This is a genomic window from Pseudomonas californiensis (genome assembly GCF_021147775.1).
Taxonomy (GTDB): Bacteria; Pseudomonadota; Gammaproteobacteria; order Pseudomonadales; family Pseudomonadaceae; genus Aquipseudomonas; species Aquipseudomonas californiensis.
This window is the reverse complement of the sequence record NZ_JAGTPK010000029.1, coordinates 1-57,671: the sequence shown is the minus strand read 5'-3', so window position 1 is coordinate 57,671 and position 57,671 is coordinate 1. Positions and strand designations below refer to the sequence as shown.

At 57.9% G+C, this 57,671-nt stretch carries 47 protein-coding genes, 2 tRNA genes and 1 pseudogene (1 of these 50 running past the window's edge); 23 read left to right on the top strand and 27 right to left on the bottom strand.

The window, feature by feature from the left end; translation table 11 throughout:
• Positions 1 to 1,386, top strand: partial view of a bifunctional aminoglycoside phosphotransferase/ATP-binding protein gene (locus tag KDX37_RS22320; RefSeq protein ID WP_231655193.1) — the 3' portion only. Its footprint begins 153 nt before the window's first position; 1,386 of the gene's 1,539 nt are visible here — the last part of the coding sequence; its start codon lies beyond the left edge, outside the window; it ends in the stop codon at positions 1,384 to 1,386.
• Between the two features lie 96 nt (positions 1,387 to 1,482).
• Complete coding sequence (locus KDX37_RS22315; RefSeq protein ID WP_231655192.1) at positions 1,483 to 1,827, top strand: pentapeptide repeat-containing protein; 345 nt, start codon at positions 1,483 to 1,485, stop codon at positions 1,825 to 1,827.
• Positions 1,828 to 2,200: 373 nt separating this feature from the next.
• Here the strand turns inward: KDX37_RS22315 and deoC are convergent, their stop codons facing one another.
• On the bottom strand, positions 2,201 to 2,992 hold the full coding sequence (gene deoC / locus KDX37_RS22310; RefSeq protein WP_231655202.1) for a deoxyribose-phosphate aldolase: 792 nt from the start codon (positions 2,990 to 2,992) through the stop codon (positions 2,201 to 2,203).
• 268 nt (positions 2,993 to 3,260) lie between these two features.
• On the opposite strand from deoC, the gene KDX37_RS22305 reads away from it, so the two are divergent.
• Positions 3,261 to 3,599, top strand: coding sequence for a Rieske (2Fe-2S) protein (locus tag KDX37_RS22305; protein ID WP_231655191.1), 339 nt, complete (start codon positions 3,261 to 3,263; stop codon positions 3,597 to 3,599).
• 23 nt (positions 3,600 to 3,622) lie between these two features.
• Here KDX37_RS22305 and sfsA read toward each other — a convergent pair whose 3' ends face one another.
• Complete coding sequence (gene sfsA / locus KDX37_RS22300; protein WP_231655190.1) at positions 3,623 to 4,336, bottom strand: DNA/RNA nuclease SfsA; 714 nt, start codon at positions 4,334 to 4,336, stop codon at positions 3,623 to 3,625.
• A complete protein-coding gene (locus KDX37_RS22295; RefSeq protein ID WP_231655189.1) occupies positions 4,336 to 5,508 on the bottom strand; it encodes a pyridoxal phosphate-dependent aminotransferase in 1,173 nt (390 codons plus the stop codon). The genes sfsA and KDX37_RS22295 overlap by 1 nt, the downstream gene beginning before the upstream one ends.
• Positions 5,509 to 5,861: 353 nt before the next feature.
• On the opposite strand from KDX37_RS22295, the gene dksA reads away from it, so the two are divergent.
• The 17 genes and pseudogenes from dksA (at position 5,862) to KDX37_RS22210 (ending at position 27,622) form a co-directional block, all read left to right on the top strand.
• Entirely contained in the window at positions 5,862 to 6,302 is a 441-nt protein-coding gene (dksA, locus tag KDX37_RS22290; RefSeq protein WP_231655188.1) for an RNA polymerase-binding protein DksA, read from the top strand.
• Positions 6,303 to 6,440: 138 nt separating this feature from the next.
• A complete protein-coding gene (gene gluQRS, locus KDX37_RS22285) occupies positions 6,441 to 7,328 on the top strand; it encodes a tRNA glutamyl-Q(34) synthetase GluQRS (RefSeq protein ID WP_231655187.1) in 888 nt (295 codons plus the stop codon).
• A 109-nt stretch (positions 7,329 to 7,437) separates the two neighbouring features.
• Positions 7,438 to 7,614, top strand: coding sequence for a hypothetical protein (locus tag KDX37_RS22280; protein WP_002552060.1), 177 nt, complete (start codon positions 7,438 to 7,440; stop codon positions 7,612 to 7,614).
• Positions 7,598 to 10,552 carry a sensor histidine kinase gene (locus KDX37_RS22275; RefSeq protein WP_231655186.1) on the top strand — a complete coding sequence of 985 codons (2,955 nt, stop codon included), beginning with the start codon at positions 7,598 to 7,600 and terminating at the stop codon, positions 10,550 to 10,552. Before KDX37_RS22280 ends, KDX37_RS22275 begins: the two co-directional genes overlap by 17 nt.
• Positions 10,553 to 10,574: 22 nt before the next feature.
• Complete coding sequence (locus tag KDX37_RS22270) at positions 10,575 to 12,008, top strand: sigma-54-dependent transcriptional regulator (protein ID WP_231655185.1); 1,434 nt, start codon at positions 10,575 to 10,577, stop codon at positions 12,006 to 12,008.
• A 688-nt stretch (positions 12,009 to 12,696) separates the two neighbouring features.
• Positions 12,697 to 14,106 carry a polynucleotide adenylyltransferase PcnB gene (locus tag KDX37_RS22265; RefSeq protein WP_231655184.1) on the top strand — a complete coding sequence of 470 codons (1,410 nt, stop codon included), beginning with the start codon at positions 12,697 to 12,699 and terminating at the stop codon, positions 14,104 to 14,106.
• A 9-nt stretch (positions 14,107 to 14,115) separates the two neighbouring features.
• Positions 14,116 to 14,595, top strand: coding sequence for a 2-amino-4-hydroxy-6-hydroxymethyldihydropteridine diphosphokinase (gene folK / locus KDX37_RS22260; protein ID WP_406643109.1), 480 nt, complete (start codon positions 14,116 to 14,118; stop codon positions 14,593 to 14,595).
• Between the two features lie 243 nt (positions 14,596 to 14,838).
• The gene (gene panB / locus KDX37_RS22255) at positions 14,839 to 15,639 is read left to right on the top strand and encodes a 3-methyl-2-oxobutanoate hydroxymethyltransferase (protein WP_231655182.1); all 801 of its coding nucleotides are present in this window, start codon (positions 14,839 to 14,841) and stop codon (positions 15,637 to 15,639) included.
• Positions 15,636 to 16,487, top strand: coding sequence for a pantoate--beta-alanine ligase (panC, locus tag KDX37_RS22250; protein WP_231655181.1), 852 nt, complete (start codon positions 15,636 to 15,638; stop codon positions 16,485 to 16,487). The genes panB and panC overlap by 4 nt, the downstream gene beginning before the upstream one ends.
• Positions 16,488 to 16,494: 7 nt before the next feature.
• Positions 16,495 to 16,875 (top strand): annotated as a pseudogene (gene panD / locus KDX37_RS22245) (aspartate 1-decarboxylase).
• 186 nt (positions 16,876 to 17,061) lie between these two features.
• Positions 17,062 to 18,726, top strand: coding sequence for a glucose-6-phosphate isomerase (gene pgi / locus KDX37_RS22240; RefSeq protein ID WP_231655180.1), 1,665 nt, complete (start codon positions 17,062 to 17,064; stop codon positions 18,724 to 18,726).
• A 155-nt stretch (positions 18,727 to 18,881) separates the two neighbouring features.
• The gene (acs, locus tag KDX37_RS22235; RefSeq protein WP_231655179.1) at positions 18,882 to 20,819 is read left to right on the top strand and encodes an acetate--CoA ligase; all 1,938 of its coding nucleotides are present in this window, start codon (positions 18,882 to 18,884) and stop codon (positions 20,817 to 20,819) included.
• Between the two features lie 52 nt (positions 20,820 to 20,871).
• A complete protein-coding gene (locus KDX37_RS22230) occupies positions 20,872 to 21,738 on the top strand; it encodes an oxygenase MpaB family protein (protein ID WP_231655178.1) in 867 nt (288 codons plus the stop codon).
• A 131-nt stretch (positions 21,739 to 21,869) separates the two neighbouring features.
• Complete coding sequence (locus KDX37_RS22225; protein WP_231655177.1) at positions 21,870 to 23,048, top strand: acetyl-CoA C-acetyltransferase; 1,179 nt, start codon at positions 21,870 to 21,872, stop codon at positions 23,046 to 23,048.
• 142 nt (positions 23,049 to 23,190) lie between these two features.
• On the top strand, positions 23,191 to 24,207 hold the full coding sequence (locus tag KDX37_RS22220) for a class I SAM-dependent rRNA methyltransferase (RefSeq protein ID WP_231655176.1): 1,017 nt from the start codon (positions 23,191 to 23,193) through the stop codon (positions 24,205 to 24,207).
• Positions 24,208 to 24,317: 110 nt separating this feature from the next.
• The gene (locus KDX37_RS22215; protein WP_231655175.1) at positions 24,318 to 27,287 is read left to right on the top strand and encodes a DUF748 domain-containing protein; all 2,970 of its coding nucleotides are present in this window, start codon (positions 24,318 to 24,320) and stop codon (positions 27,285 to 27,287) included.
• A gap of 38 nt (positions 27,288 to 27,325) precedes the next feature.
• Positions 27,326 to 27,622, top strand: a complete 297-nt coding sequence (locus tag KDX37_RS22210; RefSeq protein WP_264759352.1) for a DUF2845 domain-containing protein — start codon at positions 27,326 to 27,328, stop codon at positions 27,620 to 27,622.
• Positions 27,623 to 27,783: 161 nt separating this feature from the next.
• On the opposite strand, the gene KDX37_RS22205 is transcribed toward KDX37_RS22210, so the two are convergent.
• The 16 genes from KDX37_RS22205 to rlmE all read right to left on the bottom strand — a co-directional run bounded on the left by KDX37_RS22205 (position 27,784) and on the right by rlmE (position 43,801).
• Positions 27,784 to 28,137: a BON domain-containing protein gene (locus KDX37_RS22205; RefSeq protein WP_231655173.1), complete on the bottom strand. Its 354-nt coding sequence runs from the start codon at positions 28,135 to 28,137 to the stop codon at positions 27,784 to 27,786.
• A 291-nt stretch (positions 28,138 to 28,428) separates the two neighbouring features.
• Positions 28,429 to 30,534, bottom strand: a complete 2,106-nt coding sequence (gene pnp, locus KDX37_RS22200; protein ID WP_231655172.1) for a polyribonucleotide nucleotidyltransferase — start codon at positions 30,532 to 30,534, stop codon at positions 28,429 to 28,431.
• A 175-nt stretch (positions 30,535 to 30,709) separates the two neighbouring features.
• The gene (gene rpsO, locus KDX37_RS22195) at positions 30,710 to 30,979 is read right to left on the bottom strand and encodes a 30S ribosomal protein S15 (RefSeq protein ID WP_002555121.1); all 270 of its coding nucleotides are present in this window, start codon (positions 30,977 to 30,979) and stop codon (positions 30,710 to 30,712) included.
• Between the two features lie 159 nt (positions 30,980 to 31,138).
• Positions 31,139 to 32,056 carry a tRNA pseudouridine(55) synthase TruB gene (gene truB / locus KDX37_RS22190; RefSeq protein ID WP_231655171.1) on the bottom strand — a complete coding sequence of 306 codons (918 nt, stop codon included), beginning with the start codon at positions 32,054 to 32,056 and terminating at the stop codon, positions 31,139 to 31,141.
• A gap of 3 nt (positions 32,057 to 32,059) precedes the next feature.
• Positions 32,060 to 32,476 carry a 30S ribosome-binding factor RbfA gene (gene rbfA / locus KDX37_RS22185; protein WP_231655170.1) on the bottom strand — a complete coding sequence of 139 codons (417 nt, stop codon included), beginning with the start codon at positions 32,474 to 32,476 and terminating at the stop codon, positions 32,060 to 32,062.
• Positions 32,477 to 32,635: 159 nt separating this feature from the next.
• Positions 32,636 to 35,167 (bottom strand): translation initiation factor IF-2, encoded by a 2,532-nt coding sequence (infB, locus tag KDX37_RS22180; protein WP_231655169.1) that lies wholly within the window; start codon positions 35,165 to 35,167, stop codon positions 32,636 to 32,638.
• A 27-nt stretch (positions 35,168 to 35,194) separates the two neighbouring features.
• Entirely contained in the window at positions 35,195 to 36,676 is a 1,482-nt protein-coding gene (nusA, locus tag KDX37_RS22175) for a transcription termination factor NusA (protein ID WP_231655168.1), read from the bottom strand.
• Positions 36,677 to 36,735: 59 nt separating this feature from the next.
• Positions 36,736 to 37,194, bottom strand: a complete 459-nt coding sequence (gene rimP / locus KDX37_RS22170) for a ribosome maturation factor RimP (RefSeq protein ID WP_231655167.1) — start codon at positions 37,192 to 37,194, stop codon at positions 36,736 to 36,738.
• A gap of 130 nt (positions 37,195 to 37,324) precedes the next feature.
• A tRNA-Met gene (locus tag KDX37_RS22165) sits at positions 37,325 to 37,401 on the bottom strand.
• Between the two features lie 95 nt (positions 37,402 to 37,496).
• Positions 37,497 to 37,582, bottom strand: a tRNA-Leu gene (locus KDX37_RS22160).
• Positions 37,583 to 37,628: 46 nt separating this feature from the next.
• Positions 37,629 to 38,009, bottom strand: a complete 381-nt coding sequence (gene secG, locus KDX37_RS22155) for a preprotein translocase subunit SecG (RefSeq protein WP_231655166.1) — start codon at positions 38,007 to 38,009, stop codon at positions 37,629 to 37,631.
• 4 nt (positions 38,010 to 38,013) lie between these two features.
• A complete protein-coding gene (gene tpiA / locus KDX37_RS22150) occupies positions 38,014 to 38,769 on the bottom strand; it encodes a triose-phosphate isomerase (protein ID WP_231655165.1) in 756 nt (251 codons plus the stop codon).
• A 66-nt stretch (positions 38,770 to 38,835) separates the two neighbouring features.
• Positions 38,836 to 40,179 carry a phosphoglucosamine mutase gene (gene glmM, locus KDX37_RS22145; protein WP_231655164.1) on the bottom strand — a complete coding sequence of 448 codons (1,344 nt, stop codon included), beginning with the start codon at positions 40,177 to 40,179 and terminating at the stop codon, positions 38,836 to 38,838.
• Between the two features lie 16 nt (positions 40,180 to 40,195).
• Entirely contained in the window at positions 40,196 to 41,047 is an 852-nt protein-coding gene (gene folP, locus KDX37_RS22140; RefSeq protein ID WP_231655163.1) for a dihydropteroate synthase, read from the bottom strand.
• Positions 41,048 to 41,055: 8 nt separating this feature from the next.
• On the bottom strand, positions 41,056 to 42,957 hold the full coding sequence (ftsH, locus tag KDX37_RS22135) for an ATP-dependent zinc metalloprotease FtsH (protein WP_231655162.1): 1,902 nt from the start codon (positions 42,955 to 42,957) through the stop codon (positions 41,056 to 41,058).
• Between the two features lie 193 nt (positions 42,958 to 43,150).
• Positions 43,151 to 43,801 carry a 23S rRNA (uridine(2552)-2'-O)-methyltransferase RlmE gene (rlmE, locus tag KDX37_RS22130; RefSeq protein ID WP_231655161.1) on the bottom strand — a complete coding sequence of 217 codons (651 nt, stop codon included), beginning with the start codon at positions 43,799 to 43,801 and terminating at the stop codon, positions 43,151 to 43,153.
• A gap of 103 nt (positions 43,802 to 43,904) precedes the next feature.
• Between rlmE and KDX37_RS22125 the strand changes: the two genes are divergently transcribed.
• Positions 43,905 to 44,213 (top strand): YhbY family RNA-binding protein, encoded by a 309-nt coding sequence (locus tag KDX37_RS22125; protein WP_231655160.1) that lies wholly within the window; start codon positions 43,905 to 43,907, stop codon positions 44,211 to 44,213.
• 163 nt (positions 44,214 to 44,376) lie between these two features.
• Here KDX37_RS22125 and greA read toward each other — a convergent pair whose 3' ends face one another.
• From greA to grpE, 7 genes are all read right to left on the bottom strand, one after another.
• On the bottom strand, positions 44,377 to 44,853 hold the full coding sequence (gene greA / locus KDX37_RS22120; protein ID WP_231655159.1) for a transcription elongation factor GreA: 477 nt from the start codon (positions 44,851 to 44,853) through the stop codon (positions 44,377 to 44,379).
• On the bottom strand, positions 44,850 to 48,071 hold the full coding sequence (gene carB / locus KDX37_RS22115) for a carbamoyl-phosphate synthase large subunit (RefSeq protein WP_231655158.1): 3,222 nt from the start codon (positions 48,069 to 48,071) through the stop codon (positions 44,850 to 44,852). The genes greA and carB overlap by 4 nt, the downstream gene beginning before the upstream one ends.
• A gap of 135 nt (positions 48,072 to 48,206) precedes the next feature.
• On the bottom strand, positions 48,207 to 49,343 hold the full coding sequence (gene carA / locus KDX37_RS22110) for a glutamine-hydrolyzing carbamoyl-phosphate synthase small subunit (protein WP_231655157.1): 1,137 nt from the start codon (positions 49,341 to 49,343) through the stop codon (positions 48,207 to 48,209).
• 283 nt (positions 49,344 to 49,626) lie between these two features.
• Positions 49,627 to 50,430 (bottom strand): 4-hydroxy-tetrahydrodipicolinate reductase, encoded by an 804-nt coding sequence (gene dapB, locus KDX37_RS22105; protein WP_231655156.1) that lies wholly within the window; start codon positions 50,428 to 50,430, stop codon positions 49,627 to 49,629.
• A 21-nt stretch (positions 50,431 to 50,451) separates the two neighbouring features.
• Positions 50,452 to 51,594, bottom strand: coding sequence for a molecular chaperone DnaJ (gene dnaJ, locus KDX37_RS22100; protein WP_231655155.1), 1,143 nt, complete (start codon positions 51,592 to 51,594; stop codon positions 50,452 to 50,454).
• Between the two features lie 327 nt (positions 51,595 to 51,921).
• Positions 51,922 to 53,838 carry a molecular chaperone DnaK gene (gene dnaK, locus KDX37_RS22095; RefSeq protein ID WP_231655154.1) on the bottom strand — a complete coding sequence of 639 codons (1,917 nt, stop codon included), beginning with the start codon at positions 53,836 to 53,838 and terminating at the stop codon, positions 51,922 to 51,924.
• 102 nt (positions 53,839 to 53,940) lie between these two features.
• Entirely contained in the window at positions 53,941 to 54,504 is a 564-nt protein-coding gene (gene grpE / locus KDX37_RS22090) for a nucleotide exchange factor GrpE (RefSeq protein ID WP_231655153.1), read from the bottom strand.
• Between the two features lie 270 nt (positions 54,505 to 54,774).
• Between grpE and recN the strand changes: the two genes are divergently transcribed.
• Positions 54,775 to 56,448 carry a DNA repair protein RecN gene (gene recN, locus KDX37_RS22085; RefSeq protein ID WP_231655152.1) on the top strand — a complete coding sequence of 558 codons (1,674 nt, stop codon included), beginning with the start codon at positions 54,775 to 54,777 and terminating at the stop codon, positions 56,446 to 56,448.
• Between the two features lie 47 nt (positions 56,449 to 56,495).
• On the opposite strand, the gene fur is transcribed toward recN, so the two are convergent.
• Entirely contained in the window at positions 56,496 to 56,903 is a 408-nt protein-coding gene (gene fur, locus KDX37_RS22080) for a ferric iron uptake transcriptional regulator (protein WP_099226787.1), read from the bottom strand.
• A gap of 98 nt (positions 56,904 to 57,001) precedes the next feature.
• On the opposite strand from fur, the gene KDX37_RS22075 reads away from it, so the two are divergent.
• Positions 57,002 to 57,523: an outer membrane protein assembly factor BamE gene (locus KDX37_RS22075; RefSeq protein ID WP_231655151.1), complete on the top strand. Its 522-nt coding sequence runs from the start codon at positions 57,002 to 57,004 to the stop codon at positions 57,521 to 57,523.
• Positions 57,524 to 57,671 lie beyond the last annotated feature (148 nt).

Here is a 57,671-nt window from a genome sequence, read left to right as displayed (position 1 = left end):
GATTTCACGACACTGGCGCTGCGCGAGCACTTTTGCCAAGAAGAGCTGCGCCTCAACCAGCGTTTGACCGATGACCTGTATCTGGAAGTCATCCCGGTGACGGGCTCAGTTGATGCGCCGCAGTTGGGCGGCAGCGGTGATGTGATCGAATACGCACTGAAGATGCGCCAGTTCCCGCAAAGCGGTTTGCTCAGTACGCTACAGGCCAATGGCGAACTTACCACCGGGCATATAGACGAGCTGTCGACGCAGATTGCCCACTTCCATCTCGGCGCTCCGCGAGTGACTGACGAGACTGAACTCGGCTCACCGGACAGCGTGATGGCGCCAGTTCTGCAGAACTTCGAGCAGATTCGCCCGCTCATCAGCGAAAAAACCGACCTGACTCAGCTGGACGCACTACAGGCCTGGGCCGAGTCTAGCTTCGAGCGCCTGAAACCGCTGCTCGCTCAGCGCAAGGCGCAAGGCTTCATCCGTGAATGCCATGGCGACATCCACCTGGGCAACGCCACCCTGATCGACGGCAAGGTCGTGTTGTTTGACTGCATCGAATTCAACGAACCGTTTCGCAAGACCGACGTCTATGCCGACATCGGTTTTCTGGCCATGGACCTGGAAGATCGCGGCCTGAAGTCGCTGTCACGCCGTCTCGTCAGCCAATACCTGGAGCTGACCGGCGACTACGAAGGTCTGGAACTGCTCAACTTTTACAAAGCCTATCGGGCGATGGTGCGTGCCAAAGTGGCACTCTTCAGCCAGCCCGCTGACGCCGACGGCGTTCAGCGCGCAGCCACGCTGCGTCAGTACCGTAATTACGCCAATCTGGCCGAAAGCTACAGCGCCATCCCGTCAAGCTTTCTGGTGATCACGCATGGCGTATCGGCAGTTGGCAAAAGTCACGTAGCCATGCGCCTTGTAGAGGCGTTGGGTGCGATTCGTCTGCGTTCGGATATCGAGCGCAAACGCCTTTTCGCCGGTGAGGGCGACGCCCTGTATGGCGAGCAGGCCAGCAGCGCAACTTACGCACGGTTGCATGAGTTGGCTGGCAAGACATTACGGGCCGGTTTCTCAGTGGTAATCGACGCCACATACCTGAAACACCAACAGCGCGAAGCCGCTGCAAAAGTCGCGGAGACCACAGGTGTGCCTTTCCTGATCCTCGATTGCGAAGCACCGGAAGCCGTCATTGCGGGCTGGCTGGAACAGCGCCAGGCGCAGAACAACGATCCGTCGGATGCGACGTTGGACGTCATCAAAGACCAGCAGGCCAACCGCGAGCCGCTCACTGGCGATGAAATCCTGCGCAGCAAGCACGTCGCAACCAACCAAAGCAGCGATCTGGACAGTCTGATCGATAACCTTCGTCAGCGCTTGCCCGGCCTCTGAACCGAACGTCGAGCCGTTGGGCAGGTAATGCTTCACGGCTCGACAATGGTGGCGATATACTGGCGCCATAATTCCAACGCACACCACGAGGCCCTTATGAGCCAGCCCAAACAGATCGACTCACCGCTTTACATGCTGCTCCGGCAGGATGATGTCGATGGCTTCAACCAGGAGAAACCGAAAACCGGCACGATCGATATGGTCGGTGGAGATTTTCGCGGTCTGGACCTGCGGGCGCTGGACACCACAGGTATTGATTTCACAGACGCCTACTTCCGGTCTGCCGATCTTCGAGGCCTGGACTTGCGCAATACGCCGATGGAAGGCGCCAGCATCGCGCACGCGCAGATTTCCGGGGCGTTTTTCCCGGTTGAGCTGTCAGCTGACGAGATCCTGATGTCGGTGAATTTCGGCACTCGCCTGCGCTATCGCACCCGTTAAATTCAGAAGGTTTCAGCCCGCATGCGCAATGCATGAAGGGCTGATGCTGTTCGATCCGGCTTCATGCCCCCCACGCTTGCCCCCCCCCCGATACAAGTCATAGGCATGCACGCGCTGGACTGTACATGCGAGTCACAGCACTGTTTCCCTGCCTGACGCGCCTCTTCAGCCAATTTTTCCTGTCCGAAAATGGCCTCCAAAAGAACTGTTGACTTACAAATGAGAATCGTTATGATTATCACATCCGGTCGCGAGACTGGACGATAACTGAAAGACCTTGGTTCGGACTTTCAGATTATCTCCTCATCAGGCTAATCACGGTTTTTGACCCGGCTTTTTGCCGGGTCTTTTTTTTGCGCGGAGAAAAGCCCGCTCAGCGGGAATAGCTGCCCGCCGCAGAACCTGAGTCCTGAATGCCCAGCCGCGTCAGCAAGTCGTCCAACAAACTGGACACACCCAGACGAACGCGCTCAGCATTGGTCCAGCGTGGCCCGAAACGCGCCTGAGCCAACCGGATAAACAGCTGCGCGTCTTCAAAAGTGCGAATACCGCCCGCCGCCTTGAAACCCACTTGCCCACCCACCTCTGCAATCGCAGCCAGCATGATTCGTGCGGCCTGTGGTGTGGCATTGATGATTGCCTTGCCGGTACTGGTCTTGATGAAGTCGGCCCCCGCATCAATCGACGAACTGCATGCCACGCGGATCAGTTGCGGATCGCATAAATCACCGGTTTCCAGCGTTACCGTCAGCTTGATCCGGCCTTTGCACAGTGCTCTGCACGCCGCGATCATCTCCATACCTGTCTTCTGATCCCCACCGAGCAATGCCCGAAATGGATAAACGAGGTCGATCTCATCGGCGCCGGATGTCAAAGCCGCTCGCGTCTCGGACACTGCGGACTCGATATTCGATCCGCCATTGGGAAAGTTGACCGCTGCTATCACCTTTACTTCCGTAGCCAGCAGTCTGTCCAGCGTAGTGCGTGCCAGACAGACAAACCGCGGGGAAACACAAACCGCCGCAACCGGCCCCAAGGGCGTCAGTGCACGCTGGCAAATACCCACGATACGCTGCTCGGTGTCATCATTATTGAGGGCGAGAAGTTCAAGCAGCGCGATGGCCTCGCGCGCCAGCTCCTCGTTATCCCCGGTGATTGCGTTCATCATGCAGCGCTCCATAAATACGTGAGCGCGACGATATAGAAGCTGGCGCTTCGCGTACGCGTAGGAAATCTGTAAGAGACGAGGACTACGTCATTACAGGAAGCACCTGACAAAAAAGCCCCCGCAAACGCGGAGTTGTGGCGGATGCAAATGACAGCTCCCTCGAAGGCAGAGCGGCATCGCCTCGAAGCTGCCAGACTGTCCACGCTACGAGACAGCACCGCCTGACAAGAACGTGCGACTACCGATCACAAACGATGGAGGCTTCTTGAAATTCCTCTGCAACTCAGCCCATCTGCCCGAGGCCAAGAGCCGGGGGTTTGTTCTGGACGACTTCAATCTGCTGGCAACACGTCGCCAGGGTCAGGTTTTCATCTACAAGAACCGATGCCCACACCGAGGCATCGCGCTGGAATGGCGACCCGATGAATTCCTGGACAGCAGCGCCAGCCTGATTCAGTGCGCAACGCATGGTGCGCTGTTCCTGATCGAGAACGGTGAATGCGTCGCCGGACCCTGCGAGGGGCAATCACTGACGGCCATCAGGTGCCATGAGGACAGTGAGGGGATCTGGGTGGCATTGCCGATGGAGGATGTCCAGGGCTGATCATCCCTCCAGATCACCGAATCTCACTCCAGACCCAGGACCTGCAAACGTCGGTCGATACGGACTTCTTGCGGAGTCAACTGCACGCCATAGGCCAGGACCTGCACGCCAGCACTGATCGCGTCGCGCAGCGCGGCGGCATACGCCGGGTCGATTTCCTCTGCGGGTCGCACCGCTTCGATGCCGTTGAGATTGACGCAATACAACAACACGGCACGCACGCCTTCACGCGCCAGCCCCGCCAGTTCGCGCAGATGGCGAGCACCCCGCTGGGTGACGGCATCCGGAAACGCTGCGACAGGTGACGCGTCGAAGCCCAAGGTCACGCTTTTGACTTCCAGATACAAATACCCCTCGGGATACTCCAGACGAAAATCGACGCGGCTTTTTTCCTGCCCATAAGCGACTTCACGCTTGAGCGCCGTGAAGCCGTTGAGTTCGCTGATCACACCGGCACGCAACGCCTCTTCGACCAGCGTATTGGCCCGACCGGTGTTGATGCAGGCGAGACGACCCTGCGGGGTTTCGCTGATTTCCCAAGTGCCTGGCAATTTACGCCTGGGGTCATCGGAGCGACTGAACCAGACACGTCCGTCGGGCATCATGCAGTTGAGCATCGAGCCCGTATTGGGACAGTGAATGGTCAAGCGCTCGCCGCTGTCGGTTTCGATATCGGCCAGGAAGCGCTTGTAGCGAATCAGCAGACGACCCTGTTCAAGTTCGGGAGAAAATCGCATCAGACGTTCCAGCTGCGCAGGCCGCGAGCGATTCGCTCAACCGCTTCCGCCAGTCGAGGCAGGCTTTGCGTATAAGCAAACCGCACATGATGCCCCGCCTGATAGCGACCGAAATCCAGGCCTGGCGTGAACGCCACATGCTCGGTTTCCAGAAAGTGCCGGCAAAAGGCGAACGCATCGCCACCGAAGGCGCTGATGTCGGCGTACAGATAAAACGCACCTTCCGGCTCCACGGCAATGCCGAACCCCAACTCACGCAAGGCTGGCAACAGAAAATCTCGACGCTGGCCGAACTCGGTGCGTCGCTGCTCCAGAATCGCCAGGGTCTGTGGCTCGAAACAGGCAAGCGCGGCATATTGCGCCATGCTCGGTGCACTGATGTAGAGGTTCTGCGCCAGCTTTTCCAGATCCGCGACCGCGTCTGCCGGGGCGACCAACCAGCCGAGGCGCCAACCGGTCATGCCAAAATATTTTGAAAAACTGTTGAGCACAAAAGCGTCGTCGTCGACTTCGAGCACACTGCTGGCCTCAACCCCATAAGTCAGACCGTGATAAATCTCGTCGACCACCAAATGACCATTGCGTGCTTTCAACGCCTGAGACAGTGCAGCCAGCTCATCGCGGTGCAGCAAAGTGCCGGTCGGGTTGGCCGGCGAGGCGACCAGCGCCCCCACACTGTCTTCGTTCCAGTGCTGCGCCACGTGCTCGGGCGTGAGTTGATAGCGCTCTAGTGGCCCTGTTGGCACCAACTGAGCGGCGCCCTCTACAAGACGCAGGAAATGCCGGTTGCACGGGTAGCCTGGATCGGCCAGCAACCAGTGCTTGCCCGGGTCAACCAGCAGGCTGCTGGCCAGCAACAGCGCGCCCGAACCACCTGGCGTGATGAGGATCCGCTCCGGATCAACATCAACGCCATATCGCTGGTTGTAGAAACCGGCTATCGCCTCCCGCAATTGCGGCAGCCCGCGGGCCGCCGTGTAACGGGTCTTGCCGTCGGCCAGTGCAGCCTGACCGGCCGCCACAATGGGCGCTGCCGTGGTGAAGTCAGGCTCGCCAATTTCAAGGTGGATGACATCGTGGCCTGCGGCCTGAAGCTCATTGGCCCGCGCCAGCAACGCCATCACATGAAAAGGTTCGATGGCGCGGCTGCGCGCACTGTAGGGCTGGGCCATTGGGTTTCCTTTATTCAAGCAGGCGTGGGAAGCAGGATTGTCGTCAAAACGGAGCATGATTCTAACCAACGCCATGCCGGACGGCGCGTTTTAATCAACCCGTCGCCCATGTCGCAAAATCCTGAATAAAAGAAAGCTACGACGACGCACAAAGACTAGAGTTCATTTAGGTGAGGACCGGTTTCGTTACGGCTCGTCTCTGCAAGCAGACGGGGTCGTCATGCTCGACAACCGGGAGTAGCGCAGTCTGATTTGATCTGGTAAGTTCGCCCGCTTGCAGCTGCAGGGCCGACGGGTGTCGGTGATGGAACAATCCTGCGCAATAGATTAGAAGAGTGAGAGGCGGTCCATACATGCCCACCCCAGAAAAGCAACAGAACCATCTAATCAGCGGCTTTGAACCCTACGTGGCAACGAAGGGCGAAGAGTACATGAGCGAGCCGATGCGCGCGCACTTCACCAAGATCCTGAACAAGTGGAAACAGGACTTGATGCAAGAGGTCGACCGTACGGTAGACCACATGAAGGACGAGGCAGCGAACTTTCCTGACCCGGCGGATCGCGCCAGCCAGGAAGAAGAGTTCAGCCTGGAACTTCGTGCCCGCGACCGCGAGCGCAAGTTGATCAAGAAGATCGACAAGACGCTGCAACTGATCCTCGACGAAGAATATGGCTGGTGTGAATCCTGCGGCGTCGAGATCGGCATCCGTCGTCTTGAAGCGCGCCCGACCGCTGACCTTTGCATCGACTGCAAAACGCTTGCTGAAATCAAGGAAAAACAGGTCGGTAAATGACCTGGGGCCCGCCTTGAATGAAAAAAGACGCTTCGGCGTCTTTTTTGTTTTTTGCGCTTCATTTATCAAGCGATCGACACAAGGGCAGAACCGGGTAGCGCTTGCCCCGCAAAGCTCACCGCCAGTAACATCCTGCCCATGAAAAAACCTGCCTACATCGGGCGCTTTGCGCCAACGCCCAGTGGTTACCTGCACTTTGGCTCACTGGTCGCCGCCCTCGCCTCCTATCTGGACGCCCGAGCGGCGGGCGGAAAATGGCTGATGCGCATGGAAGACCTTGATCCTCCCCGCGAAGTTGCTGGTGCCCAGGCGGCGATCCTGCACACGCTGGAACAGTATGGCTTCGAGTGGGATGACGATCTGGTCCGGCAAAGCGACCGCCACGCTGCCTATGCAGAGGTGCTGCAACGCTGGTTCAACCATGGACTGGCTTATGCCTGCACCTGTTCGCGCAAACAGCTTGAAGAGTTTAACGGTATCTATCCGGGCTTCTGCCGCAACCTGGGACACTCGCCCGAGAATGCAGCCATCCGGATTCGCGTCCCTGAACTCGAATACCGGTTCGAGGACCGCGTTCAGGGCACGTTCCACATGCACCTTGGGCGCGAAAGTGGAGACTTCGTGATACGGCGTCGCGACGGCCTGTATGCCTATCAACTGGCGGTGGTCATTGATGATGCCTGGCAAGGCGTTACCGACATTGTGCGCGGTGCCGACCTGCTGGACTCGACACCTCGCCAGCTTTACTTGCAGGAGCTGCTGGGCCTCCCTCAGCCGCGCTACCTGCATGTGCCGCTGATCACTCAGCCTGATGGCCATAAACTCGGCAAGTCCTATCGCTCGCCACCGTTGCCTGCCGATCAGGCTACACCGCTGCTGTTGCGAGCCTTGAGAGCGCTGGGTCAACCGACAGAGCCGCAATTGGCCGAGGCCACTCCGCAGGATGTGCTGACCTGGGGCATCCAGCACTGGAACGCCGACCTGATCCCCCGGCTACGCAACATTGAAGAAGCCCGGATAGACTGATCCAGAGCGGTTACAGCGCAGTTATGAAAAACTGCCGTTCAAGGACACTTGCAGGTTGCCCGGCATCCGTTAACATGCCGCTCCTCATCTACCAGCTCAGGGAGACCAGATGTACATATACCGGTTGGTTTTGCTCCTGGTGGTAGGTATTTACCTTTTCTCCCCTGCCATCATGGATTGGTGGATCGACGCGACCGGCGCCTGGTACAGGCCCTACATGCTGTGGCTGATCCTGATCGTGGTGACGTTCATACTGCAAAGCCAGCGAGATGCCGATGAGCTTTAGCCTGACGCAGATGCTGCTGGTCAGCGCCGCCTACCTGCTGGTGCTGTTCGGCGTGGCATGGGTCAGCGAACGCGGCCTGATCCCGCGCGCAATCATTCGCCACCCTTTGACCTACACCCTGTCGCTCGGCGTTTACGCCAGCGCATGGGCGTTCTACGGCACCGTTGGCCTGGCGTATCAGTACGGTTATGGCTTTCTCTCCAGCTACCTGGGGGTTTCTGGGGCCTTTTTGCTGGCTCCGGTACTGCTTTATCCGATTCTGAAGATCACCCGCACCTACCAGCTTTCATCGCTGGCCGATCTGTTCGCCTTCCGCTTCCGAAGCACTTGGGCAGGTGCGCTTACCACGGTGTTCATGCTCATTGGCGTGCTGCCGCTGCTGGCGCTGCAGATTCAGGCCGTGGCCGACTCCATTGGCATCCTGACGCGCGAACCGGTGCAAGATCGGGTGGCTGTGGCGTTTTGCGTACTGATCACCTTGTTCACCATTTTCTTTGGCTCCCGCCACATTGCGACGCGTGAAAAGCACGAGGGGCTGGTGTTCGCCATCGCCTTCGAATCACTCGTCAAACTGATCGCACTCGGCGGCATAGGGCTGTACGCCCTGTACGGGGTTTTCGATGGCCCGCAGCAATTGGAGCAATGGCTGCTGCAGAACCAGACCGCGCTCGCCTCGCTGCACACTCCGCTGCAGGAAGGCCCGTGGCGAACACTGCTGCTGGTGTTCTTCGCCTCAGCCATCGTCATGCCGCACATGTACCATATGACCTTTACCGAGAACCTCAACCCGCGCTCACTGGTCAGCGCCAGTTGGGGGCTGCCATTGTTCCTGCTGTTGATCAGCCTCGCCGTGCCGCTGATCCTCTGGGCCGGGCTCAAGCTAGGTGCCACGACCAGCCCTGAATACTTCACGCTGGGTATCGGCATCGCCGCCAATAGCAAATCGCTGGCACTGCTCGCCTACGTTGGCGGGCTGTCGGCAGCCAGCGGGCTGATCATTGTTACCACCCTGGCGCTATCGGGCATGGCACTCAACCACCTGGTGTTGCCGCTGTATCAACCCCCGGCCGAAGGCAATATCTATCGCTGGCTGAAGTGGACCCGGCGCGGCCTGATCGTCGCAATCATTGCCGCTGGCTACGGTTTCTATCTGTTGCTGGGCGCCCAGCAGGACCTCGCCAACCTGGGCATCGTTGCCTTTGTGGCCACACTGCAATTCCTGCCTGGCGTGTTGTCGGTACTCTATTGGCCAACTGCCAACCGGCGTGGCTTCATCGCCGGATTGCTTGCCGGGATTGCCGTGTGGGTAGTCAGCATGCTGCTGCCATTGGTCGGCAATCTGCAGGGCTTCTACATTCCGCTGCTGAACATGATTTATGTGCTGGATGACACCAGTTGGCACATGGCAGCCATCGCTTCGCTGGCGGCCAACGTGCTGCTGTTCACACTGATATCGCTGTTCACCAACGCCAGCCCCGAAGAAGTCAGCGCCGCGGAAGCCTGTGCCGTGGATAACGTCCGCCGCCCGCAGCGCCGCGAGCTGCATGCCGTGTCGCCTCAGGAGTTCGCCACGCAACTGGCCAAACCGCTGGGCGCAAAAGCTGCGCAAAAGGAAGTCGAACAGGCCTTGCGCGACCTCTACCTGCCCTTCGACGAGCGTCGTCCCTACGCTTTGCGTCGTCTGCGTGACCGGATAGAAGCGAACCTTTCAGGGCTTATGGGTCCAAGCGTTGCGCAGGACATGGTTGAAACGTTTCTGCCGTACAAGTCCGGCAGCGAAAAGTACGTCACCGAAGACATTCACTTCATCGAAAGCCGGCTTGAAGATTACCACTCGCGCCTGACCGGCCTTGCCGCTGAACTCGACGCCTTGCGCCGCTACCATCGTCAGACCCTGCAAGAGTTGCCTATGGGTGTGTGCTCGCTGGCCGAAGATCAGGAGATCCTGATGTGGAACCGTGCCATGGAAGAGCTGACCGGCATCATCGCGCAGCGAGTGGTCGGCTCACGCCTGGAAACCATCGCTGAGCCATGGAAAGGTCTGCTGACCGGTTTCATCACCGTCCCTGATGAGCATCTGCACAAACAGAGACTCGGGCTGGACGGCCAGACCCGTTGGCTCAACCTGCACAAGGCCGCCATCGACGAGCCGCTTGCCCCGGGCAACAGTGGGCTGGTGGTATTGGTCGAAGACCTGACCGACACGCAGATGCTGGAAGACAAACTGGTGCACTCCGAGCGTCTGGCAAGCATTGGTCGATTGGCAGCCGGTGTCGCACACGAGATTGGCAACCCGATCACCGGCATTGCCTGCCTGGCACAGAATCTGCGCGAAGAACGTGAGGAGGATGACGAGCTGAAAGAAATCAGCAGCCAGATCCTTGAGCAGACCAAGCGCGTGTCACGCATCGTTCAGTCGCTGATGAGTTTTGCCCATGCGGGCGCGCACCAGAACAGTGACGAAGCCGTTTGTCTGGCCGAAGTGGCTCAAGATGCCATTGGTCTGCTGGCCTTGAATCGACGCAATTTCGAAGTCCAGTTCTACAACTTGTGCAATCCGGAACACTGGGTCGATGGTGATCCGCAACGGCTTGCCCAGGTGCTGATCAACCTGTTGTCCAACGCCCGCGATGCTTCCCAACCGGGCAGCGCTGTCAGGGTCAAGAGCGAAGCCTCCGAACACACTGTGGATCTGATCGTCGAAGACGAAGGCAGTGGTATTCCCAAAGCAATCATGGACCGATTGTTCGAGCCCTTCTTCACTACAAAGGACCCTGGTGAAGGAACAGGACTGGGCCTCGCGCTGGTCTATTCCATCGTTGAAGAGCATTATGGACAAATCACTATCGACAGCCCGGCCGACCCCGAGCTACAGCGTGGTACCCGTATCAGGGTGACCTTGCCACGCCACGTCGACGCGACGTCCACCGTGAACTGAGACCGTCGAGAGAATTGAATCAATGCCGCATATTTTGATCGTCGAAGACGAAACGATTATCCGCTCAGCCCTGCGTCGCCTGCTTGAACGCAACCAGTATGAAGTCAGCGAAGCTGGCTCCGTCCAGGAAGCTCAGGAACGTTTCAGCATCGCGTCGTTTGACCTGATCGTCAGCGACCTGCGACTGCCCGGTGCGCCAGGTACTGAGCTGATCAAGCTGGGCGAAGGCAAGCCTGTGCTGATCATGACCAGTTATGCCAGCCTGCGATCTGCGGTCGATTCCATGAAGATGGGCGCCGTGGATTACATCGCCAAGCCTTTCGATCATGACGAAATGCTTCAGGCTGTTTCTCGCATTCTGCGCGACCGCCAGACCGTGAAAAGTCTGCAGGCCGAGCGCAGCGCCATGGCCAAGGCAAGCGGCGCAGAAAAAGGCGCAGGCCCAAACAACAATGGCGAAATCGGTATCATCGGCTCGTGCGCACCCATGCTGGATCTCTACAGCAAGATCCGCAAAGTGGCGCCCACCGACTCCAACGTTCTGGTCCAAGGCGAATCGGGCACAGGTAAAGAACTGGTCGCTCGCGCACTGCATAACCTGTCACGCCGCGCCAAGGCACCTATGATCTCCGTCAACTGTGCGGCGATCCCGGAATCACTGATCGAGTCCGAGCTGTTTGGCCACGAGAAAGGCGCGTTTACCGGTGCCAGCGCCGGCCGTGCCGGCCTGGTGGAAGCCGCAGACGGCGGCACATTGTTTCTCGACGAAATCGGCGAATTGCCACTTGAGGCTCAGGCGCGCCTGTTGCGCGTTCTGCAGGAAGGCGAGATTCGGCGGGTAGGTTCGGTGCAATCGCAAAAGGTTGATGTTCGCCTGATTGCCGCGACACACCGCGATCTGAAAACCCTGGCCAAGAACGGCGAGTTCCGCGAAGACCTTTTCTACCGCCTGCATGTCATCGCCCTGAAGCTTCCGGCCTTGCGCGAGCGGGGCAGCGACATACTCGAAATTGCCCGCGCCTTTCTGGTACGCCAGAGCGCCAAGGTGGGCCGCGATGACCTGAAGTTTGCGCCGGATGCCGAACAGGCCATCCGTCACTACAGCTGGCCGGGTAACGTGCGTGAGCTTGAGAACGCTGTGGAGCGTTCGGTGATCCTCTGTGAGAACCCGGAAATCACCGCGGACCTGCTGGGCATCGATATCGAACTGGACGGCCTGGCTGACGACGAATACATGGGGTTGGCGCCGCTGCCTGGCGGATCGGGTTCAAGCGGTAATGAACCGACCGAAGACCTGTCGCTGGAGGATTACTTCCAGCATTTCGTTCTGGAGCATCAGGACCACATGACCGAGACCGAGCTGGCGCGCAAACTGGGTGTCAGCCGCAAGTGTCTGTGGGAACGCCGCCAACGTCTGGGGATCCCGCGTCGCAAGGGCGTCGCCAGCGAGACATGAAACCTGCGCAAGGCTCTGGCACGCGGTGCTCCGGGCTTTGCGCAAACTGTTACCTCAGCGCTTCAACGTAACAAAAGCCGGGTCTTACGGTAACGAAGCCCCGGCTTTTTTGTGCCCACAAAAACTGCTTTTTCCGTCAACCCCCCGGAATACGGGCCTTTGCAAAAGTTGGCACAGCTTCTGCTATATGCTTAGTACAAGAAAAACAACAAGCAGTACGACACCCATAACAAGAACAATACGAATCGACTCACGCATAACAAGAACAACACGGCGGAGGCGCAGCTAACTGATTCTTTTGGAGAGGAGTTGTATTTGGGGCTTGCCCCGCAACCAGGCTGAGAACAACAAAAACTACCCTTAGGTAGCGCCTGAACTGGTTGGATCGAATGATCATTGCAACGCAGCGACCAAAGCAATCCGTTTGCTCTTGACTCCCGATTGGGAGGCTTCACAGACGAAGGTCTCGTGAATGGGCACTCAACAAAAACAAGAAGCCCGAAGACAAAACAATAATAAAGAGCACACACTTTGGGGGAGCTTCGGCTCCCCCAGTAGCTTCCCAAGCCATTGTTTGGCCCTTCCGCGACAGCTTCCTACACCATCCCTCGACTAAATGCTAGAATCCCCGCCCATCATGCGGTCATTCCACGTTTTTGGCCGAATATTCCTTCAAACAGTGCATCCCATGCTGAAGAAGCTGTTCCAGTCATTTCGCTCTCCACTGCGCAAGCCGCAGCAACATACGCGTACCACGCCTGAAGTGCTCAATAGCAGCCAGCATTCGCTGCAGCGCAGTCAGTTCAGCCGCTATGCCGTCAATATCGTCGAGCGTCTGCAGAACGCAGGCTACCAGGCCTATCTGGTCGGTGGCTGCGTACGCGACATGATGCTCAACATCACGCCCAAGGACTTTGACGTCGCCACCAGCGCCACGCCAGAGCAGGTCCGTGCCGAATTCCGCAACGCCCGAATCATTGGCCGCCGGTTCAAGCTGGTCCATATTCACTTCGGCCGTGAAATCATCGAAGTGGCAACGTTCCGCGCCAATCATCCGCAAGACGATGAAGAAGAGGACAGCAACCAGTCCTCGCGTAACGAAAGCGGCCGCATCCTGCGTGACAACGTCTACGGCACGCTTGAAGAGGACGCCCAGCGTCGCGACTTCACGATCAACGCGCTGTACTACGATCCGGTCAGCGAGCGTGTGCTTGATTACGCCAACGGCGTGCACGACATTCGCAATCGTCTGATCCGCCTTATCGGCGACCCTGAGCAGCGCTACAAGGAAGACCCGGTGCGCATGCTGCGTGCCGTGCGTTTCGCCGCCAAGCTGGATTTCGGCATCGAGAAGCACAGCGCGCTGCCGATTCGCCCACTGGCAGCGATGTTGCGCGATATCCCTTCAGCCCGCCTTTTTGAAGAAGTGCTGAAGCTGTTTCTTTCCGGCCATGCCGCCTCCACGTTCGAGATGCTGGTCGACCTGGAGCTGTTCGAGCCGTTGTTCCCTGCCAGTTCCAAGGCGCTGGAATACAACCCGACCTACACCCACACACTGATCAGCAACGCCTTGATCAACACCGACCTGCGAATCAAGCAGAACAAGCCGGTGACGCCTGCGTTCCTGTTCGCCGCCCTGCTCTGGCCTGCCCTGCCGGCCAAGGTGCTGCGCGCGCAAGAGCGTGGCATGCCACCGATTGCCGCCATGCAGGACGCAGCTCACGAGTTGATTATCGAGCAGTGCCAACGCATCGCGATTCCCAAACGCTTTACCCTGCCGATCCGCGAGATCTGGGACATGCAGGAGCGTCTGCCACGTCGCTCCGGCAAACGTGCCGATCTGCTGCTCGACAACTCGCGCTTCCGTGCCGGTTACGACTTTCTGTTGTTGCGTGAGTCCGCTGGCGAGCAGACCGATGGCCTGGGCCAATGGTGGACCGACTATCAGGATTGCAACGACAGCGAGCGCCGCGACATGATTCGCGACCTTGGCAGCAAGCCTGAAGCAGCCGGTGCAGCTCCTCGCAAGCGTCGCCGTAACAGCGGAGCCAAGCGCAAGCGCAGCGGCTCTGATGCTTCAGGCGCGTCGAGTGAGTAAACCGTTTTGATCACCGAACGCGTTTACATCGGTCTGGGCAGCAACCTTGCTGACCCGGCCGAGCAACTTCGCAACGCGCTCAAGGCGCTGGACAATGTGCAAGGTTGCAAGCTGGCTGGCGTTTCGTCTTTCTATGCAAGCGACTCCCTGCTGCCCGGCCAGCCCAGATTCACCAATGCCGTGGCGGTCGTCGACACATCGCTGGCGCCGCTGGCGTTGCTCGATGCATTACAAGCCATCGAGCTGGATCAGGGGCGTGAACGCCACGAACGCTGGGGGCCCCGTACGCTGGACCTCGATATCCTGTTGTTCGGTGATCGCCTGCTGGACGAGCCGCGCCTCAAAGTCCCTCATTACCACATGCACGCGCGCCCCTTCGTTCTTTATCCGCTGGCCGAGCTGGCACCGGAGCTGACACTGGCCGACGGTCGCCCGCTGAACCGCCTGCTGAGCGAATGCCCTTTTGTCGGGCTGGAACGTTTACCGTAAAGGCGTAACGCTCTGTCACCTGTTACGGCCAGTCTGTAACCGACCCGGCAAACGGGTAACACCCGCAATTGACTTCATGCCCCCTCCTCACGAAGATAGGCCTCCCGCCGCCACCCCGTTGGTGAATGGGCGCGAAACAGGCCTTTGCAAAACACCGCGACACGACGGTGTGCCTGCTTTTCCAGAGATGACTCTCACGCGTTGAGCATCGCCGCTCGCACAGCGCCTGATGGAGGACTTTACATGCCGAACATAACCGTTACGTCGTTGCTGGGTATGAAACAGAAAGGTGAGAAGATCACCATGCTGACCTGCTATGACGCAACCTTCGCCCACGCGGCCAGTCAGGCAGGTGTCGAAGTGCTGCTGATAGGCGACTCGCTGGGCATGGTCCTGCAGGGGCATGACAGCACCCTTCCTGTTACGACAGCTGATATGGCGTATCACGTTGCATGCGTCAAACGCGGCAATCAGGGCGCCCTGATCCTCGCAGACCTGCCGTTCATGGCCAACGCCACGCTGGAACAGACCTTCATCAACAGCACCACGCTCATGCAAGCCGGCGCACATATGGTCAAGGTCGAAGGCGCTGCCTGGCTGGCCGAGTCGATACGTCTGCTGGCCGAACGCGGCATCCCGGTGTGCGCACACATGGGCCTTACGCCTCAATCAGTCAACGTACTGGGCGGTTACAAGGTTCAGGGACGCCTGGAAGCACAGGCGCGTCAGATGCGTGCCGACGCCATTACGCTGGAACAGGCTGGTGCGGCGATGATTCTGCTGGAGTGCGTGCCCAGCGAACTGGCCGAAGAGATCACTCAGGCGGTCAAGATTCCGGTCATCGGTATTGGCGCGGGCAGCGCCACCGACGGACAGGTGCTGGTGCTGCACGACATGCTCGGTTTGTCGATCACCGGTCGTGTGCCCAAGTTCGTGAAAAACTTCATGGTTGGCCAGCCTGACATCCAGTCGGCCATCACAGCGTACGTCACGTCGGTCAAAGACGTCAGCTTCCCGGCAATTGAACACGGATTCTCGGCATGAACACTGTAAAAACCGTACTGGAACTGCGTGCAGCCGTTGCGCGGGCGCGCAGCGAAGGCAAGCGGATCGGCCTGACACCGACCATGGGCAATCTACACAGCGGCCATGCTGCACTGGTCACCAAAGCCGCTCAGCGCGCAGACTTCGTGGTCGCCACCATTTTCGTCAACCCGTTGCAGTTTGGGCCCAACGAAGATCTGGCGACCTACCCTCGCACGCTCGCCGCCGACCAGGAAAAACTCCTGCAGGCGGGCTGCAACCTGCTGTTCACGCCGAGCGTTGAAGAGATGTACCCCAACGGCATGGCAGACCAGACCCTGGTCAGCGTGCCGCATCTGTCGGAAGGCCTCTGCGGCGCAAGTCGTCCAGGCCATTTTGACGGCGTCGCGACGGTAGTCAGCAAGCTGTTCAACATGGTGCAGCCCGATCTGGCCGTGTTCGGAGAGAAGGACTTCCAGCAGCTTGCCGTGATCCGCGCCATGGTTCGCGACTTGAACATGCCAATCCAGATTATCGGCGAGCCAACGGTTCGCGCTGCCAATGGTCTGGCGCTTTCTTCACGCAACGGCTACCTGAATGACGAACAACGGGCCGCAGCGCCCGCGCTGTACCGTGCCATCCGCCAGATCGCCGATGCAGTCCAACAGGGCGAGCAGGACTTTGAAGGCGTGCTGGAGCGCAACCGGCATTCATTGGAAGCGGCAGGCTTTCGTATCGACTACCTGGAAATACGCGAAGCCGTCAGCCTGCGCCCGGCAACCACAACAGATCGAGATCTGGTGATCCTGGCCGCTGCGTTCATGGGCAAGACCCGACTGATCGACAATTTGCACCTGATCAAGGAATAACAACAAGATGCACGCTGTAATGCTCAAAGCCAAACTGCACCGCGCCGAAGTCACCCACGCGGTGCTCGACTAAGAAGGGTCGTGCGCCATCGATGGCGAATGGCTGGACCTGTCCGGCATTCGTGAGTACGAACAGATCCAGATCTACAACATCGACAACGGCGAGCGCTTCACCACATACGCCATCCGTGGCGAGGAAGGTTCGCGCATGATCTCGGTCAACGGTGCCGCCGCGCACAAAGCCAAGGTCGGCGACCGCGTCATCATCTGTGCCTATGCTCATTACAGCGAAGCCGAGCTGGTCAATTTCAAGCCGCGCATGCTGTACATGGGGCCTGGCAATGAACTAAGCCATACCAGTAATGCCATACCGGTACAGTTTGCGTAATTGACCGACGGCAGCATTCGAACGAAAACCCCGGGTTTCACGTGTGAAAAAGTACCGGGCTCAGGTACAGCGAAGCGCAGACAAACAGGCAAGCGAGGGGTAGTCTGCATTCTGTGGCCCATGAGTCAGTTTGCGACCTCGCTCCAAAACGTCCAAGACAGATCCAGCTAAAGGAAACCCGCAGCGATGGAGTACTACCGCAATCCTTCCGATGTGACCGCTCTGCCCGCCTGGCAGGCGTTGAGTCAGCACCGCAAAGCCATGCAGGATTTCAGCATGCGCGACGCATTCAATGCAGATCCGCAGCGCTTCAACCAATTCACTCTCAGCAGCTGCGGTCTTTTTCTCGACTACTCCAAAAACCTCATCACCGCCGAGACTCGCGACCTGTTGGTCAGCCTGGCCGGTGAAGTGGGCCTGAAAGACGCAATCAAGGCGCAGTACGACGGTGAGTTGGTCAACTCATCCGAAGGCCGTCCTGCCCTGCACACCGCGCTGCGTCGTCCAGTAGGCGACAAGCTCAAGGTCAACGGTACTGACGTGATGCCCGATGTGCACCGCGTGCTGAATCAGATGACCGAGCTGGTCGGACGAATCCACGATGGTCTGTGGCGCGGTTACACCGAGAAGCCGATCACTGATGTGGTCAACATCGGCATTGGTGGCTCGTTCCTCGGTCCAGAGCTGGTATCCGAGGCGCTGGTCGCTTACGCCCATAAAGGCGTGCGCTGCCATTACCTGGCAAACATCGACGGCAGTGAGTTCCACGAGCTGTCGATGAAGATTCGCGCCGAGACTACGCTGTTCATCGTTTCGTCGAAGTCGTTCAACACCCTCGAAACCCTGAAGAACGCCCAGGCCGCCCGCGCCTGGTACCTGGCACAGGGCGGCTCTGAAGTGGAGCTGCATCGCCACTTCATCGCGGTCTCCAGCAACAACGCTGCCGCCGTCGCGTTCGGCATCCGCGAAGAAAACATCTTCCCGATGTGGGACTGGGTCGGCGGTCGTTACTCGCTGTGGTCGGCCATTGGTCTGCCTATCGCGCTGGCCATCGGCATGTCCAACTTCAAGGAACTGCTGTCTGGCGCCTATACCATGGATCAGCATTTCCAGAGCGCGCCGTTCGAACAGAACATGCCGGTGCTGCTGGCCCTGCTGGGTGTCTGGTACGGCAACTTCTGGGGCGCGCAAAGCCACGCGATCCTGCCGTATGACCATTACCTGCGAAATATCACCAAGCACTTGCAGCAACTGGACATGGAGTCCAATGGCAAGAGCGTGCGTCAGGACGGAACACCGGTTTCCACCGACACTGGCCCGGTCATCTGGGGCGGCGTAGGCGCCAACGGCCAGCACGCTTATCACCAGCTGCTGCATCAAGGCACCCAAATGATCCCGGCCGACTTCATCGTGCCGATCGTCAGCTTCAACCCGGTCGCCGACCACCATCAGTGGCTGTACGCCAACTGCCTGTCGCAAAGCCAGGCACTGATGATGGGCAAGACTCGCGCTGAAGCCGAAGCCGAGTTGCGTGAAAAAGGTCTGGCCGAAGACGAAGTGCAGAAACTTGCGCCGCACAAGGTCATCCCGGGCAACCGCCCAAGCAACACCCTGGTGGTAGAGCGCATCAGCCCTCGCCGCCTGGGCGCGCTGGTCGCCATGTATGAACACAAGGTGTTCGTCCAGAGCGTGGTCTGGGGCACCAATGCCTTTGACCAGTGGGGCGTCGAGCTGGGCAAGGAAATGGGCAAGGCTGTTTACCAGCGCCTGACTGGCGGCACCGAAGAGGCAGCAGACGATGCGTCGACTCAAGGTCTGATCAATTACTTCCGTGGTCGTCACCGCGGCTGATCGCCTCATCAAGCAGCATCCCGACCCGTCGCCTCACAAGAGACGACGGGTTTTTATTTGCCAATTTTCCTGAGTGGCGCAGACATTGGGCTCATTGAACCTGCTGTGTCGCCAGAAGCTCCTATTCTTGAAGTTCATAGAATAAGGAAGCCAACATGTTCAACATCAGCGCCTTCCCCAAAGCCGACGCCGTGCGCAAGGCCGCACAGCTCAGCGCAGCCGATTATCATCGCCTGTATCGCCAGTCAGTGGACCACCCCGATCAGTTCTGGGCCGAACAGGCCAAGGTTTTTCTCGACTGGTCGGCACCCTGGAGCCAAGTTCATCGCGCAGACCTCAAGACCGGGAAAGCCACCTGGTTCGAAGGCGGCAAACTCAACGTCAGCAACAACTGTATCGACCGCCATCTGGCCGATCGAGGCGAGCAGATCGCGATCATCTGGGAAGGCGATAATCCGTCCGAGTCAGCGGAAATCACCTACAAAAAGCTGCACCACAACGTCGCCCGCCTGGCGAACGTGCTGAAAGCGCGAGGTGTAAAAAAGGGCGACCGAGTGTGCATCTACATGCCGATGATTCCCGAAGCCGCTTACGCCATGCTCGCCTGCACGCGCATCGGTGCCGTGCACTCGGTGGTGTTCGGTGGCTTTTCCCCTGATGCTCTGCGCGACCGGATTCTGGACGCTGACTGCCGCACCGTTATCACCGCAGATGAAGGTGTACGCGGTGGCAAATACATCCCACTCAAGGCCAATGTCGACAAGGCGCTGCACAACTGCCCGGACGTCAGCACGGTTCTGGTGATCCAGCGCACGCAAGCCGAAATCGAATGGGTGGAAGATCGCGACCTCTGGTATCACGAAGCCCTTCGCGGCGTCAGCGATGACTGCCCGCCTGAGCCCATGGACGCAGAAGATCCGCTGTTCATCCTGTATACCTCAGGCAGTACCGGCAAACCCAAGGGCGTGCTGCACACCACCGGCGGCTACCTGCTGCAGGCAGCCATGACCCACAAATACGTATTCGATTATCGCGATGGCGAAGTGTTCTGGTGCACGGCGGATGTCGGTTGGGTCACCGGGCACAGCTACATTGTGTACGGGCCACTGGCCAACGGCGCAACCACCCTGATGTTTGAGGGTGTCCCCAGCTACCCGGACTCGTCACGCTTCTGGCAGGTCATCGACAAGCACCGGGTCAACATCTTCTACACCGCGCCCACGGCGTTGCGGGCCTTGATGCGTGAAGGGGCTGCGCCTCTTCAGAACACCTCCCGTGAAAGTCTGCGCGTGCTTGGCAGCGTCGGCGAGCCAATCAATCCTGAAGCATGGGAATGGTATTTCCATCAAGTGGGCAAGGCGCGCTGCCCGATTGTCGATACCTGGTGGCAGACCGAAACGGGCGGCATCATGCTGACGCCGCTGATCAGCGCCGAGCGAATCAAACCGGGTTGCGCAACGGGTCCGCTGTTTGGTGTGCAGCCGGTTCTGCTGGACGACAAAGGCAATGAAATCGATGGGGCCGGCAGTGGCTTGCTGGCAATCAAGGCCAGTTGGCCGGGGCAGATTCGCAGCGTATACGGCGACACGCAGCGCATGGTCGACACCTACTTCAAACCTGCCCCTGGCTATTACTTCACCGGCGACGGCGCCCGTCGTGACGAGGATGGTGATTACTGGATCACCGGCCGCGTGGACGACGTGATCAATGTATCCGGACACCGCATCGGCACCGCCGAAGTCGAAAGCGCGCTGGTGCTGCATGACAGCATCGCCGAGGCCGCTGTGGTGGGCATTCCCCATGACGTAAAAGGCATGGGCATCTACGCGTTCGTCACACCGGTCAACGGCATCGAGCCCAGCGAAGCGCTTGAAAAAGAGCTGATCGCCCGCGTGAGCAAGGAGATTGGCAGCTTTGCCAAGCCTGACCTTATCCAATGGGCGCCTGCGCTGCCCAAAACCCGCTCGGGCAAGATCATGCGCCGCATATTGCGCAAGATTGCGTGCAACGAACTCGACAGTCTGGGGGACACCTCCACACTGGCAGACCCTGGCGTGGTCGAGGATCTTGTCGACAAACGCTTGAATCGTTGAGGCAAGCGAGGCATGGTCAGCGCCGTGCCCGCTGTTTCAATAATGAGAACCCATGGAATTCATTCGTACCCGCATCGAAACGCAGGTCATCAGCCTGACCGGGCTGTCGCTGGGCCAGCTGGACCTGGAAAACCCCAAGGGTGATCCAGGCCTGTTCGGTCCGCAGGCGGTGTGCTGGAAGGTGCACAGTGATTTCACCAGCATGCTGGTCGGCGGCATCAGCGCGCTGATGCTGCAGGCCCTGCATCCTCTGGCGTTGGCGGGTATCTGGGATCACTCCAATTTTCGTCAGGACATGCTCGGGCGTCTGCGCCGTACCGGGCAGTTTCTGTCCGGCACCACGTTCGGCTCTACGCGGGACGCCAACTGGCTGATCGACAAGGTGCGCAACATCCACCTGAGTGTCACTGGAACAGCGCCCGACGGGCGCCCCTATGCCGCCAGCGATCCAGACCTGCTGACATGGGTGCATGTGGCGGAAGTCAGCAGTTTTCTGGCTGCGCACATGCGCTACCTCAATCCGGGGCTTTCGCTGGAAGACCAGGACCAGTACTACGCCGAGACCGCGCTGATCGCCGAGCGCCTGGGCGCACGCGAGGTACCGCAATCAAGACTCGCCATCGCCGACTACCTGACCAACATCCGGACGCAGCTGCTGTGTGACGAGCGCAGCCGGGAAGTGCTGCGTCTGCTGCTGGATGCTCCCGCGCCCAATTGGCTGGCCAAACCATTTGGCGTGCTGATGATGCAAGCTGGCATAGACCTGTTGCCGACCTGGGCCAGCGACATGCTCGGGGTCCATCAAGGCGCTGCCAGGCGCAAGATGATCCGCCTTGGCGTCAACCGTACCGCGCCGATATTGCGCTGGGCGGTCAGGGATGGATCGTCACACCGGGCCAAACGACGAATGGGGCTTTGAACCCGCCAGAAAGTGACCAACGGGTTCGCAGTTGGAATCCTGATCCCCATCTATGACACCATCAGCCACTTGATCGCCGCGCGCCGACACACCTTCGGTTCAGCGCCCCAATAACAATGAGGATCAGCACCATGCAGGACGTCGTTATCGTTGCCGCCACCCGTACCGCCGTGGGCAGTTTCCAGGGCTCTCTGGCCACCATCCCCGCTGTCGAACTGGGCGCGGCAGTCATTCGTCAACTCCTGGAGCAGACAGGCGTACCAGGTGATCAGGTAGACGAAGTCATCATGGGCCAGGTACTGACCGCAGGTGCTGGCCAGAACCCGGCGCGTCAGGCCGCCATCAAGGCTGGCCTGCCGTTCGCAGTCCCTGCCATGACACTGAACAAAGTCTGCGGCTCGGGCCTCAAGGCCTTGCATCTGGCCACTCAGGCCATCCGCTGTGGGGACGCCGAAATCATCATCGCTGGCGGCCAGGAGAACATGAGCCTGTCCAACTATGTGATGCCCGGAGCACGCACGGGGTTGCGCATGGGTCATTCAACGCTGATCGACACCATGATCAGCGATGGCCTGTGGGATGCTTTCAACGACTATCACATGGGTATCACCGCCGAGAACCTGGCGGAGAAATACGAGATCAGCCGCGAAGCACAGGATGCCTTCGCCGCGTCCTCCCAGCAAAAAGCGGTCGCCGCCATCGAGGCCGGGCGTTTCGTCGACGAAATCACACCAATCCTCATTCCTCAGCGCAAAGGCGATCCGCTGTCGTTCGCGACGGATGAGCAGCCACGCGCCGGAACCACTGCCGAGGCACTGGCCAAGCTCAAGCCAGCCTTCAAAAAAGACGGTACGGTGACCGCAGGCAATGCCTCGTCACTCAACGACGGCGCGGCTGCGGTCATGCTGATGAGCGCGGCCAAGGCTGAACAGCTCGGTCTGCCGGTACTGGCACGCATCGCAGGTTATGCCAATGCTGGCGTAGACCCGGCCATCATGGGCATCGGCCCGGTCAGTGCAACACGTCGCTGCCTCGCCAAAGCTGGCTGGACCCTTGAGCAACTGGACCTGATCGAAGCCAACGAAGCCTTTGCCGCGCAATCGCTGTCGGTTGGCAAGGAACTGGGCCTGGATCCGGCAAAACTCAACGTCAACGGCGGCGCTATCGCCATCGGCCACCCGATTGGTGCATCAGGCTGCCGCGTACTCGTGACACTGCTGCACGAAATGATCAAGCGCGATGCTCACAAAGGTCTGGCCACGTTGTGCATCGGCGGCGGTCAAGGTGTGGCGTTGGCGTTGGCACGCTGATCGCGCCCTGCAGACGGGGTGAGTGGCTTTCACACCGTCTGCGCAGTCGTCACTTGCTGATCCGCGGCTGGCCACACAACAAGCGTCAACCTGTCGGTAGCTGTTAAACTCCCGCGCCTCATTCCAGCCCGAGGCGCTTTGCATGTCTTCCCTGAATCAGGCGCTCAGCGTCGCCCTCGAAAATCGTCAATCACTGCTCGCCGAACTCCACCAGCAAGGCACCGACTGCTATCGCCTGTTCCACGGCAGTCAGGAAGGCGCCAGCGGGCTGACCATTGATCGGTATGGCCCGCAGCTACTGATTCAGAGCTTTCATACGCCTCTTGATCGCGACGCGCTGCTTGAGCTTCATGCGCAGGTCAACAGCCATCTGGGCCTGGAAACGCTGCTGGTGTACAACGACCGCTCGCAAGGCAACTCGCGCATTGACCGCCAGGACGCCGTCTACAAGGCTGAGGACGCTGCACTGGAAGACCTGATCGGTCACGAGTGGGGTCTGAACTACCGAGTGCGCGGCCGTCATGCGGGCCAGGATCCGCTGCTGTTTCTGGACCTGCGCAACACGCGCGGCTGGGTCAAGCAGCACAGTGCGGGTAAAAGCGTCCTGAATCTCTTCGCCTACACCTGTGGTGTCGGTCTGAGCGCGGCAGCGGGAGGTGCGCGCGAGGTGTGCAATCTGGACTTTGCCGAAAGCAACCTGGCGTTGGGGCGTGAGAACGGCGCGCTCAACCCGCAATTGCCTGCCATGCAATTCATCCAGTCCGATTACTTCCCGGCGATTCGACAATTGGCCGGTCTGCCGGTCGCGTCACGACGCAATCACAAGCTGCCTGACTACACGAAACTGCAACCGTGTCAGTACGATCTGGTGCTGCTGGACCCGCATGCCTGGGCCAAGAGTGCGTTTGGCACCGTCGACCTGTTACGCGATTACCAGAGCCTGCTCAAACCAGCGCTGTTGAGCACTGCCGACGATGGCGTATTGATCTGTTGTAACAACCTGGCAAAGGTCAGCATGGAAGACTGGCGCGAGCAAGTGCTGCGCTGTGCGACCAAGACCGGTCGCCCGGTCCGCGACTGGCAGGTAATGCAGCCAGCTCAGGACTTTCCGTCAATGGACAATCAGCCACCGCTGAAAACCTTGATCCTGCAGCTTTGATCCGCACGAGATTATCGGAAACTTCCTACATGTCAGGAAGGCAGTGCCTTGGGAACCGAACAGGCATGCCATACTCCAAGGACCTCTTAAAGAGCGAGACGTAGTTGCCCATGTCCAGAGGATTGAAAATCACGCTTGGCTCCCTGCTGACTGTGTTCGTGCTGTACAGCCTGCTGGGGTTTTTCATTCTTCCCGGCATTGCCCTGCGGGTCGCGAACCAGCAACTGGCGACCTACTCCACTGTTCCGGCGAAGCTTGAACGGCTTGAGTTCAATCCGTACACGCTGGAGGTTACCCTCTGGGGTTTGAATATTGGCACACCGGGCAACGAACAGATCGCCTTCGAAAAGCTGTATGCAAACCTGCAGATCGACAGCCTGTGGACCCGCGCACTGCACTTGCAGCGTGTCGAGCTGATCCAGCCAAAAACCGAGTTATTGTTCGACAAACAAGGCAAGCTGAACCTCGCACAACTGTTCAAGCTGCCCGCTGCCGAGCCCGCCAAGGACGAAGCTCCAGGCAAGCCATTCCCGCTGCGTATCGGCGAAATCAAGTTGTCTGAGGGCTACGTACATTTTCAGGACATGCGCCCCAGCGAACCTATCGAGTTTCTTTACGACAAGCTGAATTTCGAACTCAAGAACCTCAGCACCTTGCCCGAAGACAACGCGGACATGACCCTGGTCGCTGCGGGCCCGGACGGCGGACAGATCGACTGGGTGGGTCGAATCAGTCTTGTGCCGATCACGTCGCAGGGCACGCTGAAAATCACCGACGGCAAGATGAAACTGTGGTGGCCTTACGTGCGTGATGCGCTGCCGTTGGCGCTCAAGGACGGCGTGCTGAACTTCAGCACTGCCTACACACTTGATTTGTCCAAAGACACCGAACTGAGGCTCGACAAGCTGTCGGCCAGCGTCGCGCCCTTTGCACTTGATACCCCCGATGGTCGCCCTCTGGTGCGGCTGCAACGCCTGGAGGTGAGCGACACGTCAGTGGACCTGGCCAGACAACAAGTAGTCGTCGGCAAGATTCGCAGTCAAAAGCTCGAGACCTGGGCCGCGCGAGAATCGGACGGTCAACTGGACTGGCAAAAACTGTTTGCCAGCCAACCAGCCAAGCAGGTCGCCCCGAAAAAGCCGGCGATCGATGAAAAGGCCGCAGCGCCTGCTCCGGTAACCGACGCGTCGGCCAAGGCGACAGCAGCATCAACACCGAGCCAGCCGCCTGGCAAACCTTGGCAGGTTGTGCTGAAAGACGTTCAACTGCGCGATTACAGCGTTCACCTGGCAGACCGCGTACCGCAAGAACCGGTGCTCCTGGATGTCGGTCCGTTGAATCTGGACATGCAGAACTTCGACAGCCTCAACAAGACCCCTTTCACAGTCAAGCTCGACACAGGCGTGGGCAAGCAGGGCAAGCTCACCGCCAATGGCGAGGTCAATCTTGCCCCAGTCAGCGCTCGGTTGAACGTCACGACCCGCGACATCGATCTGCGAATCGCCCAGGCCTATATCAGCCCGTTCATCAAGCTTGAGTTGCGCAGCGGCATGCTCGGAAGCGACCTGGCGGTCAATCTTAAAAACACTGAACCGTTGGCTTTCAGCGTCACCGGCAAGGCGCAGGTCGATCAGTTGCATACTCTGGATACCCTGAAGCAACGTGATTTTCTCAAATGGGAGCAGCTGCAGCTCGAAGGGCTTGATTACCAGCACGGTACAGGGCTCTCGATTACCAGGGTCAATCTGGCCCAGCCTTACGCACGCTTCATGATCAACGACGACCGCACCACCAACGTCGACGACCTTTTGATTCCTCAACCCGCAGACACGCAGCCAAAAGCCAAAAAGACGGATAAATCCACCAAGGAGAACCCGCTGGCCATTTACGTGGGCGAGGTGAACATCAAGGATGGATCGGCCAATTTTGCCGATATGACCCTGACGCCCAATTTCGCTACCGCCGTGCAGCAACTCAACGGCCGGGTGGGCACCATCGACAACCGTCAGTCCAAACCTGCCCCTGTCGACATCGAAGGCAAGGTCGACCGCTACGCGCCAGTCACCATCAAGGGCAGCCTCAACCCGTTCGATCCAATGGCCAGCCTCGATATTGCCGCCAGCTTCAAACGTGTCGAGCTGACTAACCTGACGCCGTATTCCGGCAAATTCGCCGGCTTCAGAATCCGCAAGGGCCGCCTCAATCTCGACCTGCATTACCTGATTACCAAAGGTCAGCTGAAGGCTCAGAACAAGGTACTGGTCGAGCAACTGCAACTCGGTGAAAAAGTCGACAGTCCCGACGCGGTGGACCTTCCCATCCGCCTGGCGGTCGCGCTGCTCAAGGACACTCAGGGCCGGATATCCCTGGAGCTTCCCGTGGAAGGCGATTTGAACAACCCCCAGTTCAGCGTCATGCCCATTGTCTGGCAAACCTTGCGCAATCTTGTCCTGCGTGCCGCACAGGCGCCCTTCAAGATGCTGGGCGGCCTGGTTTCAGGTGGCGGCTCTGAGGACCTTGGCAGCGTGAGTTTCGCACCTGGCTCAAGCGACTTGAGCCCAGAGACGCAAAAAGCCCTGGATACGCTCTCGGCAGCCCTTAAGGAGCGTCCGGCCCTCAAGCTTGAGATCGAAGGCACCAGCGCTGCCAGCAGTGACGGCCCGCTGATTGCCCAGCAACGGCTTGAACGTGAATACCAGGCCACCTACTACAAGATCCTCCAACGACGTGGCGACAAGGTGCCTGCGAGGGCTGCGTTGCTTGAGGTACCTGACGACGAAAAGGCACCGATGCTTGAAGGGATCTACCGCACCCGCCTGAAACAGCAGCCGCCGGCCGAGTGGACCAATCTGGGCAAGGAAGAACGTACCCGTCAGATGCGCACAGCGGTGCTTCAATTCTGGAGTGGCAACGAAGTTCTGCTGCGTGAACTGGGTCAGAACAGAGCCAGCAGCATCAAGGATTATCTGGTGGAAAAGGGCAAGCTTGAAGACGAGCGCGTTTACTTTGTGGATGCCCGATTGGGCCAGGCGCAGCCGGATGGTAGAGTCATCAGCCCGCTCCATCTGGACAGTGAATAATCGACGTGGCCAAGTCACCCTTAAAGCTGTTGATCTGCATGACCCTCGCCGTCTCGGCAGGGTCAGCGGCTGTCCTGGCCAATGCGGCCTCGACCTTGCGTTGCGGCAGCCAATTGATCAGCACCGGAGACCGACTTTTCGGGGTTCAGGAAAAGTGTGGAGAGCCGGTCAGCCAGGAAGTCCTGAGCACCGGAGAGACTTACGGCCGTCGCTATGGCAGCGCTCCTGCGGTCAGAATCGAAGAATGGATCTACGGGCCTGATCACGGCATGTATCAGTATTTGCGCTTCGAAGGCGGTCGGCTGGTCAGGATCGAAAGCAAACGTCGTAGCTGACCTATAGCGCGACCTTCTGAATCTTCCAATGATTATTTCCCGCCCACAATAGAACAGGCCCCGACTCTTCAGTCGGGGCCTGTAATGGCCACATCCTTGTGGCCTCGCATGAACCTTCCATCATCAGATGACTGGGGTGTCCATGTGCAACGTTCTATTGCTTACTCAGCTTTCAAGCCGGCAGCCGATACGTCTTTAACACCTTTGATCTTCTTGGTGATAGCAACGGCAGTGCTTTTCTGAGCTTCGGTCACTTTTACCATCGAAGACAGGGAAACCACGCCTTTGTTGGTTTCAACCTTGATGTCCGAACCTGGGATGCCTTTTTCGGTCAGCAGGTCAGCTTTGACTTTGGTGGTGATCCAGGTATCAGAAGTATCTTCTTTGACTTCTTGAGTCGTGGTGTTTGCTGCGAGGACCATCGGGGCTTGAGCCGAGGTCTGGGCGAACGCGGTACCCGCCAGGGACAGAGTCAGGGCAGTAGCGGTGGCAGCAACGATAGCGAACTTCTTCATACGATAACTCCTGTTTTTCTCAAAATCTGCGCCAGGGTGAGTGGCGGCAGGGTTATCAGGTATATCGCAAGGCGTGTGCCAACAACCATAACCTGATAATACTCAAGCAAATCAATAGCTTATGATTTTAGTATTTTCCCGTTATCGTGCAGATTGCCCGTTACGCTTGATTAACACTTGCAAGATGCATGTTCCTGTCTGGCCTGATGGCCGGTATTTTCATAACCTGTTAATTAACCACATAAAAAAAGGGCCCCGAGGGGCCCTTTTCTACATCGCGGGTCTGATCAATCAGACGCCGGATGCTTTTGCAGCAGCAACGTCCTTGATCGACAGCTTGATACGGCCGCGGTTGTCCACGTCCAGTACCAGTACTTCAACTTCCTGACCTTCTTTAAGGATGTCAGTCACTTTCTCTACGCGAGCATCGCTCAACATGGAGATGTGAACCAGACCGTCCTTGCCAGGCAGGATGTTGACGAATGCGCCGAAGTCGACGATGCGCTCAACCTTGCCAACGTAGATCTTGCCGATTTCGGCCTCAGCGGTGATACCCAGAACGCGCTGGCGTGCTGCCTCGGCCGCTTCCTTGGTTTCGCCAAAGATCTTGATCGAGCCGTCGTCTTCGATGTCGATCGAAGCCTTGGTCTCTTCGCAGATCGCACGGATGGTCGCGCCACCTTTACCGATAACGTCACGGATCTTGTCGGTGTCGATCTTCATCGCGATCATGGTCGGAGCGTTGGCCGACAGTTCGGTACGCGACTGACCAATGATCTGGTTCATCTGGCCGAGGATGTTCAGGCGAGCTTCCAGGGCCTGGCCCAGAGCGATCTCCATGATCTCTTCGGTGATGCCTTTGATCTTGATGTCCATCTGCAGCGCGGTAACACCTTTGGAGGTACCGGCTACTTTGAAGTCCATGTCGCCCAAGTGGTCTTCGTCACCCAGGATGTCGGTCAGAATCGCGAACTTCTCGCCTTCCTTGACCAGACCCATGGCGATACCGGCAACCGGTGCCTTCATCGGAACGCCCGCGTCCATCAGTGCCAGCGAAGCACCGCAGACCGAAGCCATGGAGCTGGAGCCATTGGACTCGGTGATTTCCGACACAACACGGATGGTGTACGGGAAAACGTCAGCGCCCGGCAACATGGCCTGAACACTGCGACGTGCCAGACGACCGTGACCGATTTCGCGACGACCAGCGCCACCCATACGACCGCACTCGCCCACCGAGAACGGAGGGAAGTTGTAGTGCAGCATGAAGGGGTCTTTCTTCTCGCCTTCAAGGGTGTCGAGCAGCTGTGCGTCACGCGCAGTACCCAGAGTGGCCACGACCAGCGCCTGAGTTTCGCCACGGGTGAACAATGCCGAACCGTGGGTCTTTGGCAGAACACCGACTTCGATGTTCAGAGGACGAACAGTGCGGGTGTCGCGGCCATCGATACGCGGCTTGCCGTTAACGATGTTTTCGCGAACGGTGCGGTATTCGATTTCACCGAAAGCAGCTTTGACTTCGCTGGCAGACGGGCTGCCTTCTTCGACAGCAAGCTTGGCAACGGTCTGATCACGCAACTCGCCCAGACGCGCGTAGCGGTCGGCCTTGATGGTGATGGTGTATGCCTGGGAAATAGCGTCGCCGAATTCCGAGCGGATAGCGCCCAGCAGTTCGGTGGCTTCAGGCTTCGGCTGCCAGGCCCACGTAGGCTTGGCGGCTTCGGCTGCCAGCTCTTTGATGGCGTTGATCACAACCTGGAATTCGTCATGAGCAAACAGGACCGCGCCCAGCATCTGGTCTTCGGTCAGCTCTTTGGCTTCAGATTCAACCATCAGAACGGCTTCGGAAGTACCGGCTACAACCATGTCCAGGCTCGAAGCCTGCAACTGCTCGTAGGTCGGGTTCAGCAGGTAGCCGGTGCTTTCGTGGAAAGCAACGCGCGCAGCGCCAACCGGACCGTCGAACGGAATACCGGAGATTGCCAGAGCAGCCGAAGTACCGATCATCGCAGCGACGTCCGGATCGGTTTTCTTGCTGGTCGAAAGGACGGTGCAGACAACCTGCACTTCGTTCATGAAGCCTTCCGGAAACAGCGGACGGATCGGACGGTCGATCAGACGCGAGGTCAGGGTTTCTTTCTCGGAAGGACGGCCTTCACGCTTGAAGAAACCGCCAGGAATCTTGCCGGCAGCGTAGGTTTTTTCCTGGTAGTGCACGGACAGAGGGAAGAAGCCCTTGCCAGCGTCAGCTTGCTTGGCGCCGACCACAGTCACTAACACGCTGACATCGTCGTCAACGGTGACCAATACTGCGCCGGAAGCTTGACGGGCGATACGGCCAGTCTCGAGGGTTACGGTCGATTGACCGAACTGAAATTTCTTGATTACCGGGTTCACGGTTTCCTACCTTTCTTTGTGGCTCTTGGGGAACTGGTTTCTTGCGAATTCTTGGGCAGAGAGGGGAATCGGCCCCTTCCACAGTCCAGATAAAACTTGAGGCTGGGAGCCTGCCCGAACCACCGGGCAAGCCCGGTGGTTCGCGACAGACAACCAACCTCTAGCAACGTCGTTATTAGCGACGCAGACCCAGGCGACCGATCAGGGCGCTGTAACGGCTAACGTCCTTACCTTTCAGGTAATCCAGCAGCTTGCGACGCTGGTTTACCATACGGATCAGACCACGACGCGAGTGGTGGTCCTTACCGTTGGCCTTGAAGTGGCCTTGCAGTTTGTTGATGTTGGCGGTCAGCAGTGCAACTTGCACTTCTGGCGAACCAGTATCACCAACAGCTTGCTGGTAGTCGGTTACGATCTGAGCTTTTTCTTCAACGCTGAGTGCCATGTGGGCAATCCTTATATTCAAGGAAGCGCTTCCGGAGAAACGTTTCCAACAGGCCGAGGACAAATCCTCGTATTAAAAAATGAGGCGTGACCGTGCCTGTTGACAGCCATCCTCGCTCCACCTCATCGACAGGCTGGCCTGCCGATGAACTGGTTTCGGTCACTCTGACCGAATCAAACGACGCGGCGCAATGCGCCCGTCTTCGCTGACTTCACCAATACCGATGAAGCGACCTTCGTGATCCTGTACCCGAACCATGCCGAACTTCGGCGCGTCCGGTGCTCGAACCGGCTGACCATGCAGCCAGTAGAACGAGCTGTGTTCCGAAAACTTCAGCAACGGCCAATCAAGCAATCCGCTGTCAGATGGCATCAGGAAGCGATCAACTGCTTCATTGCCACCGTCGGCATGCACTTGCTCGAGCTCTTCCAGCGTGACCGTCTGGGCCAGACTGAAAGGGCCTGCCTGCGTGCGACGCAACTCTGCGACATAAGCACCGCACCCCAGCTTTTCACCGATGTCTTCGACCAGTGTCCTGATGTAGGTGCCTTTGCTGCAATCGACTGACAGACGTGCAGTCTCGCCTTCGCAGGCCAGTAATTCCAAGCGCGCAATAGTAACAGAACGAGGCTCGCGCTCCACTACTTCACCTGCACGCGCCAGTTTATAAAGGGGTTGACCATCACGCTTAAGAGCCGAGTACATCGGAGGTATCTGACTGATTTGCCCGCGAAAAGCAGGCAAAACGGCTTCGATATCGTCGCGACCAACGGTCACCGGACGCGTCAGTAAAACTTCGCCCTCGGAGTCGGCTGTGGTGGTGGTCTTGCCCAGTTGCGCCAGGGTTTCGTAGGACTTGTCGGAATCGAGCAAGTATTGCGAAAACTTGGTGGCCTCACCAAAGCACAACGGCAGCACACCCGTTGCGAGTGGATCCAGGCTGCCGGTATGCCCGGCCTTCTCTGCATTGAGCAACCAACGGACCTTTTGCAGGGCCGCGTTGGAAGTGAAACCCAGTGGCTTGTCGAGCAGGATGATCCCGCTGACATCGCGGCGTATACGCTTGACCTGAGCCACCCTTTACTCCTCGGTACTGTCAGGCTTGACGCCTTGCGATGCCTGACCTTCCTGATGCTGCCCGTCTTCGGCAACAGCACGCTCGATCAAGGCCGAGAGATGGGCACCACGAACGACGCTTTCGTCGTAGTGGAAGTGCAACTGAGGCACGCTGCGCAATTTCATCTCACGCGCCAACTGCATGCGCAGGAAGCCTGCAGCCGAGTTCAGCACCTTGATGCTTTGCGCGATTTCTTCTGCGCTGTCCTGGCCCATGACCGTCATGAAGATCTTTGCATGACCGACATCACGGCTGACGTCTACGGCGGTGATAGTGACCAGACCCACGCGTGGGTCCTTGATTTCGCGACGGATCAGTTGAGCCAGCTCGCGCTGCATCTGATCGCCAATGCGTTGGGTACGGCTATATTCTTTTGCCATGCTTGTTACCTGTTACTGATCCGGGACCAAACCCTGACAGTCTGAAAGCGGCAAACGCCCGGCCCGACAAATGTCGGACCGGGCGTTGCGTTTAGAGCCCATGCTGGAAACATGGCATTTTCATGCGACATTCCCGACATGACTCCTGAGGCTCGCGATTTAGAGGCTGCGAGCCACTTGGACCTTCTCGAAGACTTCGATCTTGTCACCGACCTTGACGTCGTTGTAGCTCTTGACGCCGATACCGCACTCGATGCCAGCACGCACTTCGGCAGCGTCGTCCTTGAAGCGGCGCAGGGATTCCAGCTCGCCTTCAAAGATAACGATGTCTTCACGCAGAACACGGATCGGACGGTTACGGTGTACAACGCCTTCCAGCACCATACAGCCCGCGATCGCGCCGAACTTCGGCGAACGGAACACATCGCGGACTTCAGCGATACCCAGGATATTTTCCCGAACGTCGCTGCCAAGCATACCGGTAAGGGCTTTCTTGACGTCTTCGATGATGTCGTAGATCACGTTGTAATAACGCATGTCCAGACCTTCCTGCTCGACGATCTTGCGCGCGCCGGCATCGGCACGAACGTTGAAGCCGAACAGTACAGCGTTGGAGGCCAGTGCCAGGTTGGCGTCGCTCTCGGTGATACCACCGACACCGCCACCGACTACGCGCACTTGCACTTCATCGTTACCCAGGCCGCCCAAGGCGCCCTGCAATGCTTCCAGCGAGCCACGGACGTCGGATTTGAGGACGATGTTAAGCGTCTTCTTCTCTTCCTGACCCATGTTCTCGAAGATGTTTTCCAGCTTGCCGGCATGAGCACGAGCGAGTTTGACTTCGCGGAACTTGCCTTGGCGGAACAGAGCGACTTCACGGGCTTTCTTCTCGTCAGCCAGTACAGACATCTCGTCGCCAGCGTCCGGCGTGCCATCAAGACCCAGGATTTCGACCGGAATCGAAGGACCTGCCTCTTTGACCGGCTTGCCGTTCTCGTCGAGCATGGCGCGGATACGACCGAAGTTAGATCCAACCAGAACCATGTCGCCCTGACGCAGCGTACCGTCCTGAACCAGAACAGTTGCAACCGGGCCACGGCCCTTGTCCAGACGGGACTCGACAACCACACCACGGCCCGGAGCCGAAGGAGTGGCCTTGAGTTCCAGAACCTCGGCCTGCAGCAGAACAGCTTCCAGCAGCTCGTCTACGCCAGTACCCATTTTCGCGGATACCGAAACGAACGGCGTATCACCGCCCCACTCTTCGGACGTCACGCCATGGACTGACAACTCGCTGCGGATGCGATCGAGATCAGCACCTGGCTTGTCGATCTTGTTCACTGCAACTACCAGCGGAACGCCAGCTGCAACAGCATGCTGAACAGCTTCGATGGTTTGCGGCATCACGCCGTCGTCGGCAGCAACAACCAGAATCACGATGTCGGTCGCCTTGGCACCACGAGCACGCATGGCGGTAAACGCGGCGTGACCAGGGGTGTCGAGGAAGGTCACCATGCCACGTTCGGTTTCAACGTGATAAGCACCGATGTGCTGGGTGATACCGCCGGCTTCGCCAGCAGCAACCTTGGCACGACGGATGTAGTCGAGAAGCGAAGTCTTACCGTGGTCAACGTGGCCCATTACGGTCACAACCGGAGCACGGGAGAATGTCTCGCCTTCAAACTTCAACGATTCAGCCAGGGAGTCTTCCAGTGCGTTGTCGCTGACCAGCGTGACCTTGTGGCCCAGCTCTTCGGCGATCAACTGGGCAGTTTCCTGATCCAGAACCTGGTTGATGGTCACCGGAGTGCCCATCTTGAACATGAACTTGATGACTTCAGCAGCCTTGACCGACATCTGTGCCGACAACTCGCCGACAGTAATGGTCTCGCCGATGGCAACATCACGAATCACAGGACCGGTAGGGCTCTGGAAACCGTGCGCGTTGCGCTTCTTCAGCTTGGACTTGCCACGACCACCGCGACGGAAGCTATCGCTTTCTTCGTCAGTCGTACGAGGAGCAACGCGTGGAGCCGGAGCTTTCTCTTTGACAGACGCACGATGCGGAGCATTCTTGCGCTCACCGTCACCACCACGTGCATTACGATCATCGGCGCGCGGTTTGTCCGGGCGACGCTGCTCATCACGCTTGCGGGCATCAGCAGCAGGTGCTGCGTTGGCAGGTGCCGGAGCAGCAGCGGCCGGTGCTTCACGCACAGGTTCGGAAGCAACTGCCTCGGCAGGAGCGGATGCGGCTTGCTCGGTCTGGCCGGCAGCAGGCTGACGACGCGCATCTTCTTCAGCGCGACGCTTGGATTCTTCTTCAGCCTTCTGACGAGCGGCATTTTCTACCGCACGGCGTTCGTCCATCTCGCGCTTGCGCTCGGCTTCGATTTCTTCCGGGCTACGCTGCACAAAGACTTTCTTTTTACGCACTTCAACGCTGATGCTCTTGCTGCCAGCAACGCGCAGGGTGCTGGTGGTCTTGCGCTGCAAGGTAATCTTGCGAGGCTCTTCCACCTTGGCCTTGTGACCGCTTTTCAAATGCGTCAACAAAGCCTGTTTTTCGTTATCGGTCACAACTTGCTCGGCGGCGGTGTGCGGCAGACCTGCCTCACGCATCTGCTGTAACAGGCGCTCTACCGGTGTGTCGACCACTTTGGCCAGTTCTTTCACCGTGACTTGCGTCATGCACTTCTCTCCTCAGGCCGCGCCTACTTACTCGAACCAATGGGCTCGGGCGGCCATGATCAACTTGCCGGCACGATCATCGTCAATGCCGTCGATGTCGAGCAGGTCATCTATAGACTGCTCGGCCAGGTCTTCGCGGGTAACTACGCCGCGCACCGCCAGTTCCATCGCCAAATCCTTGTCCATACCCTCAAGCGAGAGCAGGTCTTCGGCCGGATGGGCGTCTGCCAGCTTTTCCTCAGTAGCGATGGCTTTAGTCAACAAACGATCCTTGGCACGAGCGCGAAGCTCGTTGACGATGTCTTCGTCAAAGCCGTCGATGTTGAGCATTTCTTCCAACGGTACGTAGGCAATCTCTTCCAGGCTCGTGAAGCCTTCATCAACCAGCACCTGAGCCAGCTCTTCATCGACTTCGAGCTCTTCGATGAAGTTGCGCAGGATGTCACCGGTTTCAGCTTGCTGCTTGGCCTGGATGTCCGATTCGGTCATTACGTTCAAGGTCCAGCCAGTCAACTGGCTCGCCAGACGAACGTTCTGACCACCACGGCCAATAGCCTGGGCCAGGTTGTCCGCGCCAACAGCGATGTCCATTGCATGCGCATCTTCATCTACGATGATTGCCGCTACTTCAGCAGGAGACATTGCGTTGATCACGAACTGTGCCGGGTTATCGTCCCAAAGCACGATATCCACACGCTCGCCACCCAGCTCGCCGGAAACAGCCTGAACTCGCGAACCACGCATGCCGATACAGGCGCCTTGCGGGTCGATTCGTTTGTCCTTGGAGCGAACAGCGATTTTTGCACGCGAACCCGGGTCACGAGAGGCAGCCATCACCTCAATCAGACCCTCGGCAATTTCCGGTACTTCAATACGGAAAAGCTCGATCAGCATCTCTGGCGCAGTACGCGACAGGATCAACTGAGGACCACGGTTTTCGGTGCGAATTTCCTTGAGCAATGCACGAACGCGAACACCGACCCGGAAAGTCTCCCGGGAAATGATGTCTTCACGCGCAAGCAAAGCTTCGGCATTGTTACCAAGGTCAACGATGACATTGTCACGTGTAACCTTTTTAACAGTACCAGAAATAATTTCGCCGAGACGTTCACGGTAGGCATCAACGACCTGAGCACGCTCAGCCTCGCGAACCTTTTGCACAATGACTTGCTTGGCGGTTTGTGCAGCGATGCGGCCAAACTCGATGGAATCGATTTTTTCTTCGATCAAATCGCCAGCAACCGCGCCCGGCTTCTTGGCCTGGGCCTGATCAACTGCCAACTCGTAAGCTGGATCGTCCAGATCTTCGTCTTCGACCACTGTCCAGCGACGGAAAGTCTCGTAGTTACCCGTCTGACGGTTGATTTCCACACGCAGTTCAACTTCATCTTCAAAGCGCTTTTTGGTAGCAGTGGCCAGGGCCAGCTCCAGTGCTTCAAAAATCACTCCTGCCGGAACGCCCTTTTCATTGGACACCGACTCAACAACCAGCAGTACTTCTTTGCTCATCGTACGCCTCGCCTTTCGCAAGCCATTGGATCCGCGGGATCCGCAGTATCTGGCACGTCTCAGTCAAACGTGGGAATAATGTTGGCCTTGTCGATCAAGTCGATCGGCAACAGGTATTCGTGGTCTTCAACGTGCACCACGACATCCTGATCCTCCACCCCGCGGAGAAGACCTTGAAAGTTGCGTCGGCCATCGAAGGGCGAGCGCAGCTTTATTTTCACTTGTTCTCCAGCGTGCAAAGCAAACTGTTCAAGAGTGAACAGCGGGCGGTCCATGCCGGGAGAGGACACTTCAAGGGTGTATTCAGCGCTGATCGGATCTTCTACATCCAATACGCCGCTGATCTGGCGACTGACGATTTCGCAGTCCTCCACCAGAACACCACCTTCCTTGTCGATATAAATGCGCAGCAGTGAATGTCGGCCCTGGGAAATAAACTCGATTCCCCAGCATTGATAGCCAAGAGCCTCGACCACCGGGACCAACAAGGCCTGCAACTGTTCTAGCTTGCTCGACACCTGAACCCCCTCGTGCATGCTTTAAAAATAAAAAAATGGGCGAAAGCCCATCCCTGAAAACGCCGTTGAACATCGACGTCATGTACTGTCCAGCTAACAAAAAGCCCCTGAAAAGGGGCTCCGCTAAAACTGGTTGCGGGGGCTGGATTTGAACCAACGACCTTCGGGTTATGAGCCCGACGAGCTACCAAGCTGCTCCACCCCGCGACAAAGCTGGGGCGGAAGTATACGACTGATCACCTGCGCGGTCAATCGAACATCCACCTACAAGAAAGCCCGCTAGTGCGGGCTTTCCTGTTAATTGGTACCGAGAAGGGGACTCGAACCCCTACACCCTATGGGCACAACCACCTCAAGGTTGCGTGTCTACCAATTCCACCACCTCGGCATTACAACTCTTTTTGGCGACCTCTAAAACATCGCCGAATTCTGTATTACTTCTGCTGTGGGGCTTGAGGTACGTCAGCAGGAACAACTGCTGGCTTTTGCCCTTCGAGCACCGGAACATCATCTGTAGCCGGCTTTTGCTTCACTTCCAACACCGCTGGATCTGGCAACCCTACTTGAGTCAGCTGTTGAGCTTTCTCTTTAGCAAAGTATCCTAACCCCAAGCTGGTTATGAAAAAACATGCCGCAAGTATAGCAGTAAATTTACTAAGAAAGGTAGAGGTTCCTTGACCTCCGAAGACAGTATTTGAAGCACCGGCTCCGAACGATGCGCCTGCATCCGCACCTTTACCCTGCTGCAGCAATACCAGGGCAACAACGCCCAGAGCACCCAACAGATGAAAAACGACTACGACTGTTTCCAGCATTTTCTCAGTTTCCCGCGGCGCGACAGATCGCACCGAACTCATCTGCATTCAGGGAAGCTCCACCAATGAGCCCCCCATCGATATCCGGCATACTGAACAGTTCGACCGCATTGGCCGCCTTGACGCTGCCGCCATAAAGAAGTCGCACGCCTTGTGCGACCTCAGAATTCTCTTTTGCCAACTGCGCACGAATGGCTGCGTGCACATCCTGCGCCTGTTGCGGCGAAGCGGTCAGCCCGGTACCAATAGCCCAGACGGGCTCGTAGGCGATGACCGCATTCACGAAAGCGTTGATGCCCAGCTTCGCGATGACACTGCCAAGCTGATGACCGACAACCTTGAGAGTTTTGCCAGCTTCACGCTCTTCAAGCGTCTCGCCAATGCACAGTACCGGCACAAGGCCGCTTTCCTGGGCCGCTGCGAACTTGCGAATCAGGACTTCATCGCTTTCGCCCAGAATCTGGCGACGCTCCGAATGCCCAACAAGTACCAGCTTGCAACCGGCGTCCTGCAATTGACCGGAAGACACTTCGCCGGTCAACGCGCCCTGCCCTGCCTGATGCGCGCAGTTCTGCGCCCCTACAGCGATCGACCCGCCACGTACGCCTTCGACAGCCAGACCTACATGCACAGTCGACGGAAATACCGCCACATCGACGCTGCCAGGCAGCGTCTGCTTTTCAAGACCCGCGAGCAGCTCCGCGACGCTGGCGCGGGTACCGTGCATTTTCCAGTTACCAGCTACCATTGGACGACGCATGCTACACCTCGTGGGTCAAAGTGGGCGCAGATGTTACCCAACAGTTTCGAGACTGGCAAGCCGAAATCAGGCGCAAACTTCAGTAACCAGTTTTGCCAGTTCTTCTGCGTAGGCCCTGACCTGCGCTTCATCCTCGCCTTCGACCATCACGCGAACCAGTGGCTCGGTACCGGATTTACGCAACAGAACCCGCCCGCGACCTGCCATCTGCTCGGTCACCCGGGCACACGCGTCCTGGACCGACGGGTGATTCACAGGATCAACACCCGCACCGCCAAACCGTACGTTGATGAGTATTTGCGGGCATTTGCGCAACTTCAAACGCGCCTCGGCCAGACTGATGCCCTTGCGACGAAGCGCCAGAATGACCTGCAAGGCTGCAATGATCGCATCGCCAGTCGTCGCGTGCTGGAAGCACACGATGTGACCTGAGTTCTCGCCGCCGATCTGCCAGTTGCGCTCAAGCAATTCGGCAATCACATAACGATCGCCCACGTTAGCCCTGACAAATGGAATATTTTGCTCGGCCAGTGCCAGTTCAAGACCCAGATTGCTCATCAATGTACCGACAACACCGCCTTGCAGGCGACCACGCTCATGCAGATCGCTTGCAATGATGTAGATCAACTCGTCGCCGTCGACGATCGTGCCGGTATGGTCAACCATCAGGACCCGATCGCCGTCACCATCAAAGCCGATGCCCATGTCGGCCTTCTCTGCCAATACGGCAGCCTGAAGCGCTTCCATGTGGGTCGAGCCGCAGTTCTTGTTGATGTTGAGCCCGTCAGGCTGAGCGGAAAGCACCACCACCTGCGCACCCAACTCACGGAACACATTGGGCGCGACCTTGTAAGTCGCACCGTGCGCGCAGTCGATCACTACCTTGAGGCCTGCGAAGTCAGTGCTGGTCGGGACGCTGCTTTTGCAGAATTCGATGTAACGACCCGCAGCGTCATTGATACGCGAGACCTTGCCGAGATTCTCTGACTCGGCAACGGTCATGGGTGCGTCCAGTAGCTCTTCGATCATCATCTCTATTTCGTCGGGCAGCTTGGTGCCCTGCCCGGAAAAGAATTTTATGCCGTTGTCGTAATGAGGATTGTGCGAAGCACTGATGACGATACCCGCTTCCGCATGGAACGTGCGCGTCAGATAGGCAATGGCGGGCGTCGGCATCGGGCCGAGCAACATGACGTCTGCACCTGCCGCAGAAAGCCCTGCTTCCAGCGCCGATTCGAACATGTAGCCCGAAATTCGCGTGTCCTTGCCGACAAGGATTCGGCATGCGCCAAGCTTGCGGAATGCCATGCCAGCAGCCCAGCCCAGCTTCAGCATGAACTCTGGAGTGATAGGGAACTGTCCTACACGACCGCGAATGCCGTCGGTTCCGAAATATTTTCTGGTAGTCATGGATGCCCCACTGTTGTTATTCAGCTGCTTCGACAGCTGCAATCATGCGCACCACGTCGGCCGTCTCGGCAACATCATGCACACGTAAAATTCTCGCGCCTTTGGTCATCGCCAAGGCAGCCAACGCCAGCCCACCGAACAAACGCTCATCCACCGGACGGTTCAACACCGCACCAATCATGCTCTTGCGAGACACGCCTACAAGCAATGGGTGACCCAGAGCGAGCAAGCGCTCCATATGCCTGAACAGGCTGAGGTTGTGTTCCAGCGTCTTGGCAAAGCCAAAGCCGGGATCAAGCACAACTCGGTCCCGGCTAATGCCCACTGCCTCACACTGATTGACGCGATCAACCAGAAAGCCGCTCACTTCTGCAATCAGGTCGTGATAGCGAGGATTATCCTGCATATCGCCGGGCTCACCCAGCATATGCATAAGACAGACTGGCAAACCAGTGCTGGCGGCGGCCTCAAGCGCGCCCTGGCGACGCAACGAGCGAACATCGTTGATGAGCCCCGCACCCAGCCTGGCCGTTTCCAGCATGACCTCAGGCGTTGACGTATCAACCGAAATGATCACATCGAGTTCGCAAGCAATGCGCTCGACGATGGGCGCGACACGCTCGAGCTCTTCTGCTGCGCAAACAGAGCGCGCACCAGGGCGTGTGGACTCTCCACCCACGTCGATCAGGGTCGCACCCGCAGCCACCATCGCCTCTGCATGACGCAGGGCGGCATCCAGTTGACTGAAGCGTCCGCCGTCCGAGAATGAGTCCGGGGTTGCGTTGAGGATACCCATGACATGCGTCCGGGCCAAATCAAGAACCCGGTTGCCGCAAGGCAACCGGGTTGGGTACAGCGCAGATGTCATGTCAGACCTTAAAGTTCTGCAGCCGGGCCGCCAATTGGCGTTTCCGGACGCAGATCAGGGATCGGCGTACCTTTGGTGCCCGAGCCACCATCCCAGTCACGCGGTTCGCGCGGAGGACGGCCGGTCATGATGTCATCGATCTGGTCAGCGTCGATGGTTTCATATTTCATCAGCGCATCGGCCATTGCATCCAGCTTGTCACGGTTATCGGTGAGCAGCTGTTTTGCAGTGCCGTAGCAGTGATCAATGATGCTGCGCACTTCAGAGTCGATCAACTTGGCGGTTTCGCCAGAGAAGTTCGAGTTCTGGCTGCCACCACGACCCAGGTAACCCGAGTCTTCATCTTCCGAGTACATCAGCGGACCCAGCTTTTCCGAAAGGCCCCACTTGGTAACCATGTTCCGGGCGATCTGGCTGGCTCGCATGATGTCGTTGGAGGCACCGGTGGTGACACCGTCGAAACCAAGCGTCATCTCTTCTGCGATACGTCCGCCGTACAGGGAGCAGATCTGGCTGATCAGCGCACGCTTGGACAGGCTGTAACGATCTTCTTCCGGCAGGAACATGGTAACGCCCAGCGCTCGGCCACGAGGGATGATCGAAACCTTGTAGACCGGATCATGCTCAGGCACCAGACGACCGACGATAGCGTGACCCGCTTCGTGGTAGGCAGTGTTCTGCTTTTCTTTCTCGGACATGACCATGGACTTGCGCTCGGCGCCCATCATGATCTTGTCTTTGGCGAGTTCAAACTCTTTCATTTCGACGATGCGCTTGCCTGAACGGGCAGCGAAAAGTGAAGCCTCGTTCACCAGGTTCGCCAGATCGGCACCCGAGAAGCCAGGCGTGCCGCGAGCGATAACACCCGGATTCACATCTTCGCCCATCGGAACCTTGCGCATGTGAACCTTGAGAATCTGTTCACGACCACGAATATCCGGCAGACCGACCACTACCTGACGGTCGAAACGACCTGGACGCAGCAGCGCCGGGTCAAGTACGTCAGGACGGTTGGTTGCAGCAATGACGATGATGCCGTCATTCATTTCAAAACCGTCCATCTCCACCAGCAACTGGTTGAGTGTCTGCTCACGCTCGTCGTGACCACCACCCATACCGGCACCACGATGGCGACCTACGGCGTCAATTTCGTCGATGAAGATAATGCACGGCGCGTGTTTCTTGGCCTGCTCGAACATGTCGCGAACACGACTCGCACCCACACCCACGAACATTTCAACGAAGTCGGAACCGGAAATGGTGAAGAACGGCACTTTCGCCTCGCCAGCAATGGCCTTGGCGATGAGTGTCTTACCGGTACCCGGTGGGCCCACCATCAGTACACCGCGAGGAATGCGGCCACCCAGACGCTGGAACTTGCCAGGATCGCGCAGAAACTCGACCAGTTCGCCTACTTCTTCCTTCGCTTCGTCACAACCAGCGACGTCAGCCAAGGTCGTCTTGACCTGATCTTCGGACAGCAGACGAGCCTTGCTCTTGCCAAAGCTCATCGGGCCGCCCTTGCCGCCGGCTCCGCCCTGCATCTGGCGCATGAAGAACATGAACACAGCAATGATCACGAGGATCGGGAAGCTGGCCACCAGCAACTGGGTCCAGATACTTTGCTGCTCAGGCTGTTTGCCTTCGACGACCACGTGGTTATCAACCAGGTCACCGATCAAGCCATTGTCCTGGATCGCAGGACGGATGGTCTTGAAGGTGTCGCCATCGCTGCGCTTGCCAGTAATGACATAACCGTCGACGGCAACTTTCTCAACCTTGCCATCCTTCACTTGCTGGATGAACTCGGAATAGTTGAGGGTCTGCGGCTCGTTCGGGCTGGAGAAGTTGTTCATCACCGTCACAAGGACAGCCGCGATGATCAACCACAGGATCAAATTCTTTGCCATATCGTTCAATTAGCTACCCTCTGAAGCAAGCTCCACGCAGGAAGCGTGCCTCGCATGATATTCACCGGCCTAACTTACTACAGAACCCACAGATGTGGCAGGCAACGTCTGTAACCCTTTGTGAAACTTTGACTACGCAATGTTCAGTTATGCTGCATCGACAAAGCCATTTGAAAAAAGCTATCGCCTGCAATCAAAGACGCTCATCGCTGGCTGCACCTTCGATACCGCGAAAGCCACGCGCCAGCAGATATTGCTCACGCGATCTGTCGCGGGATGACAACGGCTTGCGCATCTGTACCTTGTCAAACAGCTTGCGGATGTCCTTGTGATACACATCAAAGCCTTCGCCTTGAAAGACCTTGATCAGGAAATCGCCGCCGGGACGCAGGACCCGACCAGCCAGATCAAGCGCCAACTCACAGAGGAACATTGCACGCGGCATGTCCACAGCGCTCAATCCACTCATATTGGGGGCCATATCGGAAATCACAAGGTCTACCTGTGTATTCCCTACCGCTTCCAGGATCTGTCCAAGCACAGCGTCTTCGGTGAAGTCGCCCTGAATGAAGGTCACGTCCGGGATACTGTCCATCTCAAGGATGTCGGAAGCAATCAGCCTTCCTTGACCACCAATAAGACGACTGGTCACTTGGGACCAGCCACCGGGCGCAGCACCCAGGTCGATCACAGTCATCCCCGGACGGATAATCTTGTCCTTTTCCTGTATCTCCAGAAGCTTGTAGCTGGCGCGGGAACGATAACCGTCCTTCTGGGCCATTTTTACGTATTTGTCGTCGAAGTGTTCTTTGAGCCAGTTATGGCTAGTCTTGGAACGGGCCACGGGGCACCTCAAAATAAACGAGTCGTGATTAACTGGGCGGTCCCGGACTCGCTCGGGTAAACTGGCCGCCGCTTTTTACAAGATCAGACGCAGGGGTCAGATTATGCCGCTCACTCAAGAGCAGAAGAAACAATACAAATCCATTGGCCACCATCTGAAACCGGTATTGATTGTGGCTGACAATGGTTTGACTGAAGGTGTGCTTGCAGAACTGGAACGCGCATTGAGCGATCACGAGCTGATCAAGATCAAGCTCAACATCCTCGACCGCGAGAGCCGTTTGCAAGCCATTGCAGAACTCTGCAAGGCCGGGTCAGCGGATCTGGTTCAGGTCATCGGCAAGATGGCACTGATCTATCGCAAGAACCCAAAGGTAAACAAGCTACTGTCCAACGCCCACCGCGCGCACTAAAAAAGAAGTCAGGGCCGCTTGCAGCGTGCCCTGCTCCCTCCCGGCTGCCTCGGCAGCATCTGCCACAAACAAACCCTCACACACGCTACCGCCCGTTCATCCGCGCCATCGCACGGAAGACAGGGCAACTGCGCCCGCCAATATCATCAGCGGGCGACTGACGTCAGATGTGGCGAACCTCGATGATTTCGTACTCGATCACACCGCTGGGCGTTTTCACCGTCACCACATCACCTTCTTCCTTGGCGATCAGGGCACGTGCGATAGGTGAACCCACCGAAATCTTGCCCTTCTTGATCTCGGCTTCATCCTCACCGACGATCTGGTAAGTCACGCGATCGTCGGTTTCAACGTTGGCGATCTCTACGGTCGTCCCGAAAATCACCTTGCCGGTGTGCTCGATGGTCGTGACATCAATCACCACGGCGTTCTGCATACGGCCTTCGATGTCACGAATACGCGCCTCTACCATACCCTGCTGCTCACGGGCAGCATGGTACTCGGCGTTTTCCTTGAGGTCGCCCAGCTCCCGCGCTGTGCCGATGTCCTGGCTCAGCTTGGGACGAATCACCTTGGTGAGGTGAGTCAGCTCTTCTTCCAGGGCGCGAGCGCCCTGGACTGTCATTGGGTATTTGATCATGCCTTCAATCCTGCATGGAGATCCTGCAAGCGGCGTACGGTCTTCTCGGGACCGAACTTCAGCGCTTCGCAGATCGCTTCGCCTGCTGCAATGGTAGTGGTGCAGTAGATCTTGTGCTGCAAGGCGTTACGACGGATGGAGTAGGAATCCGCGATCGACTGGCGACCTTCGGTGGTGTTGATGATCAGCGTGACTTCGTCATTCTTGATCATGTCGACTACATGTGGACGGCCTTCGGTCACCTTGTTGACGCGACGCACTTTCAAGCCGGCCGCTTCGATCAGCTTGGCCGTACCCGCTGTTGCAACCACCTCGAAGCCAAGGCTGATCAGGTCACGCGCAACGCCTGCCACCAGGGGCTTGTCGTCGTCACGCACGCTGATAAACGCAGTGCCGCCAGTTGGCAGTACTTCGCTGGCGCCCATCTGAGCCTTGGCGAACGCTTCGCCAAAGGTATCGCCGACACCCATGACTTCACCGGTGGACTTCATTTCCGGGCCAAGGATCGGGTCAACGCCCGGGAACTTGGCGAACGGGAAGACCGCTTCTTTGACACTGTAGAAGTTCGGGATGATTTCTTTCGTGAAGTTCAGCTCTTTCAGGGTTTTGCCCGCCATGACGCGTGCAGCGATCATGGCCAGCGAAACACCGATGCACTTGGAGACAAACGGTACGGTACGCGAGGCACGCGGGTTCACTTCAATGACGTAGATGTCTTCGCCTTGCAGCGCCAGCTGTACGTTCATCAGACCGACAACGCCCAGCTCCAGAGCCATTTTCTTGACCTGTTCACGCATCTCGTCCTGGATGTGAGCCGGTAGCGAGTATGGCGGCAGCGAGCATGCGGAGTCACCGGAGTGAACACCTGCCTGCTCAATGTGCTGCATGATCGCGCCGATCACCACGTCAGTACCGTCGCAGACCGCATCGACGTCCATTTCGATGGCGCAGTTCAGGAAGTGGTCCAGCAGCACCGGGCTGTCGTTGGACACCTGAACCGCTTCACGCAGGTAACGCTTGAGCTCGTCTTCCTGATAAACGATTTCCATCGCACGGCCGCCCAATACGTAGGACGGGCGCACAACCAGCGGATAGCCGATCTTCGCAGCAGCACGAATGGCTTCGTCTTCGCTGCGCACGGTCGCGTTGGGCGGCTGACGCAGGTTCAGACGTTCAACCATCTGCTGGAAACGCTCACGGTCTTCGGCGCGGTCGATCGCATCCGGACTGGTGCCAATAATCGGCACACCCGCAGCTTCGAGGGCACGAGCCAGCTTAAGCGGCGTCTGGCCACCGTACTGAACGATCACACCTTTCGGCTTCTCGACGCGGACGATTTCAAGCACGTCTTCCAGCGTAACTGGCTCGAAATACAGACGATCGGAGGTGTCGTAGTCGGTGGAGACGGTTTCCGGGTTGCAGTTGACCATGATGGTTTCGTAACCATCATCGCGCAGTGCCAGTGCCGCGTGAACACAGCAATAGTCGAACTCGATGCCCTGGCCGATACGGTTTGGACCACCGCCCAGAATCATGATCTTGTCACGTGTCGACGGGTTGGCTTCGCACTCTTCCTCGTACGTCGAGTACAGGTACGCGGTATCGGTCGCGAACTCGGCGGCGCACGTGTCGACGCGCTTGTAGACCGGGAAAACGTCGAGCTTGTGGCGATGAGTACGCAGATTTTTCTCGGTCACACCCAGCAGCTTGGCCAGGCGCCCATCGGAGAAGCCCTTGCGCTTGAGGCGGAACATCAGATCACGGTCAATCGCAGAGAGACCCAGCGTCTTGACCTTCTCTTCGTCCTTGATCAGATCTTCGATCTGAACCAGGAACCAGGGATCAATCATGTTCATCGCGAAGATTTCTTCGACCGTCATGCCAGCGCGGAACGCATCAGCGACGTACCAGATACGCTCGGCGCCCGGTACGGTCAGCTCACGCTTGAGCGTACTCATGCTTTCCGGATGGCTCAGGTCCAGCTTCGGATCAAGGCCGCAGACGCCCACTTCCAGACCGCGCAGCGCTTTCTGCAGGGACTCCTGAAAGGTACGACCGATCGCCATGACTTCGCCGACCGACTTCATCTGAGTGGTCAGACGGGCATCGGCCTTGGCGAACTTCTCGAACGCAAAGCGTGGCAGCTTGGTTACGACGTAGTCGATGGAAGGCTCGAACGAAGCCGGAGTCTTGCCGCCGGTGATGTCGTTCGAAAGCTCGTCGAGGGTGTAGCCAACAGCCAGCTTGGCAGCGACCCTGGCGATCGGGAAGCCGGTCGCCTTGGAGGCCAGCGCCGAGGAGCGCGACACACGCGGGTTCATCTCGATCACGACCATACGGCCGGTGTCCGGGCAGATACCGAACTGAACGTTGGAACCACCGGTTTCAACGCCGATCTCACGCAGTACCGCCAGCGAGGCGTTACGCAGGATCTGGTATTCCTTGTCGGTCAGGGTCTGTGCCGGCGCAACGGTGATGGAGTCACCGGTGTGCACGCCCATCGGATCGAAGTTCTCGATGGAGCAGACGATGATGCAGTTGTCCTTTTTGTCGCGGACAACTTCCATTTCATATTCTTTCCAACCGATCAGCGATTCGTCGATCAGCAGTTCCTTGGTTGGAGACAAGTCCAGGCCACGGGCGCAGATTTCTTCGAACTCTTCGCGGTTGTAAGCGATGCCGCCACCGGTGCCACCCATCGTGAACGATGGGCGGATGATGCACGGAAAGCCCAGCGTTTCGAGCACGGCATTGGCTTCTTCCATACTGTGCGCGATACCGGAGCGCGGGCACGCCAGGCCGATGGATTTCATCGCCTTGTCGAAACGCGAGCGGTCTTCAGCCTTGTCGATGGTGTCGGCGTTTGCACCAATCATTTCCACGCCGAACTTCTCCAGAACGCCTTCGCGCTCAAGATCCAGTGCGCAGTTCAGTGCGGTCTGGCCGCCCATGGTTGGCAGCAGAGCGTCCGGACGCTCTTTTTCGATGATCTTGGCAACAGTCTGCCACTTGATCGGCTCGATGTAGGTCGCATCGGCCATGGCCGGGTCGGTCATGATGGTCGCCGGGTTGGAGTTGACCAGAATGACGCGGTAACCCTCCTCACGAAGAGCCTTACAGGCCTGGGCGCCGGAGTAATCGAATTCACAGGCCTGGCCGATCACGATCGGGCCGGCGCCGAGAATCAGGATGCTTTTAATATCTGTACGTTTTGGCATGGGTTGTCACTCAAATCCGCAGGTCAGTCGGCAAGCCGTCTTGAACATTTCTTTGAGGTAACCCCGGTGGCAGCAACCGGACGCATGGTCCGGGTCCACCCTGGGTTACCTGCTTACTCATCTCAAGGCAACCGGTTAGCGTCGCTTGGCCATGGCTTCGATGAAGCGGTCAAACAGTGGAGCTACGTCGTTCGGGCCTGGGCTCGCTTCAGGGTGACCCTGGAAGCTGAACGCGCTCTTGTCTGTGCGCTCGATACCCTGCAGGGTGCCGTCGAACAGCGATTTGTGGATGGCGCGCACGTTGCCAGGCAGCGTCGATTCGTCGACCGCAAAGCCGTGGTTCTGGCTGGTGATCATGACAACACCGGTGTCCAGATCCTGAACAGGGTGGTTGGCACCGTGGTGACCATGACCCATCTTTACCGTCTTGGCGCCAGAGGCCAGTGCAAGCAGCTGGTGACCCAGGCAGATACCGAATACCGGGATATCGGTTTCCAGTACGTCCTTGATTGCCTTGATTGCGTAGTCGCACGGCTCGGGGTCGCCAGGGCCGTTCGACAGGAAGACGCCATCAGGGTTGTAGGCAAGCACATCACTGGCAGGCGTTTGCGCTGGCACCACAGTCACGCGGCAACCGCGCTCAACCAGCATGCGCAGGATGTTGAGCTTGATGCCGTAATCGAAAGCAACGACGTGATAAGGCAGATCAGCGGCCGCGATTTCAGGGTGGCTGTCTGTTGCCAGGTTCCAGACACTGGAACGCCACTCGTAGGTTTCCTTGGTGCTGACTTCTTTGGCCAGGTCCATGCCCTTGAGGCCAGGAAAACCGCGAGCTGCTTCAATCGCCGCTTCTTCGGAAATGTTGTCGCCGGCCATGATGCAGCCGTTCTGAGCACCTTTCTCACGCAGAATGCGGGTCAGGCGACGCGTGTCGATACCAGCGATGGCAACGACGTTGTTGGCTTTCAGGTAATCATCCAGAGACAACTTGTTACGCCAGTTGCTGGCAACCAGCGGCAGGTCGCGAATGACCAGCCCTGCGGACCAGACACGATCCGATTCAGCGTCTTCAGGCGTAGTGCCGGTGTTGCCGATGTGCGGGTAAGTCAGGGTAACGATTTGCTGGGCATAGGAAGGATCGGTAAGGATTTCCTGATAGCCTGTCATTGCGGTGTTAAACACCACCTCACCAACGGTCTGACCGTCGGCTCCAATGGCTTCGCCGCGAAAAATGCTGCCATCAGCAAGGGCGAGTATGGCTGGCTTAGTCAAGAAGACCTCCCGTAAATAAAGCCTGAAAGGGCGATCGCAGCTTGCAAAAAAGCGGAATGACGTAGATACGTCACCCCGCTTTCTTATAGAATCATCTGCGCGCTTTTAGTGGACACACTAAAGCTGTAGCTTACAGAAAAGGCTCATTTTGGTCTACCACCAATGAGCCTGAAACACGGCGAAATGCGACAGTTTTGCGCAACTGCCATGCGGGACAACGTCAATAGTTGGCCGAATCACACGAGAAACGTGCAATCCGGCTTGTTACCCGGCCCAGCAGCGATCAGCGCAGATCCAGCACGTCCTGCATGTCGTAAAGCCCAGGCGCCTTGCCATCCAGCCACATTGCAGCCCTGACCGCGCCCTTGGCAAAGGTCATGCGGCTGGACGCCTTGTGGGTGATCTCGACCCGCTCACCCTCTGCAGCGAACAATACGGTGTGATCACCTACTACGTCGCCAGCACGAATGGTCGCAAAGCCAATGGTCTGACGATCACGCGCGCCGGTCTGGCCTTCACGACCATATACCGCGACTTTTTCAAGATCACGACCCAGAGCATTGGCAACCACTTCACCCATGCGCAGCGCGGTGCCTGAAGGCGCGTCGACCTTGTGCCGGTGATGAGCCTCGGTGATCTCGATATCGACCTCGTCACCCAGCACTCGCGCAGCGGTATCAAGCAGCTTCAAGCAAAGATTCACGCCGACACTGAAGTTGGCCGCGAACACAATCGGAATGTCTTTCCCGGCCTCCACCAGCCGCTGCTTTTCCTCGGCGCTGAAACCCGTAGTGCCAATGATCATCGCCTTGCCCGCCTTGCGGCAGAACGCCAGATTCTTCAGCGTGAGCGATGGATGCGTGAAATCGATCAGCACATCGAACTCATCAGCGACTTTAGCCAGATCATCCGACAAGGGAACGCCGATCCGACCCAACGCCGCCAACTCACCCGCATCAGCACCCACCAGCGTGCTGTCGGGACGAGCAACGGCCGCAGTCAGCCCGGCGCCCGGTGCTTGCTGAACGGCCTCGATCAAGGTTTTACCCATACGCCCGGCGGCGCCTACTACGGCAATACGTCGCATGCCCTGCTCCTGTTGTCAGCCTTACAGATCGCCGAAGAAACGCTTCACACCTTCAAACCAACCACTGGCTTTCGGGGAGTGAGACTCGTCGTTTTCAAGCGAGGTGCGGAACTCTTCAAGCAGTTCACGCTGACGCTTGCTGAGGTTCACCGGAGTTTCCACAGCAACACGGCACATCAAGTCACCTGCACCACCACCACGCACTGGAGCCACACCCTTGCCACGCAAGCGGAACTGCTTGCCTGTCTGAGTGCCTTCCGGAATCTTCAGCTTGACGCGACCATCCAGGGTCGGCACCTCAAGCTCGCCACCCAATGCAGCATCGGTGAAACTGATCGGCACTTCGCAATACAGATGCTTGCCGTCGCGCTGGAAGATGTCGTGCTCACGCACATTGATCACAACGTACAGGTCGCCGGTAGGCCCACCCTGAACGCCCGCCTCACCTTCGCCGGACAGACGAATTCGATCACCGGTATCAACGCCAGGCGGCACTTTGACCGACAGCGTCTTGTATTCTTCGACTCGACCTTCACCGTGGCACGATTCACACGGATCGGAGATGATCTTGCCGTGACCATGGCAGCGCGGGCAGGTTTGCTGCACAGAGAAGAAACCCTGCTGCATGCGCACCTGGCCAATACCGCCACAGGTTGGGCAGGTCACAGGCGAAGAACCCTTCTTGGCGCCGCTGCCATCACACGGTTTGCAGTTGACCAGCGTCGGAACGCGGATATTGACGGTCGTGCCACGGACCGCTTCTTCGAGGTTCAGCTCAAGCGTGTAGCGCAGATCGCTGCCGCGCTGAGCGCCGCCTCGACCTCCGCCGCCGCCCGCACGACCGCCGCCGAAGAAATCACTGAACACGTCCCCGAAAATATCCGAGAAGTTCGCGCCACCGGCGCCACCGCCAAAACCACCGCCGCCACCCATACTTGAGTCGACACCAGCATGACCGTACTGGTCGTAGGCAGCTCGCTTGCTTGCATCAGAAAGAACTTCGTAGGCCTCGTTGGCCTCCTTGAACAGCTCTTCCGACGCTTTGTCATCAGGGTTGCGATCTGGGTGGTGCTTCATCGCCAGGCGGCGATAAGCCTTCTTCAGCTCCGCTTCACTGGAGCCTCGCTCCACTCCCAACACTTCGTAGTAATCACGCTTTGCCATAAATTCTTCCGCACTCTTGAGGACGTTCGGCAAAGCCCTCCTGAGCCTTGCCAAACTCGTTGAGCCCCAGCCAGGCCGGGACCCAACTCACGTCAATTCAACGATCCTGGTCTTCGTTCACCAGCCAGATCAACTGACCGAGAAAGCGGCAGAACGAGTCGCCACGCAGGAGCGTCGCGATCTTGCCACGAGGGCGAACAGGCACGAACCTGCACGCCGAAATTTTGCGTATTCCAGACACGCCAACGCGGGAGCAAGCTCCCGCGCGGCGACATCCTACCAGCCGCCACTCGAAAGAGGTCAACCAGCTTTCAAGTGAGCCTGCGCTTACTTGTGGTCTTTTACTTCTTCAAACTCGGCATCGACGACGTCGTCGGCCTTTGCAGTCTCTTCAGCAGGCTTGGCGGCTGCTTCCGGATTTTCACCCTGCTCGGCGTACATTTTCTGAGCGATAGGAGCGGAAACCTTGGACAGCTCTTCGACCTTGGCGTCGATTGCAGCCTTGTCGTCGCCTTTGACGGCAGCTTCCAGCGCAACCAGTGCAGCCTCGACCGCAGTTTTCTCTTCCGCAGTCACTTTGTCGCCTGCATCAGCGATCATCTTGCGAGTCGAGTGGACCAGCGCGTCACCCTGGTTACGGGCAGCGGCCAGTTCTTCGAACTTGCGATCTTCCTCGGCGTTGACTTCAGCATCACGAACCATCTGCTGAATTTCTTCCTCGGACAGACCGGAGTTGGCCTTGATCACGATGGACTGCTGCTTGCCAGTAGCCTTGTCTTTCGCGCCAACGTGCAGGATGCCGTTTGCGTCGATGTCGAAGGTCACTTCGATCTGTGGCACACCACGTGGTGCTGGCGGGATCTCAGCCAGGTCGAACTTGCCCAACGACTTGTTCTGACCGGCTTGCTTGCGCTCGCCTTGCAGCACGTGGATGGTTACCGCGTTCTGGTTGTCATCGGCTGTCGAGAACACTTGCGATTTCTTGGTAGGAATCGTGGTGTTTTTCTCGATCAGCGCAGTCATCACGCCGCCCATGGTTTCGATACCCAGAGTCAGCGGGCTGACGTCGAGCAACAGAACGTCTTTCACGTCGCCAGCCAGTACCGCGCCCTGGATGGCAGCACCCATTGCAACAGCTTCGTCCGGATTGACGTCTTTACGTGCTTCTTTGCCGAAGAACTCGGTTACCAGCTTCTGTACCAGCGGCATACGAGTCTGACCACCGACCAGAATCACGTCGTTGATCGAGTTGATTTCGATGCCAGCGTCTTTCAGGGCCAGACGGCATGGTTCGATAGTGCGCTGAACCAGGTCTTCAACCAGCGATTCCAGCTTGGAACGCGAGATTTTCACGTTCAAGTGCTTTGGACCGGTTGCATCTGCAGTGATGTAAGGCAGGTTGACGTCGGTCTGCATGCTCGAAGACAGCTCGATCTTGGCCTTTTCAGCAGCTTCTTTCAGACGCTGCATGGCCAGCGGGTCACCTTTGAGGTTCATACCGCTTTCTTTCTTGAATTCGTCGACGAGGTAGTCGATCAGACGAATATCAAAGTCCTCACCGCCCAGGAAGGTGTCACCGTTGGTAGCCAACACTTCAAACTGGTGCTCGCCATCCACTTCAGCGATCTCGATAACCGAGACGTCGAACGTACCGCCACCCAGGTCATAAACAATGACGGTGTGGTCGCCCTTCGCTTTATCCATACCGTAAGCCAGTGCGGCCGCAGTAGGTTCGTTGATGATGCGCTTGACGTCCAGACCGGCAATACGACCCGCGTCTTTGGTGGCCTGGCGCTGACTGTCGTTGAAGTAGGCCGGAACGGTGATAACCGCTTCAGTCACAGGCTCGCCGAGGTAGTCTTCGGCAGTCTTCTTCATCTTCTTCAGGATTTCAGCGGAAATCTGAGGAGGCGCCATCTTCTGGTTGTTCGCCTCGACCCAGGCATCACCGTTGTCAGCCTTGACGATCTTGTAAGGGACCATCTGGATATCTTTCTGAACGACTTGCTCGTCGAAACGACGACCGATCAGACGCTTTACTGCGTAAAGGGTGTTATGCGGGTTGGTAACGGCCTGACGCTTGGCGGACTGACCGACCAGAACTTCACCGTCGTTGGCATAAGCAACAATAGAAGGTGTGGTACGAGTGCCTTCGGCGTTCTCGATGACCTTGGCCTTGCCGTTTTCCAGAATGGAGACGCAGGAGTTGGTGGTCCCCAGGTCGATACCGATAATTCTGCCCATCTTTGACTCTCCCGAAACTTTGATTTGGTTGCCGCAACTGCGTTTACAAATTGCGGTAGCTCTTAAACGCTTGGCCTATAAATGGGGGCCTTACCGCTGATTTCAAGCCTGCTCGTCGATAGACGGTGTTACAGGCGACGGCGCCTTGCTGACCACGACCATAGCCGGGCGCAGCAGGCGACCATGAAGCTGGTAACCCTTTTGAAATACCTTGAGCACCGTATTGGGCTCTACCTCTGCACTTTCCTGCATGGCCATGGCCTGGTGCTGTTCGGCACTGAATGGCTGACCGTGCGGGTCGATGGCTTCGAGCTGATAACGCTTGAGTGTGTCCTGGAACATTTTCAAGGTCAGCTCGATACCTTCACGCATCGGGCGAATGCTTTCGTCGTCCGGATTGGACAGATCGAGGCCTCGCTCCAGACTGTCGATGATCGGCAGCAGATCACCGGCAAATTTTTCCAACGCAAACTTGTGCGCCTTTTCAACATCCTGTTCTGCACGGCGGCGGACATTCTGCAGATCCGCAGCCACACGCAGGGACTGGTCTTGCGCAGTAGCGAGTTGCTCTTCGAGCACCTGCACACGCGTCGCCAATTCATCACCGGCGCCGGTATCGGCAGCCTGGTCCTGGGCCTGCGCATCCAGATTCTGTTCGTCAGCCATAAGTGTTCTCCTCTAAAAACGTCCGCGAACCCAACTCGCGCTTCTGCCCCCTATATGGGATCGGATTTTCTGGCTTCAAGGGTCAACACATGCAGATATGCGTATTACCTCACAAAAATTCGGGACATCAACAGGGCTTGCTGAAGGCCACCAAACGTATGCCGAAATAAAAAATCGCAAGAACCAACCAAATCGAGCTAAGACCAGGCATTGTCAGAAGCAAATAAAACACTGTATAAATAACCAGACAAATAGCTCGGGAGCCGCTCAATGCTGGTGCACCTTTCCGTACACAACTACGCCATTGTCGAACATCTCGATCTCGAACTGGATCGCGGTATGAGCGTAATCACTGGCGAAACCGGCGCCGGCAAATCGATCATGCTCGATGCCCTGGGCCTGACGCTGGGTGACCGTGCAGACAGCGGCGTCGTGCGGCCCGGTGCCGACAAGGCAGACATCCTGGCGACCTTCGACCTGATCGATATTCCCGAAGCACAGACCTGGCTCAAGGAGCGCGACCTCGATAACGACGGCCCGTGCATCCTGCGCAGGGTCATCACCGCCGAAGGACGGTCGCGCGCCTATATAAATGGCACGCCCTGCCCTCAAGGCGACCTGAAAGTGCTCGGCGAGCTGCTCATCGATATTCACAGCCAGCACGAGCATCAGTCGCTTCTGAAGACCGACACCCATCGACGCCTGCTGGACGAGTACGCAGGCGCCACGGACCTGGCGCGCCAGGTTCAACTGGCTGCCCAACGCTGGCGCCAGACCCGCCAGGAACTGGAACGGCTGTCGAATTCCGGCGATGAGCAGCGGGCCAGGCATCAACTGCTCAGCTATCAGCTTGAAGAGCTCGAAAGTCTGAGCCTGGGTGAAAACGAGCTCGAGCAGCTTGAGCAGGAACACAAGAACCTGACCAACGCGGAAAGCCTGCTGAGTATTTGCCGTCAAGTTGTCGAGCAGTGCAGTGAAAGCGATTCCGGCAATGTGCTCAACGCGCTGACTGCCAGCCTGCACCGGCTTGGCAGCGTGGACAATTCGCCGTCGGCGCTCAGCGAAGCCACTGATCTGCTATCCAGCGCGCAGATCCAGGTCGAAGAAGCCGTAGGTGAGCTCAATCGCTTTCTCGATCACTTCGACGCCGACCCAGGCAAGCTGCAGCATCTGGAAGAACGGCTTGATGCCATCTACACGTTGGCACGCAAACACCGCATACAGCCCGGCGAAGTCGCCACGCTGCAACAGAAATTGCTGGATGAGATTGAAACACTCAATGCCAATGACGAGTCAATCGAGCGTCTGGAGCACGAAGTAAAGGCGTTTGCTCGTCACTATCAGGAGAAAGCGCGTGAACTGAGCGATTTGCGCCAGAACGCAGCGACTCAACTGGCCTGCGCGGTCGAACAGGAAATTCATCGCCTGGGCATGCCTGGCGGTCGCTTCCAGATAGAACTCAAACCCAATGCCAGCCCTGAACCGCATCCGCACGGGCTTGAACACGTTGAGCTACTGGTCAGCGCCAACCCGGGCCAACCGCTCAAGGCATTGGCAAAAGTCGCCTCGGGAGGTGAGTTGTCACGAATCAGCCTCGCCATCCAGGTTATTACTGCGCAAACCTCTCGCGTACCGACACTGGTGTTCGACGAAGTCGATGTGGGTATTGGCGGGCCGACGGCAGAGATTGTCGGCCAGTTGCTGAGGCGTCTGGGCGAGCGCGGCCAAGTAATGACCGTCACGCATCTGCCTCAGGTTGCAGCGCAAGGTCACCAGCACCTGTTTGTGCACAAGGTCAGGGACAATGACGCAACGCGCACAGCAGTGTCGAAGCTCAGCAAAAACGAGCGCATTGAAGAGGTTGCCCGAATGCTGGGCGGCATTGACCTGACCAAGGAATCTCTGGCGCACGCCAAAAAAATGGTCGTCACCGCCAAAAACTGAGGCCTTGAAAGCACAAAGGCGACATTGAAGTCGCCTTTGCCGCTGGGTTACGCCTTCTTGTGACGGACGTAAAGCACCAGATTGTGGTCCACCAGGTCAAAGCCGTGTCTTTCGACAATGGCTTTCTGAAGCTTCTCGATTTCTTCGTCGAAGAACTCGATCACCTCCCCCGATTCCACGTTGACCATGTGGTCATGGTGACCGCCATCAGCCAGTTCAAACACAGCATGACCGCCGTCGAAGTTGTGGCGAACCACCAGTCCGGCTGCTTCAAACTGAGTCAGAACACGGTAGACCGTGGCCAGCCCAACATCTTCACTCGCCTCCATCAGTGCCTTGTAAACATCCTCGGCACTCATGTGACGCTGCTCGGCAGAATCGAGCATTTGAAGTATTTTGACCCGCGGTAGAGTTACCTTGAGTCCTGCTTTACGTAGTTCGCTATTTTCAACCATGGTCAGCTTTCTCGCAGACGCTGCTTCGCAGCTTCTCTTAATGCAGGTATGATCGGGGTTTACGTTGTCCCAGCCAAGATAGTGGAAGTCGCCCACCGATGCAAAACACCAAGCTCTTGCTAACCAGTTTCACCTTCGTGGGACTGCTCGCACTCGCCGGTTGTTCATTCCCCGGGGTTTACAAAATCGACATCCAGCAGGGTAATGTCGTCACGCAGGACATGATAGACCAGTTACGCCCCGGAATGACCCGGCGGCAAGTACGGTTTATCATGGGCAACCCGTTGCTGACCGACACCTTCCACGCCGATCGGTGGGATTACCTGTACAGCTTGCAGCCAGGTGGCGGCGAGCGTCAGCAGGAACGTGTCAGCCTGATATTCAACGGCAATGATCAGTTGGTCAGCCTGTCCGGCGACTTCATGCCAGGCGTAAGCCGTGACGAGGCGATTCTCGGCAAAGGCAGCGATACCACCGAGCCGGCCCAGGCCCAGCCGGAGCAGAAGCCTGAAGAGCCCGCCAAACCCGGCTCTCTGCTGGACCAGATCCAGAAGGACGTCGACAGTGTCGAGACAGTCCCGGTTCCGACTCAGGAACCTCTGAATACCGAGTCCCGCTAGGCGAAAAACGCTCAGCAAAAAGCCCGGCATGCCGGGCTTTTTTGTGTATTGTGTCCCGTCCTGAATAAGGTTTACACCTTCTGACCTTTCCTCAGGAGGATTCAATGGACTCAGGCAAAAGGCGTAGCCAGCGCGATTACACGCTAGC

Excerpts from the sequence above, each read along its gene's own strand:
- dnaJ (WP_231655155.1), bottom strand. The coding sequence starts at position 51,594 with ATGGCAAAGCGTGATTACTACGAAGTGTTGGGAGTGGAGCGAGGCTCC.
- rpsO (WP_002555121.1), bottom strand. The coding sequence starts at position 30,979 with ATGGCACTCAGCGTTGAAGAAAAAGCTCAGATCGTAACCGACTACCAG.
- tpiA (WP_231655165.1), bottom strand. The coding sequence starts at position 38,769 with ATGCGTCGTCCAATGGTAGCTGGTAACTGGAAAATGCACGGTACCCGC.
- sfsA (WP_231655190.1), bottom strand. The coding sequence starts at position 4,336 with ATGCGATTTTCTCCCGAACTTGAACAGGGTCGTCTGCTGATTCGCTAC.
- nusA (WP_231655168.1), bottom strand. The coding sequence starts at position 36,676 with ATGAGCAAAGAAGTACTGCTGGTTGTTGAGTCGGTGTCCAATGAAAAG.
- recN (WP_231655152.1), top strand. The coding sequence starts at position 54,775 with ATGCTGGTGCACCTTTCCGTACACAACTACGCCATTGTCGAACATCTC.
- fur (WP_099226787.1), bottom strand. The coding sequence starts at position 56,903 with ATGGTTGAAAATAGCGAACTACGTAAAGCAGGACTCAAGGTAACTCTA.
- rbfA (WP_231655170.1), bottom strand. The coding sequence starts at position 32,476 with ATGGCAAAAGAATATAGCCGTACCCAACGCATTGGCGATCAGATGCAG.
- KDX37_RS22280 (WP_002552060.1), top strand. The coding sequence starts at position 7,438 with ATGTACATATACCGGTTGGTTTTGCTCCTGGTGGTAGGTATTTACCTT.
- dapB (WP_231655156.1), bottom strand. The coding sequence starts at position 50,430 with ATGCGACGTATTGCCGTAGTAGGCGCCGCCGGGCGTATGGGTAAAACC.
- folP (WP_231655163.1), bottom strand. The coding sequence starts at position 41,047 with ATGACATCTGCGCTGTACCCAACCCGGTTGCCTTGCGGCAACCGGGTT.
- ftsH (WP_231655162.1), bottom strand. The coding sequence starts at position 42,957 with ATGGCAAAGAATTTGATCCTGTGGTTGATCATCGCGGCTGTCCTTGTG.
- secG (WP_231655166.1), bottom strand. The coding sequence starts at position 38,009 with ATGCTGGAAACAGTCGTAGTCGTTTTTCATCTGTTGGGTGCTCTGGGC.
- KDX37_RS22315 (WP_231655192.1), top strand. The coding sequence starts at position 1,483 with ATGAGCCAGCCCAAACAGATCGACTCACCGCTTTACATGCTGCTCCGG.
- acs (WP_231655179.1), top strand. The coding sequence starts at position 18,882 with ATGTTCAACATCAGCGCCTTCCCCAAAGCCGACGCCGTGCGCAAGGCC.
- glmM (WP_231655164.1), bottom strand. The coding sequence starts at position 40,179 with ATGACTACCAGAAAATATTTCGGAACCGACGGCATTCGCGGTCGTGTA.
- KDX37_RS22295 (WP_231655189.1), bottom strand. The coding sequence starts at position 5,508 with ATGGCCCAGCCCTACAGTGCGCGCAGCCGCGCCATCGAACCTTTTCAT.
- KDX37_RS22205 (WP_231655173.1), bottom strand. The coding sequence starts at position 28,137 with ATGAAGAAGTTCGCTATCGTTGCTGCCACCGCTACTGCCCTGACTCTG.
- pgi (WP_231655180.1), top strand. The coding sequence starts at position 17,062 with ATGGAGTACTACCGCAATCCTTCCGATGTGACCGCTCTGCCCGCCTGG.
- carB (WP_231655158.1), bottom strand. The coding sequence starts at position 48,071 with ATGCCAAAACGTACAGATATTAAAAGCATCCTGATTCTCGGCGCCGGC.
- KDX37_RS22210 (WP_264759352.1), top strand. The coding sequence starts at position 27,326 with ATGACCCTCGCCGTCTCGGCAGGGTCAGCGGCTGTCCTGGCCAATGCG.
- KDX37_RS22215 (WP_231655175.1), top strand. The coding sequence starts at position 24,318 with ATGTCCAGAGGATTGAAAATCACGCTTGGCTCCCTGCTGACTGTGTTC.
- dksA (WP_231655188.1), top strand. The coding sequence starts at position 5,862 with ATGCCCACCCCAGAAAAGCAACAGAACCATCTAATCAGCGGCTTTGAA.
- KDX37_RS22265 (WP_231655184.1), top strand. The coding sequence starts at position 12,697 with ATGCTGAAGAAGCTGTTCCAGTCATTTCGCTCTCCACTGCGCAAGCCG.
- gluQRS (WP_231655187.1), top strand. The coding sequence starts at position 6,441 with ATGAAAAAACCTGCCTACATCGGGCGCTTTGCGCCAACGCCCAGTGGT.
- KDX37_RS22275 (WP_231655186.1), top strand. The coding sequence starts at position 7,598 with ATGCCGATGAGCTTTAGCCTGACGCAGATGCTGCTGGTCAGCGCCGCC.
- deoC (WP_231655202.1), bottom strand. The coding sequence starts at position 2,992 with ATGAACGCAATCACCGGGGATAACGAGGAGCTGGCGCGCGAGGCCATC.
- infB (WP_231655169.1), bottom strand. The coding sequence starts at position 35,167 with ATGACGCAAGTCACGGTGAAAGAACTGGCCAAAGTGGTCGACACACCG.
- panB (WP_231655182.1), top strand. The coding sequence starts at position 14,839 with ATGCCGAACATAACCGTTACGTCGTTGCTGGGTATGAAACAGAAAGGT.
- dnaK (WP_231655154.1), bottom strand. The coding sequence starts at position 53,838 with ATGGGCAGAATTATCGGTATCGACCTGGGGACCACCAACTCCTGCGTC.
- greA (WP_231655159.1), bottom strand. The coding sequence starts at position 44,853 with ATGATCAAATACCCAATGACAGTCCAGGGCGCTCGCGCCCTGGAAGAA.
- panC (WP_231655181.1), top strand. The coding sequence starts at position 15,636 with ATGAACACTGTAAAAACCGTACTGGAACTGCGTGCAGCCGTTGCGCGG.
- KDX37_RS22125 (WP_231655160.1), top strand. The coding sequence starts at position 43,905 with ATGCCGCTCACTCAAGAGCAGAAGAAACAATACAAATCCATTGGCCAC.
- KDX37_RS22220 (WP_231655176.1), top strand. The coding sequence starts at position 23,191 with ATGTCTTCCCTGAATCAGGCGCTCAGCGTCGCCCTCGAAAATCGTCAA.
- KDX37_RS22270 (WP_231655185.1), top strand. The coding sequence starts at position 10,575 with ATGCCGCATATTTTGATCGTCGAAGACGAAACGATTATCCGCTCAGCC.
- KDX37_RS22225 (WP_231655177.1), top strand. The coding sequence starts at position 21,870 with ATGCAGGACGTCGTTATCGTTGCCGCCACCCGTACCGCCGTGGGCAGT.
- KDX37_RS22230 (WP_231655178.1), top strand. The coding sequence starts at position 20,872 with ATGGAATTCATTCGTACCCGCATCGAAACGCAGGTCATCAGCCTGACC.
- KDX37_RS22075 (WP_231655151.1), top strand. The coding sequence starts at position 57,002 with ATGCAAAACACCAAGCTCTTGCTAACCAGTTTCACCTTCGTGGGACTG.
- grpE (WP_231655153.1), bottom strand. The coding sequence starts at position 54,504 with ATGGCTGACGAACAGAATCTGGATGCGCAGGCCCAGGACCAGGCTGCC.